At 71.8% G+C, this 56,941-nt stretch carries 53 protein-coding genes and 2 tRNA genes (1 of these 55 cut by a window edge); 17 read left to right on the top strand and 38 right to left on the bottom strand.

The features are described from left to right. From ACFQU3_RS16275 to smc, 10 genes are all read right to left on the bottom strand, one after another. A protein-coding gene (locus tag ACFQU3_RS16275; RefSeq protein ID WP_385911599.1) for an amidohydrolase family protein crosses the window boundary here: on the bottom strand, positions 1–319 show its start. The gene continues 770 nt to the left of window position 1, outside the view; 319 of the gene's 1,089 nt are visible here — the first part of the coding sequence; its start codon is at positions 317–319; its stop codon lies beyond the left edge, outside the window. A 37-nt stretch (positions 320–356) separates the two neighbouring features. Then, entirely contained in the window at positions 357–1,238 is an 882-nt protein-coding gene (locus tag ACFQU3_RS16270) for an alpha/beta fold hydrolase (protein WP_385911597.1), read from the bottom strand. Positions 1,239–1,320: 82 nt separating this feature from the next. Next, complete coding sequence (locus ACFQU3_RS16265) at positions 1,321–2,295, bottom strand: S1C family serine protease (protein ID WP_385911595.1); 975 nt, start codon at positions 2,293–2,295, stop codon at positions 1,321–1,323. A gap of 165 nt (positions 2,296–2,460) precedes the next feature. Next, positions 2,461–4,110: a signal recognition particle protein gene (gene ffh / locus ACFQU3_RS16260; RefSeq protein ID WP_385911593.1), complete on the bottom strand. Its 1,650-nt coding sequence runs from the start codon at positions 4,108–4,110 to the stop codon at positions 2,461–2,463. A 69-nt stretch (positions 4,111–4,179) separates the two neighbouring features. Next, positions 4,180–6,543 (bottom strand): [protein-PII] uridylyltransferase, encoded by a 2,364-nt coding sequence (locus ACFQU3_RS16255; protein ID WP_385911591.1) that lies wholly within the window; start codon positions 6,541–6,543, stop codon positions 4,180–4,182. Between the two features lie 69 nt (positions 6,544–6,612). Then, positions 6,613–6,951 carry a P-II family nitrogen regulator gene (locus ACFQU3_RS16250; RefSeq protein ID WP_385911589.1) on the bottom strand — a complete coding sequence of 113 codons (339 nt, stop codon included), beginning with the start codon at positions 6,949–6,951 and terminating at the stop codon, positions 6,613–6,615. Beyond that, positions 6,948–8,357, bottom strand: coding sequence for an ammonium transporter (locus ACFQU3_RS16245; protein ID WP_385911587.1), 1,410 nt, complete (start codon positions 8,355–8,357; stop codon positions 6,948–6,950). Before ACFQU3_RS16245 ends, ACFQU3_RS16250 begins: the two co-directional genes overlap by 4 nt. 248 nt (positions 8,358–8,605) lie before the next feature. Next, the gene (ftsY, locus tag ACFQU3_RS16240; protein WP_385911585.1) at positions 8,606–9,817 is read right to left on the bottom strand and encodes a signal recognition particle-docking protein FtsY; all 1,212 of its coding nucleotides are present in this window, start codon (positions 9,815–9,817) and stop codon (positions 8,606–8,608) included. Between the two features lie 102 nt (positions 9,818–9,919). Further along, positions 9,920–10,096, bottom strand: a complete 177-nt coding sequence (locus tag ACFQU3_RS16235; RefSeq protein ID WP_385911583.1) for a hypothetical protein — start codon at positions 10,094–10,096, stop codon at positions 9,920–9,922. 162 nt (positions 10,097–10,258) lie between these two features. Then, on the bottom strand, positions 10,259–13,837 hold the full coding sequence (gene smc / locus ACFQU3_RS16230) for a chromosome segregation protein SMC (RefSeq protein ID WP_385911581.1): 3,579 nt from the start codon (positions 13,835–13,837) through the stop codon (positions 10,259–10,261). 123 nt (positions 13,838–13,960) lie between these two features. Between smc and ACFQU3_RS16225 the strand changes: the two genes are divergently transcribed. Then, entirely contained in the window at positions 13,961–14,605 is a 645-nt protein-coding gene (locus ACFQU3_RS16225; protein WP_385911580.1) for an MSMEG_1061 family FMN-dependent PPOX-type flavoprotein, read from the top strand. Between the two features lie 21 nt (positions 14,606–14,626). Here ACFQU3_RS16225 and ACFQU3_RS16220 read toward each other — a convergent pair whose 3' ends face one another. After that, positions 14,627–14,929, bottom strand: a complete 303-nt coding sequence (locus tag ACFQU3_RS16220) for a chorismate mutase (protein WP_385911578.1) — start codon at positions 14,927–14,929, stop codon at positions 14,627–14,629. A gap of 18 nt (positions 14,930–14,947) precedes the next feature. Beyond that, the gene (locus ACFQU3_RS16215; RefSeq protein WP_385911576.1) at positions 14,948–15,328 is read right to left on the bottom strand and encodes an acylphosphatase; all 381 of its coding nucleotides are present in this window, start codon (positions 15,326–15,328) and stop codon (positions 14,948–14,950) included. A 108-nt stretch (positions 15,329–15,436) separates the two neighbouring features. On the opposite strand from ACFQU3_RS16215, the gene ACFQU3_RS16210 reads away from it, so the two are divergent. Further along, positions 15,437–17,431, top strand: coding sequence for an acyltransferase family protein (locus ACFQU3_RS16210; protein ID WP_385911574.1), 1,995 nt, complete (start codon positions 15,437–15,439; stop codon positions 17,429–17,431). Further along, positions 17,428–18,354 (top strand): DUF1932 domain-containing protein, encoded by a 927-nt coding sequence (locus ACFQU3_RS16205; protein ID WP_385911572.1) that lies wholly within the window; start codon positions 17,428–17,430, stop codon positions 18,352–18,354. Before ACFQU3_RS16210 ends, ACFQU3_RS16205 begins: the two co-directional genes overlap by 4 nt. Positions 18,355–18,399: 45 nt before the next feature. On the opposite strand, the gene ACFQU3_RS16200 is transcribed toward ACFQU3_RS16205, so the two are convergent. From ACFQU3_RS16200 to ACFQU3_RS16190, 3 genes are read right to left on the bottom strand one after another with little or no spacing between them, the layout of a single operon-like run. Next, a complete protein-coding gene (locus tag ACFQU3_RS16200) occupies positions 18,400–19,233 on the bottom strand; it encodes an MOSC domain-containing protein (protein ID WP_385911570.1) in 834 nt (277 codons plus the stop codon). Between the two features lie 4 nt (positions 19,234–19,237). Further along, positions 19,238–21,163: a M3 family metallopeptidase gene (locus ACFQU3_RS16195; protein WP_385911569.1), complete on the bottom strand. Its 1,926-nt coding sequence runs from the start codon at positions 21,161–21,163 to the stop codon at positions 19,238–19,240. Between the two features lie 42 nt (positions 21,164–21,205). Next, entirely contained in the window at positions 21,206–22,510 is a 1,305-nt protein-coding gene (locus tag ACFQU3_RS16190) for a hydroxyacid-oxoacid transhydrogenase (protein WP_385911567.1), read from the bottom strand. 23 nt (positions 22,511–22,533) lie between these two features. Here ACFQU3_RS16190 and ACFQU3_RS16185 point away from each other — a divergent pair, with 23 nt between their 5' ends. The 3 genes from ACFQU3_RS16185 to ACFQU3_RS16175 all read left to right on the top strand — a co-directional run bounded on the left by ACFQU3_RS16185 (position 22,534) and on the right by ACFQU3_RS16175 (position 25,968). Next, positions 22,534–23,805 carry an NAD(P)/FAD-dependent oxidoreductase gene (locus ACFQU3_RS16185; protein ID WP_385911565.1) on the top strand — a complete coding sequence of 424 codons (1,272 nt, stop codon included), beginning with the start codon at positions 22,534–22,536 and terminating at the stop codon, positions 23,803–23,805. Between the two features lie 65 nt (positions 23,806–23,870). After that, complete coding sequence (locus ACFQU3_RS16180) at positions 23,871–25,628, top strand: sodium:solute symporter family protein (protein ID WP_385911563.1); 1,758 nt, start codon at positions 23,871–23,873, stop codon at positions 25,626–25,628. A gap of 13 nt (positions 25,629–25,641) precedes the next feature. Next, positions 25,642–25,968, top strand: a complete 327-nt coding sequence (locus ACFQU3_RS16175; RefSeq protein WP_385911561.1) for a hypothetical protein — start codon at positions 25,642–25,644, stop codon at positions 25,966–25,968. Positions 25,969–26,023: 55 nt separating this feature from the next. On the opposite strand, the gene mutM is transcribed toward ACFQU3_RS16175, so the two are convergent. From mutM to ACFQU3_RS16135, 8 genes are all read right to left on the bottom strand, one after another. Next, positions 26,024–26,893, bottom strand: coding sequence for a bifunctional DNA-formamidopyrimidine glycosylase/DNA-(apurinic or apyrimidinic site) lyase (gene mutM / locus ACFQU3_RS16170; RefSeq protein WP_385911559.1), 870 nt, complete (start codon positions 26,891–26,893; stop codon positions 26,024–26,026). A 6-nt stretch (positions 26,894–26,899) separates the two neighbouring features. Next, the gene (rnc, locus tag ACFQU3_RS16165; RefSeq protein ID WP_385911717.1) at positions 26,900–27,733 is read right to left on the bottom strand and encodes a ribonuclease III; all 834 of its coding nucleotides are present in this window, start codon (positions 27,731–27,733) and stop codon (positions 26,900–26,902) included. A gap of 52 nt (positions 27,734–27,785) precedes the next feature. After that, positions 27,786–27,980, bottom strand: coding sequence for a 50S ribosomal protein L32 (gene rpmF, locus ACFQU3_RS16160; RefSeq protein WP_045191645.1), 195 nt, complete (start codon positions 27,978–27,980; stop codon positions 27,786–27,788). 1 nt (position 27,981) lies between these two features. After that, positions 27,982–28,557, bottom strand: coding sequence for a YceD family protein (locus ACFQU3_RS16155; protein WP_385911557.1), 576 nt, complete (start codon positions 28,555–28,557; stop codon positions 27,982–27,984). Positions 28,558–28,646: 89 nt separating this feature from the next. Continuing rightward, on the bottom strand, positions 28,647–29,135 hold the full coding sequence (gene coaD, locus ACFQU3_RS16150; RefSeq protein ID WP_385911555.1) for a pantetheine-phosphate adenylyltransferase: 489 nt from the start codon (positions 29,133–29,135) through the stop codon (positions 28,647–28,649). Between the two features lie 74 nt (positions 29,136–29,209). Then, positions 29,210–29,791 (bottom strand): 16S rRNA (guanine(966)-N(2))-methyltransferase RsmD, encoded by a 582-nt coding sequence (rsmD, locus tag ACFQU3_RS16145; RefSeq protein WP_385911553.1) that lies wholly within the window; start codon positions 29,789–29,791, stop codon positions 29,210–29,212. 1 nt (position 29,792) lies between these two features. Beyond that, entirely contained in the window at positions 29,793–32,045 is a 2,253-nt protein-coding gene (locus ACFQU3_RS16140; RefSeq protein ID WP_385911551.1) for an ATP-dependent DNA helicase RecG, read from the bottom strand. A gap of 4 nt (positions 32,046–32,049) precedes the next feature. Beyond that, the gene (locus tag ACFQU3_RS16135; RefSeq protein WP_385911549.1) at positions 32,050–33,831 is read right to left on the bottom strand and encodes a DAK2 domain-containing protein; all 1,782 of its coding nucleotides are present in this window, start codon (positions 33,829–33,831) and stop codon (positions 32,050–32,052) included. A 143-nt stretch (positions 33,832–33,974) separates the two neighbouring features. On the opposite strand from ACFQU3_RS16135, the gene ACFQU3_RS16130 reads away from it, so the two are divergent. Together ACFQU3_RS16130 and rpmB are read left to right on the top strand one after the other, a co-directional pair. Next, on the top strand, positions 33,975–34,751 hold the full coding sequence (locus tag ACFQU3_RS16130; RefSeq protein ID WP_385911547.1) for a fructosamine kinase family protein: 777 nt from the start codon (positions 33,975–33,977) through the stop codon (positions 34,749–34,751). 213 nt (positions 34,752–34,964) lie between these two features. Continuing rightward, positions 34,965–35,153 carry a 50S ribosomal protein L28 gene (rpmB, locus tag ACFQU3_RS16125; RefSeq protein ID WP_020142801.1) on the top strand — a complete coding sequence of 63 codons (189 nt, stop codon included), beginning with the start codon at positions 34,965–34,967 and terminating at the stop codon, positions 35,151–35,153. 215 nt (positions 35,154–35,368) lie between these two features. Here rpmB and thiL read toward each other — a convergent pair whose 3' ends face one another. Beyond that, positions 35,369–36,370, bottom strand: coding sequence for a thiamine-phosphate kinase (gene thiL / locus ACFQU3_RS16120; RefSeq protein WP_385911544.1), 1,002 nt, complete (start codon positions 36,368–36,370; stop codon positions 35,369–35,371). 185 nt (positions 36,371–36,555) lie between these two features. On the opposite strand from thiL, the gene ACFQU3_RS16115 reads away from it, so the two are divergent. Together ACFQU3_RS16115 and ACFQU3_RS16110 are read left to right on the top strand one after the other, a co-directional pair. Then, complete coding sequence (locus tag ACFQU3_RS16115) at positions 36,556–36,789, top strand: Lrp/AsnC family transcriptional regulator (protein ID WP_030146698.1); 234 nt, start codon at positions 36,556–36,558, stop codon at positions 36,787–36,789. 59 nt (positions 36,790–36,848) lie between these two features. After that, a complete protein-coding gene (locus tag ACFQU3_RS16110; protein WP_385911542.1) occupies positions 36,849–37,244 on the top strand; it encodes a DUF3515 family protein in 396 nt (131 codons plus the stop codon). Between the two features lie 25 nt (positions 37,245–37,269). Here the strand turns inward: ACFQU3_RS16110 and ACFQU3_RS16105 are convergent, their stop codons facing one another. After that, positions 37,270–38,409: a D-alanine--D-alanine ligase family protein gene (locus ACFQU3_RS16105; protein WP_385911540.1), complete on the bottom strand. Its 1,140-nt coding sequence runs from the start codon at positions 38,407–38,409 to the stop codon at positions 37,270–37,272. A 49-nt stretch (positions 38,410–38,458) separates the two neighbouring features. Here ACFQU3_RS16105 and ACFQU3_RS16100 point away from each other — a divergent pair, with 49 nt between their 5' ends. Further along, a complete protein-coding gene (locus tag ACFQU3_RS16100) occupies positions 38,459–39,541 on the top strand; it encodes a trans-sulfuration enzyme family protein (protein WP_385911538.1) in 1,083 nt (360 codons plus the stop codon). A 98-nt stretch (positions 39,542–39,639) separates the two neighbouring features. On the opposite strand, the gene ACFQU3_RS16095 is transcribed toward ACFQU3_RS16100, so the two are convergent. Next, a complete protein-coding gene (locus ACFQU3_RS16095; RefSeq protein WP_385911536.1) occupies positions 39,640–40,644 on the bottom strand; it encodes an NAD(P)H-dependent glycerol-3-phosphate dehydrogenase in 1,005 nt (334 codons plus the stop codon). Next, complete coding sequence (locus tag ACFQU3_RS16090; RefSeq protein WP_385911534.1) at positions 40,641–41,441, bottom strand: lysophospholipid acyltransferase family protein; 801 nt, start codon at positions 41,439–41,441, stop codon at positions 40,641–40,643. The genes ACFQU3_RS16095 and ACFQU3_RS16090 overlap by 4 nt, the downstream gene beginning before the upstream one ends. 113 nt (positions 41,442–41,554) lie before the next feature. Between ACFQU3_RS16090 and cofC the strand changes: the two genes are divergently transcribed. Continuing rightward, positions 41,555–42,433, top strand: a complete 879-nt coding sequence (cofC, locus tag ACFQU3_RS16085) for a 2-phospho-L-lactate guanylyltransferase (RefSeq protein WP_385911532.1) — start codon at positions 41,555–41,557, stop codon at positions 42,431–42,433. 215 nt (positions 42,434–42,648) lie between these two features. Here the strand turns inward: cofC and ACFQU3_RS16080 are convergent, their stop codons facing one another. From ACFQU3_RS16080 to leuC, 3 genes are all read right to left on the bottom strand, one after another. Continuing rightward, a complete protein-coding gene (locus ACFQU3_RS16080; RefSeq protein ID WP_385911530.1) occupies positions 42,649–43,374 on the bottom strand; it encodes an HU family DNA-binding protein in 726 nt (241 codons plus the stop codon). A gap of 285 nt (positions 43,375–43,659) precedes the next feature. Continuing rightward, positions 43,660–44,253, bottom strand: a complete 594-nt coding sequence (leuD, locus tag ACFQU3_RS16075) for a 3-isopropylmalate dehydratase small subunit (protein WP_385911529.1) — start codon at positions 44,251–44,253, stop codon at positions 43,660–43,662. A gap of 3 nt (positions 44,254–44,256) precedes the next feature. Beyond that, positions 44,257–45,702: a 3-isopropylmalate dehydratase large subunit gene (gene leuC / locus ACFQU3_RS16070; protein ID WP_385911527.1), complete on the bottom strand. Its 1,446-nt coding sequence runs from the start codon at positions 45,700–45,702 to the stop codon at positions 44,257–44,259. Between the two features lie 142 nt (positions 45,703–45,844). On the opposite strand from leuC, the gene ACFQU3_RS16065 reads away from it, so the two are divergent. The 3 genes from ACFQU3_RS16065 (at position 45,845) to fgd (ending at position 48,924) form a co-directional block, all read left to right on the top strand. Beyond that, the gene (locus ACFQU3_RS16065) at positions 45,845–46,597 is read left to right on the top strand and encodes an IclR family transcriptional regulator (protein WP_045191628.1); all 753 of its coding nucleotides are present in this window, start codon (positions 45,845–45,847) and stop codon (positions 46,595–46,597) included. Between the two features lie 305 nt (positions 46,598–46,902). Next, positions 46,903–47,841, top strand: coding sequence for a L,D-transpeptidase family protein (locus ACFQU3_RS16060; protein WP_385911525.1), 939 nt, complete (start codon positions 46,903–46,905; stop codon positions 47,839–47,841). 75 nt (positions 47,842–47,916) lie between these two features. Next, positions 47,917–48,924 carry a glucose-6-phosphate dehydrogenase (coenzyme-F420) gene (gene fgd, locus ACFQU3_RS16055; protein WP_385911523.1) on the top strand — a complete coding sequence of 336 codons (1,008 nt, stop codon included), beginning with the start codon at positions 47,917–47,919 and terminating at the stop codon, positions 48,922–48,924. Here the strand turns inward: fgd and ACFQU3_RS16050 are convergent. Beyond that, the gene (locus ACFQU3_RS16050) at positions 48,917–49,426 is read right to left on the bottom strand and encodes a DUF4188 domain-containing protein (protein WP_385911521.1); all 510 of its coding nucleotides are present in this window, start codon (positions 49,424–49,426) and stop codon (positions 48,917–48,919) included. The genes fgd and ACFQU3_RS16050 overlap by 8 nt on opposite strands. A gap of 73 nt (positions 49,427–49,499) precedes the next feature. On the opposite strand from ACFQU3_RS16050, the gene ACFQU3_RS16045 reads away from it, so the two are divergent. Beyond that, the gene (locus ACFQU3_RS16045; protein WP_385911519.1) at positions 49,500–50,132 is read left to right on the top strand and encodes a MerR family transcriptional regulator; all 633 of its coding nucleotides are present in this window, start codon (positions 49,500–49,502) and stop codon (positions 50,130–50,132) included. Between the two features lie 93 nt (positions 50,133–50,225). Here ACFQU3_RS16045 and ACFQU3_RS16040 read toward each other — a convergent pair. The 7 genes from ACFQU3_RS16040 to ACFQU3_RS16010 form a co-directional block, all read right to left on the bottom strand. Next, positions 50,226–50,298 (bottom strand) — tRNA-Glu (locus ACFQU3_RS16040). 91 nt (positions 50,299–50,389) lie between these two features. Beyond that, a tRNA-Gln gene (locus ACFQU3_RS16035) sits at positions 50,390–50,461 on the bottom strand. A 58-nt stretch (positions 50,462–50,519) separates the two neighbouring features. Continuing rightward, positions 50,520–51,275: an HAD family hydrolase gene (locus tag ACFQU3_RS16030; RefSeq protein WP_385911517.1), complete on the bottom strand. Its 756-nt coding sequence runs from the start codon at positions 51,273–51,275 to the stop codon at positions 50,520–50,522. After that, on the bottom strand, positions 51,272–51,916 hold the full coding sequence (locus tag ACFQU3_RS16025) for a GNAT family N-acetyltransferase (protein ID WP_385911515.1): 645 nt from the start codon (positions 51,914–51,916) through the stop codon (positions 51,272–51,274). Before ACFQU3_RS16025 ends, ACFQU3_RS16030 begins: the two co-directional genes overlap by 4 nt. A 15-nt stretch (positions 51,917–51,931) precedes the next feature. Then, on the bottom strand, positions 51,932–53,551 hold the full coding sequence (gltX, locus tag ACFQU3_RS16020) for a glutamate--tRNA ligase (RefSeq protein ID WP_385911513.1): 1,620 nt from the start codon (positions 53,549–53,551) through the stop codon (positions 51,932–51,934). Between the two features lie 32 nt (positions 53,552–53,583). Then, positions 53,584–54,363, bottom strand: a complete 780-nt coding sequence (locus ACFQU3_RS16015; protein ID WP_385911511.1) for a fumarylacetoacetate hydrolase family protein — start codon at positions 54,361–54,363, stop codon at positions 53,584–53,586. A gap of 42 nt (positions 54,364–54,405) precedes the next feature. Further along, complete coding sequence (locus ACFQU3_RS16010) at positions 54,406–55,869, bottom strand: nitroreductase family protein (protein ID WP_385911509.1); 1,464 nt, start codon at positions 55,867–55,869, stop codon at positions 54,406–54,408. Positions 55,870–55,938: 69 nt separating this feature from the next. Here ACFQU3_RS16010 and ACFQU3_RS16005 point away from each other — a divergent pair, with 69 nt between their 5' ends. Further along, a complete protein-coding gene (locus ACFQU3_RS16005; protein ID WP_385911507.1) occupies positions 55,939–56,823 on the top strand; it encodes a 3-methyladenine DNA glycosylase in 885 nt (294 codons plus the stop codon). The last annotated feature ends 118 nt before the right edge of the window (positions 56,824–56,941 follow it).

Below are 56,941 nucleotides of genomic sequence, written 5' to 3'. Positions count from 1 at the left end.
TCGGCAGGTCGTCACGCTCGTCGACCCACCTCGTGTCGCCCGGCTGCCCGGCGTCGCGGATGAGGAGCGTGCCGTGGTCGCGGTCCGTGACCGCCTGCCGCTCGGCCTCCTCGCGCGGGACCTCGCCGTTGGGTCCGAGCCCGACGTGGCAGTGGGCGTCCACCAGGCCGGGCAGCACCCACCCCTCGACGGTCTGGACGTCGGAGCGGTCGGCGGGCGGGGTGAACGACACGCGTCCCCCGATGACCCACAGCTCGTCGACGACCTCGTCGCGCCCGACCAGCACGCGGCCGCGGACATGGAGCACCGGTGCACTCATGGCACCGACCCTAACCTCCGACATGCGCCCGCCGGCCTCAGGCTGTGGCCAGTCGGAGCGTCGTGAGGATCTCGGTCCAGTGCGGCATCAGGGTCGCGAGATGGCCCGCGCCCTCTCGCAGGACGAACGTCGGTCGGGCGAGCCGGTCGCGGAGCCACCAGCCGTGCTGGAGCGGCACGAGCTGGTCACGCTCGCCGTACCAGAGCCACACAGGCGCCTGCACCGACGAGAGCTCGAAGTCCCACCCCGCCGCGAAGGCCAGCGAGTCGCGCGACGCGCCGCGGAACGTCGGCACCGCGTCGCGCAGGTCGCTGGCCCACGGCTCGAGCATCTCCGGTGGGAACGCGGATCGCTCGGCACCGGGCGCCATCGCCGAGAACCGGTCCACGACCTCGGCGTCGCTGGCGCCGGGCGAGGTGTCCGGTGGCGGCCCGAACAGCTCGTCGTTGAGCGCCACCGCCGCCGCGACGTCGCCGGCGAGGGCGAGGCGTACGGCCGGGTCGTCGGTGACGCGCGGGTCGAGCTGCGCCAGCGGGCCGACGCCCGCGACGACGCCGACGGCGCGGACACGGTCGGGGGCGAGTGCCGCGGTGGCGAGCGCGTAGGGGCCCCCGCCGGACGCCCCGAGCGTCGCGAACGAGTCGGCGCCCAGGAGGTCGGCGAGCTCGAGGGCGTCGCGGGCGACGCTCGTCAGGGTGGTGGCGGCGTCGCTCGACGCGCCGTAGCCCGGTCGCGAGAACGCGACGAGGCGCACCCCGGCACGGCGAGCGGCGCCGTCTCCGAGCGCAGCCTGGAGCCGACCTGCAGGCGTGCCGTGGAAGTACACGACCGTAGGGCCCTCCGCGTCACCACCCACCCACGTGTCGAGGCGGCGGCCGTCTGCGAGCCCATGCCAGCCGAGCCCCTTGCCCGTGATCACGTCCCGAGCGTATGCCCGCGCCGCGTCGAGGTGCTGCTGGCCGACGGACCGTCGAGCTCACGCCTGCCGTGGGCTCGACCGGTCAGCCGCGGAGGAGGCGGGGCACCGCGAAGACGTCGACGAGTGCGGAACCGCGCAGCACGGTGACCTCCATCGTGCGCCCGATCGCCTCGTCGAGCAGGATCCGCTGGAGCGACTGGGCGTCCGACAGCGGCCTGCCGTCCGCGGCGACGACGACGTCGCCCCGCATGAGGCCGGCCTGTTCGGCCGGGCTGCCGGAGACGACCTGCGCGATGCGGAGCGCGGTGCGACGGCCCAGGCGCGCGGCCACCTCATCGGACACCGGCACGGGCGCGGTCACGAGGCCGAGGTAGGCGCGCCGGACATGACCGTCCTCGACGAGGGACTCGATGATGTGCCGGGTCGTCGCGTTGATCGGCACCGCGAGGCCGAGCCCCACTCCGGCCACGGCCGTGTTGATGCCGACGACACGCCCTCGTGAGTCCGCGAGCGCCCCGCCGGAGTTGCCCGGGTTGAGGGCGGCGTCGGTCTGGATGACGTCCTCGACGAGGCGCGTCACGGTCCCGGACCGGGTCGGCAACGAGCGCCCGAGCGCACTGACGACGCCTGCGGTGACGCTTCCCTCGAGCCCCAGCGGGTTTCCGATCGCGACGACGACGTGGCCGACCTTCAGCCGGTCTGCGTCACCGAACTCCGGCGGCGACGGGATGGGCTGCTCGGCGCGAACCACCGCAAGGTCCGAGAGCGGGTCCGAGCCGACGAGGTGGACCGGCACGGACGTGCCGTCCGAGAAGTGCGCGGTGCCCCGGTCGACGCCCTCGACGACGTGGGAGTTGGTCAGGAGCAGCCCTTCGGCGGTGAGGGTGACGGCTGAGCCCCCGCCCTCGACCGTCCCGACCCGTCCCGAGCGACTGACCCGCAGGCTCGCGACGAGCGGGATGAGGCGCTCGGCAACCGAGCTCACGGCGCGGGAGTAGGCGTCGAGGACGTCGTCGTCGGGCGGCTCCTCGGCCGACGGCATCTGGAAGCGGGCCATCGGACCTCCTCGCGGTCCCGGGCCGCCCGCGACGGGCAGCCTCACCCGTTGACAGCGAACGGCACGGGGCCGGCATTCCCGACGCAGACACGGGTTCGCCCCAGGCGAACATTCCCCGCCCAGGCCCGGGCCTGAATCCGTTCGAGTCGCCTGCGTCGGATAACCTCAGCGACCGCCGCCGAGGAACTTCTCGAACCCCTTCGGCAGGCTCGCGGGGTCGAAGCCGGCCATCGGGTCGGCGTCGTCCGACGCGGGCGCCGAGCCGTTGCCGCTCCCGGGCACGCCGAAGGCGTTCTGCGCCGAGGCGGCACGACCCGCCGCCGCCTTCTCGGCGGCCGCCCGCTCCTCCGCCGCCCGCTTGGCGGGGTTGCCGCTCTTGCTCTTCTTGCGCTGCGGCTGCTGCTTGCCGCGCTTGCCCGTGCCGGGGATGCCGGGCATGCCGGGCATGCCGGGCAGGCCACCGCCGCCACCACGCGCGAGCGACTTCATCATCTTCTGCGCCTGGCCGAACCGCTCGAGCAGCTGGTTGACGTCCGTCACCGTGACGCCGGAGCCCTTGGCGATGCGCGCGCGGCGCGAGCCGTTGATCTGCTTCGGGTGCGTGCGCTCGAACGGGGTCATCGAGCGCACCATGGCCTCGACCCGGTCGAACTCGCGATCGTCGAAGGCGTCGAGCTGGTCGCGCATCCCCTGCATGCCCGGCATCATCTTGAGCATCGACTTGAGCGAGCCCATCTTCTTGATGGCGCTCATCTGCTGGAGGAAGTCCTCGAAGGTGAAGTCCTCCTCGGCGAGGAACTTGCGCGCCATCTCGTCGGCCTGGCGCTTGTCGAACGCCTTCTCGGCCTGCTCGATGAGCGTCAGCACGTCACCCATGTCGAGGATGCGGCTGGCCATGCGGTCGGGGTGGAAGACCTCGAAGTCGGTGACCTTCTCACCCGTCGACGCGAACATGATCGGCTCGCCCGTGATCTCGGCGACCGACAGCGCGGCGCCACCGCGGGCGTCGCCGTCGAGCTTCGAGAGCACCACACCGGTGAACGCGACGCCGTCGTGGAAGGCCTGCGCGGTCTCGACGGCGGCCTGCCCGATCATCGCGTCGATGACGAAGAGCACCTCGTCGGGCTGGATCGCCGAGCGGATGTCGGACGCCTGCTGCATCAGGTTGGTGTCGACGGCGAGCCGGCCGGCGGTGTCGACGATGACGACGTCGTACTGCTTGGCACGAGCCTGCTCGATACCCATCCGCGAGACCGCGACCGGGTCGCCGAACGAGCGGGTGCCCTCGCCGGAGCCGAGGACGGCGTCGTGCCCGCCCATGTTGCCGCGCTCGGGCGCGAACACCGGGATGCCGGCACGCTCGCCCACGACCTCGAGCTGCGTGACCGCGTTGGGTCGCTGGAGGTCGGCCGCGACGAGGAGTGGCGTGTGGCCCTGGTCCTTGAGCCACTTGCCGAGCTTGCCGGCGAAGGTCGTCTTTCCGGAGCCCTGCAGGCCCGCGAGCATGATGACGGTCGGCGGCTGCTTCGCGAGGACGAGCTGACGGGTCTGCCCGCCGAGGATCGCGACGAGCTCGTCCTGCACGATCTTGACGACCTGCTGGGCGGGGTTGAGGGCCTGGCTGACCTCGGCACCGAGGGCGCGCTCGCGCACCTTGCCCGTGAAGCGCTTGACGACGGGCAGCGCGACGTCCGCGTCGAGCAGGGCGAGCCGGATGTCGCGGATCGTCGAGTTGACGTCGGACTCCGAGAGCCGGCCCTTGCCGCGGAGGTTCTTGAACGTTGCGGTCAACCGGTCAGACAGGGATGCAAACACCCGGCAAGGTTATCCGCTCCGGGCCGTACGTCCGACCCGACGCCGCCCGACGGACGCTTCCGTCGTGGCTCAGTCGCCGTCGCAGGTGTCGATGATCATCGCCACGGCCTGTGCGGCACGCGCCGGCGCGAGCTGCCCGCCGCCGAACTCCGTCACGTAGAACGTGTCGAGCGTCTGGCCGGCATACGTCGCGATGTGCGCGGACCGGACCGACAGCGACGCCCGGGCGAGCGTGATGCCGATGTCCTGGAGCAGCCCGGGCCGGTCCGTGGCGCGAACCTCGATGACGGTGGCTGACTCCGAGGCGCTGCTGATGACCATGGCGCGGGTCGAGTCGACGGACCCGGATCCGGGGCTTCGGACGCCCGTCGACCTGCGACGCTGCAGCTTGCCGAGGGGCGAGCGGTCGCCGCTCGCGACCCGGACGAGGTCGCGCGAGATGACCTCGGGCAGCGGCGTCTCGTTGCCCGGCGAGTCGACCCACCACTCGTTGACGGCGACACCGTCGACGGTGCGCACGATGGCCGAGCGCACGACGAAGCCGTGTGCGGCGAGCAGGCCGGCCGTGTCGGCGAAGAGCCCGGCCCGGTCGCGGTCGATGATGTCGACCCGGTGGGCTCCCCCGAGCGACGTGACGGTGACGTAGGGCTCTCCCGAGGCGACGCGGTCCAGCGCGTCGTCGGAGAGCGGAAGCATCTCGATCGGCTCCACCACGAGTGGGCCCTCCCCTTCGGTCCGGTCGGCGAGTGCTGCCCGACAGGCGTCGTAGAGGCGAGTGACGAGTCCGGCTCGCCAGTCGCTCCAGGCCTTCGGGCCAGCGGCTGACGCGTCCGCCTCGGTGAGGGCGCGCAACAGGTCGAGCGTCGTCGCCGAGCCGTCGACCGCCTCCGAGAGGGCGGCGATGGTCGCCGGGTCCTCGGGGTCGCGCCGTGTGGCGAGCTCGACGAGGGTCAGGTGCTGGCGCACGAGTCGAACGACGGTGCGGCGGTCCGTGTCGCTGACGCCCATGCGCAGCAGGGCGACGTCGGCGAGGTCGGCGCCGGTCACCGAGTGGTCCTGCGAGCCCGGCACCTTGCCGATGTCGTGGAACACCGCAGCAAGCATGAGCAGGTCGGGGCGGGCGACGTCGCGGACCATCCCGCTCGCCGCGACGACCGTCTCGACGAGGTGGCGGTCGACCGTGTGCCGGTGCACGGCGTTGCGCTGCGGGCGGCTGCGCACCGCCTTCCACTCGGGGATCCAGCGCTCGATGACACCTGCGAGGTCAAGGCCCTCCCACACGGTGACGAGCCCGGGTCCCGCGGCGAGCAGGTCGGCGAAGAGGTTGCGCGCCACCTCGGGCCATGGCTCGGGCAGCGGGGGCGCCTGCGCGGCAAGGTTCTTCAGCGTCGTGGGAGACAGGGGTATGCCGCCCCGCGCCGCGACGACCGCCGCGCGGAGCGGGGTGACGGGGTCGGACGACAGGTCGGCCGACGGTCCGAGGACCGCCTCGCCGTCGTGCCGGTAGAGGCCGTAGCCGAGCGGCGAGAGCTGCGGGCGGCGGGGACCGACGCGCAGCGTCCTGGCGCGCTGGGACTGCATGGCCCGGCGCAGGGTGCCGTCGACGGCATACGCGATGGTGCGGGCCGACGTCGACAGGTCGGTGAGCAGGTCGTCGGCGTCGGTGTAGCCGAGCAGCGCCGCGCACGCGTCCTGGTCGTCTCGCGTCAGCCGGTCCCGGCCCCGACCGGTCACGACGTGGATCGCGTCGCGCACGTCGAGGATCCGCTCGTACGCCTGGTCGACCTCCCCGTGCGGGCGGTCGGTGAGCCACGCTGCCGTGAGGGCCCGCAGCACGGACATGTCACGAAGCCCCCCGTGGGCTTCCTTGAGGTCCGGTTCGATGAGGTGGGCGAGGTCACCCTGGCGCGCGTGGCGGGAGACGACCGACTCCTGCATCTCGCCGAGCCGCGTGCGGGCGTTGGCCCGCCAGTCGTGCGCGACCGTCGACCGCGCGGCGTTGACGACGTCGGCGTCACCCGCGACGTGCGTCAGGTCGAGCAGACCCACCGCCGCCGAGAGGTCGTCGGAGGCGACGGCCCGGCAGTCGGCCACGGTGCGCACGCTGTGGTCGAGCCTCACGCCGGCGTCCCAGATCGGGTACCAGAGCTTGTCGGCGAAGGCGCCGACCTCCTTGCCCGACAGGCCTCGCGGGTGGTGCACGAGCACGAGGTCGTAGTCGCTGAGCGGCCCGCCGTCGCCCCGCGCGAGCGAGCCGACGGCGGCGAGGGCGACACCTTCGTGCCGCCGCCCCGCGCACGCGTCGCGCCAGAGCTCCTGGAGCCACCCGAACCCGAACTCCGCGAGCGCCCGGCGGCGGGTCTGGCCCGCGCCGGGCGTCGCGAAGGTTCGGGTGCCGGCGAGGTCCAGACGTCGGGTGGTCACATCCGTCATGTCAGGTCTCGCCGTCCCCTCGAGTTGCTGTCTTCGTTTTTCTCGGTGCTTCGAGCGTTCGGTCGACGCTCAGAGAGCGTCGACGCCGCGCTCGCCGGTGCGGACCCGCACCACCTCGTCGACCGGCACGGACCAGATCTTGCCGTCGCCGATGCGACCGGTCTGTGCGGCCTTGAGGATGACCTCCACGACGTCCGAGGCGTCCACGTCGTCGACGAGGACCTCGAGGCGGACCTTCGGCACGAAGTCGACGGTGTACTCGGCGCCGCGGTAGACCTCGCTGTGGCCGCGCTGGCGGCCGTAGCCGCTGGCCTCGCTGATGGTCATGCCGGCCACCCCGAAGGCCTCGAGGGCCTCCTTCACCTCGTCGAGCTGGTGGGGCTTGATGATGGCGGTGATGAGCTTCATGCGTTGGCTCCTTCGACCTGCGCAGCGGTGACGGCGGGGCGCGTGGTGCGGCCGCCCGAGGCGGGGAACCCACCGATCTCGTACCCGGACTCGGCGTGGATGGCCTGGTCGATGCCCTCGGACTCCTCGTCCTCGCTGATCCTCCAGCCGAGGGTGGCCTTGAGGGCGACGGCGATGACGTAGGTCAGGACGAACGAGATGACGAGCGAGATGACGGCGATGAGGATCTGCAGGATCGTCTGCTTCACGCCGCCACCGTAGAAGAGTCCGGTGGTGGTGGCGAGCAGGCCGGCACCGACGGTGCCCCAGAGGCCGGCGACGAGGTGCACGCCGACGACGTCGAGCGAGTCGTCGTAGCCGAGCTTGTACTTGAGCCCGACGGCCAGGGCCGAGAGGCCACCGGCGACGACGCCGAGGATGATCGAGCCGACCGGCGACAGGGCGCCACAGGCCGGAGTGATCGCGACGAGGCCGGCGACGATGCCGGAGGCGGCACCGAGCGAGGTGGCGTGGCCGTCGCGGACCTTCTCCACGATGAGCCAGCCGATGGCGGCGGCGCACGTGGCGACGGTGGTGTTGAGCCAGACGGAGGAGGCCAGGCCGTCGGCGGCGAGCTCGGAGCCGGCGTTGAAGCCGAACCAGCCGAACCACAGCAGACCGGCGCCGATCATGACGAGCGGCAGGTTGTGCGGACGCATGGCGACCTTGGCGAAGCCGAGGCGCTTGCCGACGACGAGCGCGAGGGCCAGGCCCGCCGCACCTGCGTTGATGTGCACGACCGTGCCACCGGCGAAGTCGATCGGCAGGATGTTCGCCACTCCCTCGGTGACCCCGAAGAGCTTGGCCGAGAGGCCGCCCTCGGCACCCGACAGGAGGCCCCCGCCCCACACCATGTGGGCGATCGGGAAGTACACGGCCGTGACCCAGATGACCGCGAACGTGATCCAGGTGCCGAACTTGACGCGGTCGGCGATCGCGCCGCTGATGAGCGCGACGGTGATGACCGCGAAGGTGAGCTGGAAGCCGACGTAGATGTACTCGGGGATCCACACCCCCACGCCGAACGGGTCGATGAGTCGTGCACCGTCCTCGCCTGCGAGCTGGCCGAGACCGAAGAGGTGGAACGGGTTCGCGAAGATGCCCGCGATGTCACTCGTCCCGTCCTGCAGGTTCCCGAAGGACATCGAGTAGCCCCACAGGACGTAGACGATGCCGACGACGGCCATGGCGCCGAACGACATCATCATCATGTTGAGGACGGACTTGCTGCGGGTCATGCCGCCGTAGAAGAGGGCGAGACCCGGCGTCATGAGGAGGACCATCGAGGACGCGATGAGCATGAATGCGGTCGCGGCTTCGTTGATCACTGGTGGTTCTGCCGCGAAGGGCATCAGTGCTGTTGTCATGCGCAGGAGTCTGGATACGGGCCGTTTCACCCGACGCCTCCGTTTGTTACAGCCATGTCAACAACGTGGGGGCGGTGTTAGCGGATGGTTTCGGCCGCGGGGGCGGTCCGGATCGTGGGACGTCGTGCCCAGGGCGCGGGCTCACGACGACGCCGGCGCGGCGGGGACGCGTATGCCGTCCGGCTGGGCTGGACGGCATACCGGAGTGAAGGCTCCAGCGTCGTGGTGGGCGCGGCGGGCGCCGGAGGTCACATGACGATCGCGTCGACGAAGGCCTCGGGGTCGAAGGGGGCCAGGTCGTCGGGGCCCTCGCCGAGACCGACGAGCTTGACCGGCACACCGAGCTGGCGCTGGACGGCCACGACGATGCCGCCCTTGGCCGTGCCGTCGAGCTTGGTCAGGACGATGCCGGTGACGTCGACGGCCTCGGAGAAGACCTTGGCCTGCTGGAGGCCGTTCTGGCCGGTCGTCGCGTCGAGGACGAGGAGCACCTCGTCGATCTCGCTCTGCTTCTCGATGACGCGCTTGACCTTGCCGAGCTCATCCATGAGGCCGACCTTGTTGTGGAGGCGACCCGCCGTGTCGATGATGACGACGTCGACCTCCTCCTCGATGCCGGCCTTGACGGCGTCGAACGCGACGGCGGCCGGGTCGGCACCGTCCTTGTGCGAGCGCACCGTCGCGACACCGACGCGAGCTCCCCACGTCTCGAGCTGGTCGGCCGCAGCCGCACGGAAGGTGTCGGCGGCGCCGAGCAGCACCTCGCGGTCCTCGGCCACGAGCACGCGGGCGAGCTTGCCGACGGTCGTCGTCTTGCCGGTGCCGTTGACGCCGACGACGAGGATGACCGCGGGACGGTCGCCGACGCGGCTGCTTGCGATGCGCCGGTCCATGTCAGGTTGCACGAGCGCGAGGAGGTCGTCACGGAGCCAGCCGCGCACGGTGGCCTCGTCGGTCGTGCCGTCGACCTTGACCCTGGTGCGGAGCGACTCGACGAGCTCGGTCGTGGCCTCGACGCCGAGGTCGGAGCTGATGAGGGTGTCCTCGACCTCCTCCCACGCCTCCTCGTCGAGGCGGCCACGAGACAGGAGTGCGAGCAGGCCCTGGCCGATGGAGGAGTTGGACCGGGCGAGGCGCGCTCGCAGGCGCTGGAGACGTCCGCGGGCCGACTCGGGCCGCTCGACGACCGGCTCCGGTGGAGCGGTCGGAGCGGGTGGCGCAGGCGCCTGCTCGACCTCGGCCGGGGCGCCGGGAGTCGCCGGCGGCGCGACGGTGTCGGTCGAGTCGGTCGGCGGGCGGCGGTCGAGGTCCTCGGCCGGCAGCCCCGGCGCGGTGGGCGGCGCCTCGCGTTCGAGGGTGCGACCACGGCCACGCACGAGGCTGAAGCCGTAGGCGACCGCTCCGGCGAGGATGGCGACGCCGATGACGACGTAGATCAAGACGGTGTCCACGTCAGCCATCCAACCACGGCCTCTCGAGGCGGCCGCCGCGCGCCGGACACGGCTCAGCCACCGGCACACGGCCGGCGGCTGATGGGTGTGGGCAGGCGGCCGGGCGCGGGTCTAGTGCGTGCGCGGTCGGCGAAGGGCGCTCGAGCGGCGACGTGCCGACCGGGCCACCCCTTCCCCCTTGGCGGTGAGCAGGTCCCGGCCGCCACGGTGCGCGGGCACCGCGACGACGCCGACGACCGCGACACCGAGCACGGTGACGACGAGCATCGAGATGACCAGAAGAAGCATGTGACAAGAGTGGCTGATGGGACCCCTGTGACGCAAATACCACAGTGTGACGATTTCGCAACCCCGGTCGAGTGGGCACTCACCCCGACGGCGTACGAAAGTGCCGACTCGACGTCAGGAGCGGGGGAAAGTGCCCACTCGACGTCCGAACCGCGGGCTGGGTCAGGCGGGCTGGTCGGCGACGTCGCGCAGACGCTGCGACACGACGGTCGTCACGCCGTCACCGCGCATGCTGACGCCGTAGAGGGCGTCCGCGATCTCCATCGTCTTCTTCTGGTGCGTGATGACGATGAGCTGGGAGCTGTCGCGCAGCTCCTCGAAGAGCGTGATGAGACGCCCGAGGTTCGCGTCATCGAGGGCCGCCTCGACCTCGTCCATGATGTAGAACGGCGAGGGGCGCGCCTTGAAGATCGCCACGAGCAGCGCGACCGCGACGAGCGAGCGCTCGCCACCGGAGAGCAGCGAGAGACGCTTGATCTTCTTCCCCGGAGGACGTGCCTCGACCTCGAGCCCGGTCGTGAGCATGTTGGACGGGTCGGTGAGCACGAGACGTCCCTCGCCGCCGGGGAAGAGCCGCTGGAAGACGCGCTCGAACTGGACCGCCGTGTCCTCGAACGCCTCGGCGAAGACCCGCTCGACGCGCTCGTCGACCTCCCTGACGATGTCGAGCAGGTCGCGCTTGGAGTTCTTGAGGTCCTCGAGCTGCTCGGTGAGGAACTTGTGGCGCTCCTCGAGTGCCGAGAACTCCTCCAGCGCAAGCGGATTGATGCGTCCGAGGGCACCGAGCCGGCGTTCGGCCTGGCGCAGCCGCTTCTCCTGCGCCTCGCGCACGAACGGGATCGGCTCGGGCTGCGGAGCATCGGGGTCGGCATCGGGATCGGGCACAGCCGGCACGAGCTGGTGCGGGCCGAACTCCTCGACGAGGTCGGACGGTGAGATGCCCAGCTCCTCGACGGCCTTCGTCTCGAGCTGCTCGATGCGCAGCCGCTGCTGGGCGCGAGCGACCTCGTCGCGGTGCACGCTGTCGGTCAGCTCACGCAGCTCGGCCTGCAGGGCCGCGACGTCGCGGCGCACGACAGCGAGCTCCGCGTCGCGCTCGGTGCGCTCGGCCTCCCCCGCGGCACGCGCGCGCCCGGCCTGCTCGGCGGACTCGGCGAGCAGCGTGTGCGCCCAGGTCGCGGCAGTGCGCACGGCCTCCGCGACGGCGGCCTCGCGCTGCCGCCGGGCGCGCTTCTCCGCGAGACGCTCGCGAGCCTGCTCCTCGTGGCGGGCGCCGCGCTCGAGCGCGTCGGCGCGGTCCTTGAGGGCGCGGGCCCGCTCCTCACGGGTGCGCAGGGCGAGGCGCAGCTCGGTCTCGGCGGCGCGCGCCTCACGGGCCACCGCCTCGAGGCGGTCGCGCTCCTCGGTCGACGGCTCGTCGACGAAGTCGCCCTCGCCGCTCGCGGCCTCGAGCCGTTCGAGCAGGGCCGCGTGCTCGGCCTGGTCGGCCTCGAGGGCGGTCGTCGCGTCGGCGATGGCCTTCTCGGTGCGCTCGACCTCGGCGCGGGCGGCCCGCAGGGTCTGGCCGAGCGAGCCGAGCTTCTCGGCGATGGCCGCCATCCGGGCGTCGCTGTCGTTGAGGCGCTCGAGCGCGGCCTCGACGGAGTCGGCGAGCTCGACACGAGTCGCCTCGGCGCCGGCGACGCGGAAGCGGGCCTCCTCGCCCGCGCGCACGGCCCGGGCCATGGCCTCCTGTGCGTCGTCGAGCGCGGCCTGCAGCTCGATGAGGCTCGGCGCGGCGTTGCTGCCGCCGCGCACCGCGCCGGGAGCGTAGACGTCGCCGGCCCGGGTCACGGCAGTGACGCCCGCGTGGCGGCGCACCAGCGTCTTGGCGGCTGCGGCGTCGGGCACGAGTGCCACGCGATCGAGGACCTGCTCGACGGCAGGGCGCACCGTGTCGGGGCAGTCGACGACGTCGCGCGCCCACCGGGCCTCCCCTCTCAGAGCGGGCCACGAGGCGTGGTCGACGGGCGTCGCGGACTCGGAGACCAGCAGGCTGGCGCGTCCGGCGTCGTCGTCACGCAGCGTGTCGAGTGCTGCGGCGGCGGCGTCGAGCGACCCGACGGCGAGGGCCTCGGCGACGGACCCGAGGGCTGCGGCGACGGCGTTCTCGAGCCCCGGCTCGACGGTCACGAGCGAGGCGACGGAGCCGAGGATCTCGTGGCCGTCGTCGGCGGCCGCGAGGAGCGCAGCAGCGCCGTCCTTGCGGCGCAGGCTGAGGCCGAGGGCCTCGACACGGGCAGCGGCCGTGGTCCGGGCGCGCTCGGCCTCGGCCTCGGCCTCCTTCCAGCGGGCGAGCTCGGCCTCGGCGGCCTCGAGGCGTGCGGCGGCCTCCTCGTAGGCGGTGTCGAGCCCCTCCTCGCCCTCCTCGTCCTGGGCGACGCTCGCCTCGAGACGGGAGAACTCGCGCTCGGCCTCGGCGGCCCGGGCCTGGCCCTGCTCGACGGTGCTGCGCAGACGACCGAGCTCGGCCTCGCGAGCCTCGATGCGCGACGCCCTGGCGCCGACCTGGCCGCCGAGCTTGGCGAGTCCCTCACGGCGGTCGGCCGCGGCGCGCACCTCGCGCTGGAGGCGCGCGGTCTCCTCGGCGTGGCGGCGTTCGGCGTCGGTGCGGGTCTGGACGGCCGCCTCGAGGGCGGCCTGGGCCTCGGCGATCTCCTCGAGCAGGAACCGCTCCTGCTCGCGGACCTCGGCGGCCTGGCTGCGCAGCTGCTCGGGGTCACGGCTCTGGCCGGCGGGCTCGGGCTCGTCGTCCTCGCTGAGCAGCCGGACGCGTTCGGCTGCGAGGGACCGGGTCGAGGCCATCCGCTCGACGAGCCGCCCCAGGGCGACGTACTCGTCCTGCGCCTGGCTGAGTGCCGGGCGGGCGGCCTCGGCAGCGGCGTCGAGCGTCTCGAGACGGTGGGCGAGGTCGGCGATGGCGTCCTCGACCTCGGTGCGGCGCTCGATGAGGGCCGACTCGTCGGCGACCTCCTGCTCGAGCGTCGAGGTGAGCTGGACGAGGTCGTCGGCGATCAGGCGCAGCCGGGCATCGCGCGCGTCGGCCTGGATGACGGCCGCCTTGCGAGCCGTCTCGGCCTGCCGGCCGAGCGGGCCGAGCTGACGGCGGATCTCACCCGTGAGGTCGTGCACGCGGGTGAGGTTGGCCTCCATCGTCTCGAGCTTGCGCAACGCCCGTTCCTTGCGCTTGCGGTGCTTGAGGACGCCGGCCGCCTCCTCGATGAAGCCGCGCCGCTCCTCGGGGGTGGCCCGCAGCACCGTGTCGAGCTGGCCCTGGCCGACGATCACGTGCATCTCGCGGCCGATGCCGCTGTCGGAGAGCAGCTCCTGCACGTCGAGCAGCCGGCACGGGGTGCCGTTGATGGCGTACTCGGACCCGCCGTTGCGGAACATCGTGCGCGCGATCGTGACCTCGGTGTAGTCGATCGGCAGCGCGCCGTCGGTGTTGTCGATCGTCAGCGCGACCTCGGCGCGGCCGAGCGGGGCCCGGCCCGAGGTGCCGGCGAAGATGACGTCCTCCATCTTGCCGCCGCGCAGCGACTTGGCCCCCTGCTCGCCCATGACCCACGCCAGCGCGTCGACGACGTTGCTCTTGCCGGAGCCGTTGGGTCCCACGATGCACGTGATGCCCGGCTCGAGGCGCAGGTGGGTCGCCGAGGCGAAGGACTTGAAGCCCTTCAGGGTGAGGCTCTTGACGTACACGAACGTGGGGTTCCTTTGGTGTCCAGCCGGCGACGATCCCGGTCAGCGTACTAGCCGACGGCCGCCACCCCCGGGAGGCGAGCGCCTTCGTGCGCGGCCGGCCGGACGGCATACCGTGGACGGGTGAGCCGCCACCAGCCAGCCGACCCGTATGCCGTGACGACGCTCGAGCGGCTGCTCGAGGTGTACCCGACGGCACCCGCCCCGAACTCGATCGCCAAGGAGTCGCCGACGGTCACGCCGAGCCAGGCGCGGATCATCGAGGCAGCGCCATTCGTCGTCGTCGCCACGGTCGGTGACGGTGGGCTGGACCAGTCGCCGCGCGGCGACCACCCGGGTTTCGTCGTGGTGCGCGACGAGCGCACCCTCGTCATCCCCGACCGGCGTGGCAACAACCGGCTCGACACCCTGCGCAACGTCGTCGCCGACCCCCGCGTGGGCCTGATCTTCCTCGTGCCGGGTCTCGGCGAGGAGCTGCGCGTGCGCGGCACCGCCGTCGTCTCGACCGACCCGGTGGAGCTGGCGCGCCACGAGGTGAAGGGAACGCTGCCGGCATCGGTCCTGGTCGTCACGGTGGAGCGCGTCTACTACCAGTGCGCTCGTGCGATCAAGCGAAGTCGTCTGTGGGACAGCGCGTCCCGCGCCGACCGGGCGACGCTCCCGACCGCCGGGCAGATGACGCGCGAGGCCGGCGGGTTCGCGTCGGACGCGGAGGCAGCGGCCTATGACGCAGCCCTCGACGAGCGGCAGGACGCGACGCTGTACTGACCGTCGCGCCGAGCCGAGCGCTCACTCGTCGCCGTTGGCGATCCGCTCGTGGTGGTGGATGACCTCGGCGATGATGAAGTTGAGGAAGGACTCGGCGAAGACCGGGTCCAGACCGGCGTCGTCGGCGAGCGCCCGCAGGCGAGCGATCTGGCGCTCCTCACGCGCGGGGTCGGCGGCCGGCAGACGTCGTTCGGCCTTGAGCTGGCCGACCTGCTGGGTGCACTTGAAGCGCTCAGCGAGCAGGTGGACGAGCGCCGCGTCGATGTTGTCGATGCTGCTGCGCAGCCGGGACAGCTCGGCCGGGACCTCGGTCTCGTCACTCACGCCGTCAGCCTAGGTGGGTCAGCGTTCGACGAAACCGGAGATTCCGTCCCTCGGAACGCCCCGCTGGACCACGACGCTGTCGACGTACCCGGGTCGGCGTGTCGTCGTGGGGTGCTCGCGCAGCAGCTCCTCGAGCCGCGCCACGTCGGCCGCGCGCCCCTGGGCGACGACCTCGACACGTCCGTCGGCGGTGTTGCGCGCATGACCGACGAGGCCGAGCTCGAGGGCCTGCGCGCGCGTCCACCACCGGAAGCCGACGCCCTGCACCGTGCCGCGGACGAACATCGTCACGCGCACGACCGTGTCGTCCATGGCGTGCGTGTCGTGCGTGTCGTGCGTGTCGCCCGAGTCGCCCGAGTCGTCCGTGTGCGGAGCTGCGCTCTCGTTCGTCCCAGCCACCCGGCCACCGTATGCCCGCGTGGCGCCACACCGTCGTCCCCAGCCGTAACTATGCTCACACCAGGCACAGCGGTGACTCCACTCACTGCGGCCCACGGAAGGAGCGACGTGACGACGTCGACGATCTCTCGGGCGGCTGGCACCGGTCAGACCGCAGACACGGCCTCAGGGGCCGTCCCCCGGTCGGGGCGTGCCCGGCAGACCCGGATCGAAGGCCTCGACGGACTCCGCGCCCTCGCGATCACCGGCGTCCTCGTCTACCACCTCAACGCCGCGTGGCTGCCCGGCGGCTTCCTCGGCGTGGACGTCTTCTTCGTCGTCTCCGGCTTCCTCATCACGACGCTCCTCGTGCGCGAGCACCACCGCACGGGCCGCATCGCGCTGTCCCGGTTCTGGGTGCGGCGCGCGCGCCGACTCGTCCCGGCACTCGTGCTGTGCGTCGTGACGAGCGTGCTCATCGCTCGGCTCGTCAGCCAGGACCTCCTCGTCGACATCGGCCGGCAGATGCTCGGCGCACTGACGTTCTCGACGAACTGGATCGAGGTCGGCGCCGGCTCGAGCTACTTCGACCAGACGGCACCGCAGCTGTTCATGAACTTCTGGTCGCTCGCCGTGGAGGAGCAGTTCTACCTCGCGTGGCCGCTCATGACCCTCGCCCTGCTCGCGGTCGCCGGACGGGTGCGCGTCGGGACCGCCCTCGCGGTCGGCACGGTGTCGTCGCTGCTCATGGCGCTGCTCTTCACCCCGGGCGTCGACGCGACGCGCGTCTACTACGGCACCGACACCCACCTCATGGGGCTCATGGCCGGGGCCGCGATCGCGTTCGCGTGGGCCAGTCCCAGCCTCGCGCTCTGGGTCGCACCGTCGCGCTGGGGCCGTCCCGGGGCGTATGCCGTCCCGCTGGCAGGCGTGGTCCTGCTGGCAGAGATGGCCCTCCTCGACGAGCAGGCGACGCTGACCTTCCGCGGCGGCATCGTCCTCGCGTCGGTCGCCACCGCGGTGCTCGTCATGGGCGTCATCGAGAGGCGACCCGACGGAGTGACCGCCTTCCAGCGGGTGCTGCGACACCCGGTTGCGACGTGGGTCGGGGCCCGGTCCTACTCCATCTACCTCTGGCACTGGCCCGTCATCCTGCTCGTCGCCCTCGACAACCCGTCGGCGCCGGGCACGATGTCGCACCTGCTGACCCGGCTCTGGTGCGTGCTCGTCACGCTCGCGCTCGCCGACCTGACGTTCCGTTTCGTCGAGACGCCGTTCCGCACGCTGGGCTTCCGAGGCGTCGTGACCAGCCTGCGCGGTCGCGTGTCCGCCCTGACACGGCGTGCGAAGCAGGTGGCCGCCGGCGCCGTGGCCGCACTGGCGGTCGTGACCGCAGTGATCGTGCTGACCGCGCCCGACCAGAGCCTCACGGCCCGGATGCTCGCCGAGAACGAGGCGTCGGCGCGGTCCGACTCGATGACCGGCTCGATGACCGGCTCGATGGCCGACTCGTCCGCGGCGCCGTCGAGCAGGCCCCGCTCCGCGTCCGGCGGCAGTGGCTCCAACGGCGACCCGGCGACGGCCATCACAGCGGCGTTCACGATGCCGGGCGGCCCCGAGATCGACGCGTACGGCGACTCGATGATGGTCGGAAGCCTGCAGGCGATGCGCTACTACTTCCCCGGCATCCGCATCGACGCCAAGTCCAACCGCCGCTGGTCCGACGGTCTCGCGGAGGTGACCGCGCGTGGCGACGGCAACCGTCGCGCGGTCGTCCTCGCGTTCGGCACCAACGCGGGTGTCGACCAGGACGACGTCACGAAGGTCCTCGACGCGCTCGGCCCCCGGCGGATGGTCGTCCTCGTCAACGTCATGGGCCCGTTCGCGCGTGTCGACACCGACAACGCAGCCCTCGACCTCATCGCCCGCGACCGTCCCAACGTCATCGTGGCCGACTGGGCCGACGCCATCCGCGCCCATCCCGAACAGGTGCAGTCCGACCGGGTGCACCCGACGATCAAGGGTGCCCACCTCTTCTCCAAGACGGTGCGGAAGGCGCTCGCCGACCTCTCGCAGCGCAGCACCGGCAAGAAGGTCGTCCTCAAGGAGCTCCCGATCCCGTGACCAGCGACCCTGCGCCCGGACCGACCTCGGCACCCACGCCGGGCTTCGCGCTCGAGGTGCAGTCGATCCGCACCATCGGCATCGTCTCGCCCGGGGCGATGGGCTCGGCGCTCGGACGCGCCTGGTCCGCCGCGGGGGCCCGGGTCGTGGCCACGGTCGAGGGTCGCAGCCAACGCACCGTGTCGCTCGCCGCGGGGCTCGAGCTGCTCCCCCACCTCGACGCCGTGGTGTCGGCCAGCGACCTCGTCGTGAGCATCTGTCCCCCGGCCGCCGCCGACGACGTGCTCGACGCGGTGCTTGCCGCCGCACGCGCGACCGGGGCACGGCCGCTGCTGCTCGAGGCCAACGCGGTCTCTCCCGACCACGTCACCGCGCTGGCGGCGCGAGCGGCGGACGCCGGCCTCGACCTCGTCGACGGCTCCGTCAGCGGGGGGCCACCGACGCCCCACGGTGACACGATGCTCTACCTGTCCGGCCCCCGCGCGGACGAGGTGGCCCAGCGGCCGGCGCTCGGTCTGCGGCGACGCGTCGTCGGGGACCGTCCCGGTCCCGCGTCGGGGGTCAAGATGTGCACGGCGTCCATCTACAAGGGGACGACGGCAGTGTGGGCACAGGCCCTGCAGACCGCCGACGCGTTGGGGGTGCTGCGCCACGTGCTCGACGACCTCTCCGAGGAGTTTCCCGAGCAGGTCGCCGGTGCGGGTCGACGGATCGCCGCCGCCACGGCCAAGAGCGCGCGCTTCGTCGACGAGATGGAGAGCATCGCGCGGACGCAGGGCGCGGTTGGCGCCTCGGCTGAGCTCTTCGAGGGCATGGCTGCGGTCTACCGCCGACTCTCGGCCACGCCACTCGCGGCCCTGAGCCCGGAGGACGCGGCAGCTGTCACCGAGCTCGGCGACGTGCTGGCCCGGCTGCGCGCCTGACCGCGGGTCACACGGGTCGAACGTGGTGATCGGTCTGCGGTGGGCTCAGCGTGCGACGACCTCGTCGCCGACGCGGATCGCCGCTCCGGCGGCGAGCGGGAGCACGGGTGTGAGCCGGACACCGAACCACGTCGCACCGTCCCACCTGCGGTGCCGGGCCAGCGTGCGGATCGGTTCCTTGCCGCTGCGCAGGTCCTTGCGGTCGATCGTCGTCATGACGCACCGGTCGCACACCATCGTGTGCCGGTAGACGACATCGCCGATGCGCACCGACCTCCAGGCGTCCTCCGCGAACGGCTCGCCGCCGTCGATGACGACATTGGGTCGGAACCGCTCGTGACCCAAGGGGTCCGCGGGCTGCTCGCCACGTTCGAGGGCCGTCTCGAGCAGCCAGTCGTTGAGACGGCTCAGCGAGGACTCGGAGGTGACGTGCAGCGGCGCGGCGTCGGACAACGAGTTGCGGTCTCCCTCGGCGCCGCCCATCTCGGCCCGGACCGGACGGACCGTCGCGTCGTCCTGCCACACGAGGCGCAGCGGCCGCCCCACCCGCGTCGAGAGCCACTCCGCAGCCGCGTCGCCTGCCGGGCGCGCCCAGTCCTGACCCGAGAACGACACCGTGACGGGCTCCGCGTCGCGCGGCGGCTCGACGACCAACGGGTCGCCACCCGGCGCGACGAGGCGCACCGCCCCGCCGTCGAGCGGCTCGGCCCGCAGCCCCAGGAGCGCGTGCTCCTCGCGTGCCGTCACCTTCGTCCCCTCGGGGTCGACGACGGCCCAGCGCCGGTCACCGCGCAGCCCCCGCTCCTCGACGACGGCCTCGGCCAGGGCGACCCCACCCAGGGACTTGACGGGGTATGCCGTCAGCGCCGAGACCGCCACGCGGTCACTCGGCGAGCCAGGCGGCATACGCGTCGAACGTGTAGGGACGGCCGAGGAAGCTCTCGACGAGGTCGGCGGCATCGAGGCGGCCACCCTGCGCGAGGACCTTGTCACGGTAGGCGCCGGCGACCTCGGGGTCGAAGAGGTCGCCGCGGTCGAACGCCGAGAACATGTCCTTGGCGATGACGAGCGACCACATGTACGTGTAGTACGCCGAGCTGTAGCCGTCGAGGTGTCCGAAGTGGCACTGCATGTGCGTGCCCTCGAGGTACGGGAAGACGGAGTAGCGCGCCATGAGCGCGCGCAGCCGCGCCGTCAGGTCGTCGGTCTCGTTGACGTGGAAGTCGTAGGACAGCGCGGCGTAGAACATCTGTGTCCGCGCGTCGTAGCCCTTGCCGAAGTCGTCGGCCTTGCGCATCGCCTCGACGAGGTCGGCGGGGATGGTCTCGCCCTCGGCGTTGCGTGCGAACGTCGCGAGCACGTCAGCGTCCCACGCCCACTCCTCGAGCATCTGGCTCGGCGCCTCGACGAAGTCCCACTCGGTCGCGACCCCGGAGAACCGCACCCACTCGGTGCGGCCCGCGAGCACGTGGTGCACGAGGTGGCCGAACTCGTGGAAGAGCGTCACGACCTCGTCGTGCTCCATGAGCCCACGGTTGAAGTTGCAGACGAGCACGCCCTCGGCGAGCTGCGTGCCGGCGACACCGCGGGCGAGGTCGAACTGGGCGGCGTGCTTGTACTTGCCGTCGCGCGGGTGCAGGTCGAGGTGGATGCGCCCGATGCGCTCGCCCTCGAACGACACGTCGTAGGTCGCGACCTCCTCGTGCCAGGCGCGGGCGTCCTCGCGCGCGACGGATGTCCACTCGAGGCCGAAGAGGCGGCCCGTGACGTCGAGCAGGCCCTGGCGCACCGACTCGAAGGGGAAGTACGTACGAACCCGCTGGGCGTCCACCGCGAGCTGTTCCTTGCGGACGAGCTCGGCGTAGTACGCGGCGTCGGCGCCGTCGATGTCGGTCGCGTCGGGTCGGTCCTGGCGCAGCCGGTCGAGCAGCACCGCCTTGTCGCGCTCGGCGCTCTCGGTCGACAGCTCGGTGATGCGGTCGATGAACTCCGCGATGGCCTTGCCGTTGCCGATCATCTTGACCTCGGCGTCGTAGTCGGCCCACGAGTCGTAGCCGAGCAGGGCGGCGTGCTCGCGCCGCACGGCGAAGATCTTCTGGAGCACCGCGTCGTTGGCGGGCCACGCGATGGTCAGGAACTGCGTGACGAGCTCGCGCCGGGCCTGCGCGTCGTGCGCGAAGGTGCGGAACGGCACGACGTCGGGGTAGTCGGTCGTCACCGTGACGAGACCGTCCTCGCCCACCTCGTGGGCATCGACCCAGTCCTGCGGGAGCCCGGCCAGGCGGTCAGGGGTGACCCGGATGCTGCGGACGTCCTCGCGGATGTTCTTGCTGAACTCCTGGCTGAGCAGGATGCTCTGCTCACTCAGCTCCCGCAGCCGGTCTCGCGTCGCCTCGTCGCGGTCGACGCCGGAACGGCGGAAGTCGCGCAGCGTGCGCTCGAGGACCCGCGCCGCGTCCGGGTCGAGCCCGGTGGCGTCGAGACCGGCGAAGACGGCATACAGCTCGGTGTCGAGGCCGAGGTCGGTGTCGAGCTTCTGCACCTGCTGCGCCACGCCCTCGGCGCGATCGCGCACGGCCTTGTCCGGGTGCACCTCGGAGAAGAGCGACCCGACGGAGGCGGCGTTCGAGAGCGCCACCTGGGCGTCGTTCCAGACCTGGAGCACCTCGAGGGTGTCCTTCGGCGGGTCCGCGCGCAGGCCCTCGACGAGCGATCGGGCCAGCGCGAGCTGCTGCTCGCCGCGGGCTCCGACCCAGTCGAGCCAGTCGCTGTCGAGGGGCAGGGGCAGGTGCGTGGGCTCCGTCGTCACAGACGGCACTGTATGCCGCCACCCTGCCCCCGCGTCGAGTGGCTATTCCCACAGCTGGAGCGAACGCGTGACGATCCCCGCCAGGTCGTCGGCACCCACCGCGCGCGGGCTCGTCGCGAGCAGGCGCTGCTGCTTGAGCGCGCCCTCGACGAGGTCGTGGACATCTCCCTCGTCGTAGCCGACGGCCGCGAGCCCGTTGGGCATGCCGATGTCGCGCATGAGGTCGACGAGGACCCCGGGCAGGACGTCGCGCGGCTCGCCAGACCAGCGCGGGCCCTGGCCTGGCTGGCCGGGCTCGAGCAGCCGGGCGGCCGCGAGGTAACGGTCCGGGTCGGCCTCGAACGTCCAGCGGAACGCCTCCGGCGCGGTCAGGGCGACGGCCATGCCGTGCGGCACCATCGGCTCGTCGCTCGGGTAGCCCTCGGGGTGGAAGTCCCGCACGCGTCCCGCGACCGGATAGGCGATCGCGTGCGGCAGATGGACGCCGGCGTTGCCGAAGCCGAGGCCCGCGAACGTCGCCGCGAGCGCCATGTCACCTCGGGCCGACTCGTCGGAGCCGATGCGCACGGCTGTCCGGAAGGCCTTTGCCAACAAGGCCATCGCGCGCTCCGACCACAGGTCCGAGATGGGGTTGCTGCCGCAGTAGGGCACCCGCTCCCCCGGCTGCTTGCGTTCGAAGCTCGTGTACGGGCGCGCCGTCCAGCTCTCTAGCGCATGGTACAGGATGTCCATCCCGGCGCTGGCGGTGACGCCTGGGGGCTGGGTCGCCGTGAGGCGCGGGTCGACGACGGCGAGCGCCGGACGCAGCCGGGCATGGCTGATGCCCGTCTTGACCTTGAGAGAGAGCACGTCAAGGACGCAGATGGTCGTGCTCTCGGCCCCCGTCCCGGTCGTCGTCGGCACTGCCACCAGCGGTGCGAGGGGCCCGCCGGGTGCCCGACCGGCCCCGACCGGCACGTTGACGTACTCCATGAGCTCGCCACCGTCGGTGAGCAGCAGGTCGACGGCCTTGGCCGTGTCGATGGCGGATCCACCCCCGACCGCCACGAACCCGTCGAACGGCCCGTCGGCGCGGGCGCGGTCCAGCGCGGCGACGAGGCTGGCGTCGGTGGGCTCGACGTGCGCCGAGTCGTGCACGACGGCCTCGAGCCCGGCGGCCCGGATGCCCTCGGCCACCCGGTCGGGCCAGCCGGTGGCGAGGACGCCGGGGTCGGTCACGACGAGAACCCGTGTCGCGCCGAGCACCCGCAGATCGTGCCCGACCTCGTCAGCGGACCCCGGCCCGAACTTCAGCTGCGGCGCGCCGTAGGTGAACACGGCCTCCGGGTTCGCGGGCAACCACGTCATGCGACCACCCTAGGGTGGGGACCATGGCAGCCCAGGGGAGCGGGATCCTCGTCGTCGGCGCCGGACAGGCCGGCATCTCGCTCGTCACGGCGCTGCGTGAGCTCGGGGACCCCACCCCCGTGGTGCTCGTCGGCGACGAGCCCGAGCCGCCCTACGAGCGACCACCGCTGTCGAAGAGCTACCTGCGCGGTGAGCACGACCGCGCCTCCCTCGTCTTCCGGGACAGGAGGTGGTTCGCCGAGCACGGCGTCGAGCTCGTCACGGGTGACGCGGTCGTCGACCTCGACCGCGGGGCCTCGGGAGGGCGCGCCACCACAGCCTCGGGACGAGTCATCACGTTCGAGCGTCTCGCGCTGACGACGGGTGCCACGAACCGGCTCCTGCCCGTCGACGGCGCCGCTCTCGACGGTGTCCACGCGGTGCGCACGCTCGCCGATGCCGACCGGCTCGCCCCCGAGCTGTTGCGTGCGCGCCGGGTCGTCGTGGTCGGTGGTGGCTTCATCGGGCTCGAGATCGCCGCGGGGGCGCGAGCCCTCGGCAGCGAGGTCACCGTCGTCGAGGCGACCGACCGGCTCCTCGCCCGCGCGGTGACCCCGACCCTGTCCGAGTTCGTTCGCGAGGCGCACGAACGTCGCGGCACGCAGATCCTGTTGAGCGCCAGTGCAGTCCGTGTCCACGGTGACGGATCCCGTGCGTCGGGCGTGGAGCTCGCCGACGGCACGACGCTTTCTGCCGACGTCGTCGTCGTCGGCATCGGGGTCCTGCCACGCACGGAGCTCGCCGAGCGGCTCGGGCTCCTCGTCGAGCCGCAAGGCATCGTCGTCGACGCGCAGGCCCGCACGTCCGACGGTGTGACGGTTGCGGCGGGTGACTGCACGGTCGGCCCGAACCCCTTCACCCGTGGGGTCCCCGGCCCCACACGCCTCGAGAGCGTGCCGCACGCGACCGACCAGGCGCGCGCGGCCGCGGCGACCCTCGCCGGTCACCCGACGGCATACGACCAGGTGCCGTGGTTCTGGAGCGACCAGGGCGACCTCCGTCTGCAGATGGCTGGGTTGCCCGCTGGCGCTGACCGCGTCGTCGTCCGGGGCGACGTTGCAGCAGAACGCTTCTCGGTGCTCAGCTACCGGGAAGGAGTGCTCCTCGCCGTCGAGTCGGTCGACAGCAGCGCGGACTACGTTGCCGTGAAACGCGCGCTCGAGAAGGGCATGACGATCGATGCCGACGCGGCCACAGATGCCGCGGTCCCTCTCAAACGGCTCATCACCGGGGCACACGCCGCACCATCGTCCTGACGCGCCGCGCCCGGCACCCTGCGCTAGCGTGAATCGATCGATGCCCCAACGAAGGGACTGATCGCATGCACGCACTGGCGGGTCTGCCGACTGCGGACACCCTCATCGACGCCAATGCCGTCGACTACTTCATCATCGCGCTGTACTTCGTCTTCGTCCTCGGCATCGGGGTCATGGCGAGGCGGGCTGTCTCCGACTCCATCGACTTCTTCCTCTCGGGCCGGTCGCTGCCGGCCTGGGTCACCGGGCTCGCCTTCATCTCGGCGAACCTCGGTGCCGTCGAGATCATGGGCATGTCGGCCAACGGGGCCGAGCTCGGCATCTCGACCGTCCACTACTTCTGGGTCGGCGCCATCCCCGCCATGCTCTTCCTCGGGGTCGTGATGATGCCGTTCTACTACGGCTCGAAGGTGCGCTCGGTCCCCGAGTTCATGTTCCGGCGCTTCGGCACCGGCGCCCACCTCGTCAACGCCCTCAGCTTCGCGCTCGCCCAGCTGCTCATCGCCGGCGTCAACCTCTACCTGCTCGGCTCGATCGTGCACGCCCTCCTCGGCTGGCCGCTCTGGGTCGCCCTGCTCGTCGCGGCCGCGATCGTGCTGTCGTACATCACGCTCGGCGGCCTCTCCGCGGCGATCTACAACGAGGTGCTCCAGTTCTTCGTAATCGTCGCGGCGCTGCTGCCCCTCACGCTCATCGGTCTGCACCGCGTCGGCGGCTACCAGGGGCTCAAGGACAAGGTCGCCGAGTTCGCGGCCTCGGCCCCCGCCTCGGCTGCGGTCCCGCCTGCCGGGCAGCAGCTCGAGTCGTGGCCCGGCCAGGCCCTGTCGGGCTTCGATTCGCCGGTCTGGTCCGTCGTCGGCATCGTCTTCGGCCTCGGCTTCGTGCTCTCCTTCGGCTACTGGACGACGAACTTCGTCGAGGTCCAGCGCGCCATGGCCTCCAACTCCATCTCGGCGGCGCGCAAGACCCCGATCATCGGCGCCTTCCCCAAGATGTTCGTCCCGTTCATCGTCATCCTTCCCGGCATGGTCGCCGCAGTCCTCGTCAAGGAGATCGCCGAGCTCAAGGGAGGCGGTTCACCGCCCGGCGGCGCGTCCGGAGAGGGCGTCAAGTACAACGACGCCCTGCTGCTGCTCATGCGTGACGTGCTGCCAAACGGCCTGCTCGGCGTCGCCATCGCCGGCCTGCTCGCCGCGTTCATGGCCGGTATGGCCGCCAACATCTCGGCGTTCAACACGGTCTTCAGCTACGACCTCTGGCAGCGCTACATCCGCAAGAACCACGCCGACGACTACTACCTCCGCATCGGCCGGCTCGCCACCGTGGCGGCCACGGTCATCGCCATCGGCACGGCCGTCGTCGCGAGCTCGTTCAGCAACGTCATGGACTACCTCCAGACGCTGTTCGGCTTCTTCAACGCGCCGCTCTTCGCGACGTTCATCCTCGGCATGTTCTGGAAGCGCATGACGGCGACCGCCGGCTGGGTCGGGCTCTCGGCCGGCACGCTCTCGGCCGTGCTCGTGGCCTTCCTCACCGAGGACGCCTTCGGAGACGTCAGCCTCGGGGTCATCCCCATCGGCGGCCAGGGTGCCGCCTTCCTCGCGGCGTCGGCGGCCTTCGTCGTCGACATCGCGCTGAGCATCGTCGTGTCGCTCCTGACCCAGCCGAAGCCGGCGTCCGAGCTGCGCGGCCTCGTCTACTCCGAGACGCCCAAGGAGGACCTCGTCGACCCGCTCGAGTCGCGCCTGCCGTGGTACCAGCGCACCATCCCTCTCGCCGGAGTCGCGCTCGTCCTCGTCATCATCCTCAACCTGGCCTTCTGAGAGGAGCGCCGACATGACCGACCCCGAGCTCAGCGCGCCCGACCCCGACGACACCAGGCTCACCCGGCACACCGCGGGCGCCTTCGACATCCGCAACTTCATCGGCGCCCTCATCGGCATCTACGGCGTGGTCCTCACGCTCATGGGGCTCTTCGGCGACAGGGCGTACGAGAAGACGGGTGGCGTCAACGCCAACCTGTGGGCAGGCCTCGTCATGCTCGTCGTGGGTGCTGCGTTCATGACGTGGGCGCGCCTGCGGCCGATCATCGTGCCGAACGACGTCGGGCGCGTGCTCGACGACCCGACGCGTCCGGCGCCGAGGCGCCGCGGCGATCACTGAGCCGCCGCAACGGCCGCGCCCGCCGTTCGCCCGCCCGTCCGCAGGCCGTCCGCCGTCACCGGACGGTCGACAGGCCGTGGCTTCGCGGTCGGGGCTGGCAGACGGGACACGAGAACGACGAGCGGTTCATGAACTGCTCGCGGCGCATCGTCGTGCCGCATCGGTCGCACGGCGTGCCCGCGCGGCCGTATGCGTGCAGTGACCGGTCGAAGTAGCCGCTCGCCCCGTTGACGTTGACGTAGAGGGAGTCGAAGCTCGTCCCACCGTGTCCGAGCGCCTCGGCCATGACGTCGCGGGCGTGGTCGAGGATGCGGGCCAGCGTCGGCCTGGTGAGTGTGGAGCAGAGCCGCTCGCCGTGCACCTTCGCGCGCCACAACGCCTCGTCGGCGTAGATGTTGCCGATGCCCGAGACGAGTGACTGGTCGAGCAGGGCGCGCTTGACGGCGCTGTCGCGCCGCTTCATCCGACGCACGACGGCAGCCTGGTCGTAGGCGGCCTCGAACGGGTCGGGCGCGATGTGGGCGACCGCCTCGGGAATGCCGTCGGGTCCCAGCGGTGAGAGCGCGAGTCCGCCGAAGGTGCGTTGGTCGACGAACCGCAGCTGCGGCCCGTCGTCCGCGAAGTCGAACCGGGCGTGACAGTGTTTCTCGAGCGGCGCCTCGGCCGGCTCGACGAGCATCTGCCCGCTCATCCCGAGGTGGACGATGAGGGCGTCCTCGCCGTCGAGGGCGAGCCAGAGGTACTTGCCGCGGCGGGAGGCGGCGGTCACGGTGACGTCGTGGAGGCGGGCGGCGAGGTCGTCGGGTCCGGCGTCGTGACGGCGGGCCACGCGCACACCCGTGATGCGGGCGCGGCTCACGTGCCGGCCCACGACGTGGCTCTCGAGGCCACGCCGGACGACCTCGACCTCGGGAAGCTCCGGCACGCCTGCTCAGGCCTGGCGCGAGGCCTCGGGCGAGACCTGGGACGCGCGGCCGCCGGCGGACCCGTTGGACGCCGTCTTCGACGACGTGTCGGACAGGGTGCTGGACGCCGGGTTCGAGGCACCGGTGGGTGCGCCGTCGGTGCGGCGGCCGTCGAGCGTGTGCCACGCCTCCTTGGCGGCCTTCTGCTCGGCTTCCTTCTTCGAACGGCCACGTCCCTCGCCGAGGACCTCCTCGCCGACGACGACGCGGGCGTGGAACTCCTTCTCGTGGTCGGGACCCTGCTCCCCGACGCGGTACTCGGGCGACCCGAGCGCGGCACCGGCCGCCATCTCCTGAAGACTCGTCTTCCAGTCGAGGCCGGCGCCGAGTGTCGCCGCCTCCTCGATGAGTGGGTCGAAGTGGTGGTGCACGAAGCGGGCAGCATCGTCGATGTCGGTGGACAGGAACACGGTGCCGATGAGTGCCTCGAGCGTGTCGGCGAGGATCGAGGCCTTGTCGCGTCCGCCCGTGGCCTCCTCGCCCTTGCCGAGCATGACGAACTCGCCGAGCTCGAAGGTGCGCGCGACCTCGGCGAGCGCCCGCATGTTGACGACGGCCGCGCGCAGCTTGGCCAGCTGGCCCTCGGCGAGGTCCGGGTGCTCGCGGTACAGCGTCTCGGTCACGACGAGGCCCAGCACCGAGTCACCGAGGAACTCGAGGCGCTCGTTGTTGGGCAGTCCGCCGTTCTCGTAGGCGTACGAGCGGTGCGTCAGGGCACGCAGCAGCAGCGGCTCGTCGATGTCCTGGCCGACCACCTCACGAAGGTGGGCGATCAGAGCATCGACGGGCCGCTGCGGCACGGCGGGAACACCCCCAGCGTCAACGCCGCTCACGGGGCTGCTCACGGGGTGATCAGGCCTGGTGCTCGGTGCGCTCGGCGACGGCGTAGTGACGGCCCTTGTACGTGCCGCACGACGGGCACGCGATGTGCGGCTGGGCAGCCGCACCGCACTGGGGGCACGTGGTGAGCGTCGTCGGCGTTGCCTTCCAGTTCGCGCGACGCGAACGGGTGTTGGAGCGCGACATCTTCCGCTTCGGGACAGCCACGTCAGTTCCTCTTCTCTTGCGGGTCGTTCCCCAGCAGTCCGCTGAGGGACGACCACCTCGGGTCGATCACTTCATGTTGGTGGTCCGGGTCCTCCGCGAGGCGCATCCCACACTCGGAACACAACCCCGGGCAGTCCGGCCGACACACTGGTTTGAACGGCAGAGCCGGCACGACAGCGTCCCGGAGCACAGGCTCGAGGTCGATGAGGTCACCGACCAGCTCGTGCACCTCGTCCTCGTCCGAGTCGGCTCCCACCTCGTGGTGGTGCGCCGCCCGGTCGGCGTAGGCGAACAGCTCCTGGAAGCTCCCGTCGACAACGAGCTCGACGGGATCCAGGCACCGCACGCAGGCGCCGGTCGCCGTGCCACTGACCGAACCCGTCACGAGGACGCCCTCCACGACGGACTCGAGCCGCACCTCGACGTCGACCGGGGACCCGGCCGTGATCGAGATGACGTCGGTGCCGAGGTCGTCGGGCAACGTCACCGTGCGCTGGAGCTCCTGCATCGTGCCCGGTCGCCGGTTGAGCTCCCTGGTGTCGAGCACCAGTGGAGAACGGGGATCGGGACGGGCCATGACTCCTGCGCACAGTAGATGGTTCGGCCCGCGCCAAGACGGACGTGGACCGACCTCCAAGGTTACCGGAGCGGACCCCTGCGCCCAAATCAGCCCAGACGTTCGCGCAGCGCGGCCAGAACGGGGTCCGGGACGAGGCCGCTGACGTCGCCGCCGTACCGCACGACCTCCTTGACGAGCGAGCTCGACACGTGCTGGAGCGTCGGGTCGGCTGCGATGAAGAGCGTCTCGACGCCCGTCAGGTGATGGTTCATGTGGGCCATCGGCAGCTCGTAGGCGAAGTCGGTCCCACCGCGCAGGCCCTTGACCATCGAGGCCGCACCCACCTCACGACACACGTCGACGACGAGAGTGCCACCCCATGAACCGATGCGGACGTTGGGCAGGTGGCCGACCGACTGCTCGATCAGCGCCGTGCGCTCCTCGACGGTGAAGGTCCCATGCTTGCCCGGGTTGTGCAGGATCGCGACGACGACCTCGTCGAACAACCGGCTCGCCCGGGTCACCACGTCGACGTGCCCGTTGGTGACAGGGTCGTAGGAACCGGGGCACACACACCGGCGCGCATCACTCGTCACGCGCCCAACCTACCGTCCGGGCGCATCGGACCGCGCAGCCGACGCCTCTGCCTCCGCGCGGGTCGTTGCCCGCCTCAGGCGACGACATCGCTGGGCCGCGGCTCGGCGAACCACATGGTGGTCTCCCCGTAGCGCTTCTCCCCCGACAGCTCGAGCCCGTCGGGCCAGGTCGGCTGGGGCGAACGGCTGGAACGCTCGACGACGACGAACGCCTCCGGGGCGAGCCACTCCTTCTCGACGAGACATGCCAGCACGGCGGCCAGGGCCTCCTCGGCGACGTCATAGGGCGGGTCGAGCAGGACGAGGTCCATCCGGGCACCGGCCGGGGGTCCGGCCGCGAGCGCCCGCTCGACGGTGTCGGTGAGCAGCCGCACGTGCGGGTGCCCCACGACGCCGATGTTGGCGCGGATGACCTTGGCGGCGGACTTGTGCGACTCGACGAGCAGCACGAGAGCGGCGCCGCGGCTCGCTGCCTCGAGCCCGAGCGCGCCCGAGCCGGCATACAGGTCGAGCACCTTCGTGCCGTCGAGCAGCCCGCGGTGCTCGAGGCGGCTGAAGAGGGCCTCGCGGACTCTGTCGGACGTAGGTCTCGTCAACGAGCCAGAGAGAGTCTGGAGCTTCCTGCCGCCGGCACTGCCGCTGATGATGCGCGTCATCTCAGCCCCGCTCGAGCCAGGCGGCCTGGTCCTCGTCGAGGCGCGTCGCGACAGCAGCCGCGAGCGCCGGGTGGCCGCGCAGGTCCGGGTCGTCGGCGACGAGCGCGAACGCGTCCTCGCGGGCGTCGGCGATGATCTGCTCGTCCTCGACCCGTCCGAGCCGCAGGTGGCGCACGGAGTTGCCGCGCCCGCTCTGACGAGCCCCGAGGACGTCTCCCTCACGGCGCAGGACGAGGTCGGCCCGGGCGAGCTCGAAGCCGTCGTTGGTGGCCGCGACCTGGTCGAGGCGCTCGAGGGCTCGCTCGCCCGCCTCCTGGGTCATGAGCAGGCAGAGCCCCGGCACCGAGCCGCGCCCGACACGGCCGCGCAGCTGGTGCAGCTGGGAGATGCCGAACCGGTCGGCGTCGACGACGACCATGACGGACGCGTTGGGCACGTCGACGCCGACCTCGATGACGGTCGTCGCGACGAGGACGTCGATCTCGCCCGCGGAGAACGCCCGCATGGTCGCGTCCTTGGCGTCCGCGTCCAGCCGGCCGTGGAGCACCTCGATCCGGAGGCCCTCGAGGGCCGGCGTGGCGCGCAGCGTGCTGAGCATGGCGTAGACGCCGGTCAGCTCACGCTCCGCAGCGTCGCCGTCGTCGTCGCCGCCCCAGTCGTCCCAGCCCGCGTCCTCGTCGGACGAGTCGTCGGCTGAGTCGCGCAGGCTTGCGGCCCCCGTGGTCGCGTCGTCGTCGACGTCACCGATGCGCGGGCACACGACGTACGCCTGGTGTCCCTTCGCGACCTCCTCGGCCACCCGTTGCCACGTGCGCTCGACCCAGCCGGGCCGGTCCGCGTCGACGACGTGCGTCGCGATCGCGGAACGGCCCTTGGGCAGCTCGCGCAGCGTCGAGGTCTCCATGTCGCCGAAGACCGTCATGGCGACCGTGCGCGGGATCGGCGTGGCTGTCATGACCAACACGTGTGGCGGGCGGATACCCTTCTCGCGCAACGCGTCTCGCTGCTCCACGCCGAAGCGGTGCTGCTCGTCGACGACGACGAGGGCCAGGTCGGCGAACTGCACGTGCTTCTGGATGAGCGCGTGCGTGCCGACGACGATGCCGGCTTCACCGGAGGCCGCGTCGAGCAGGGCGCGCCGGCGGGCACCGGCGCTCTGGCTTCCGGTGAGCAGGGCCACGGTCGTGCCGAACTCGGCGCCACCGAGCATCCCGCCCTGGGCGAGGTCGCCGAGCATCGTCGTGATCGACCTGTGGTGCTGCGCGGCGAGGACCTCGGTCGGTGCGAGGAGCGCCGCCTGACCACCCGCGTCGATGGCGGCCAGCATGGCGCGCAGCGCGACGACGGTCTTGCCCGAGCCGACCTCGCCCTGCAGCAGCCGGTGCATCGGGCGGTCGGAGGCCAGCTCGGACGCAAGCACCTCACCCACCTCCAGCTGACCTGCCGTGAGCTCGAACGGCAGCCGCGCGTCGAAGGCGGCGAGCAGGCCACCGGGCCGCGGGGGCCGGGGCGTCGCGAGCTCGGACTCTGCGGCCTTGCGGCGCTGGGCGAGGATCGTCTGCAGGACGAACGCCTCGTCGTACTTCAGGCGCTCGAGCCCGCGCGAGGGGAGGTCGTCGACGGCGGGTCGGTGGACCAGCTCCAGGGCGACCGCACGGTCGACGAGACCGCGCGCTGCGCGTACGTCGTCGGGCACGGGTTCGCGGATGCGGTCCACGGTGTCGAGCGCCGTGTGCACAAGCTTGCGCAGTCGAAGCGAGTTGAGCTTGCCGGTCGTGGAGTACACCGGAACCCGGTGGGTGCGGTACCACTCGACGGCGGCTTCGCCCTGCTCGTCGTCCTCGAAGAGCTCGTACTCGGGGTGGGTCAGCTGCAGGCGCCGTCCGTAGGCGCCGATCGTGCCGACGAAGAAGCCGCGCACGCCCGGGAGGAGCTTCTTCTCGTGGCCGTAGGCGTTGAAGAACGTCACGTCGAGCTCGTTGCCTCGATCGTCGCCGATGGCGACGGTGAGCATCTTGCCGCGCCGGTTGCGCATGGCGCGCGACGACGCGCTCTTCACCTCGGCGACGACGAGGACGTCCTCGCCGACGTGGACCGACGACAGGTCGGTGAGCTGGCCGGGCCGGACGTAGCGGCGCGGCACGAACTCGAAGAGGTCACCGACGCTCTGGATGCCCTTCGTGCGGGCGAGCTGTTCGGCATCGGGCTTCTTGAGCAGCTTGGTCAGGGGTGAGTCCTCGGTCAGTGCTGGCACGGCGTCACTCCACCCCGAGCAGCACGGAGTAGACCGCCTGCCCCCCGTCGATGAGGGAGACCTCGATCCCGTGGTGGGCGCCGCGCGCTTCGTCGCTGACGGCGTCGAGCAGGCCCTCCGGCGCGTCGAGCCCGGCGACGACGGTGACGAGCTCGCCGCCACTGCCGAGGAGGCGACGCACGACCTCACGTGCGACGTCGAGCTGGTCGGAGCCGACGATGACGACGTCGCCGTCGACGACGCCCAGGACGTCGCCGGGACGACACGGCCCACCGCTGGTCAACGCCGCGCGGTTGGCGACGGTGACGGCACCGTGGCGCGTGGCTGAGGCGGCCGCCTGCATCGCGAGCACGTTGGAGGCCGACGGCGCGGTCGGCTCGAAGACGGCGAGGGCCGCGATTCCCTGCACGGCAGTGCGCACGTGGACGACGTGGGCCTCGATGCCGTCGTCGGCGGCAGCCCGGACGGCCGCCGCGGCCGCGAGGAGCGTGTCACCGTCGTTGGGCAGCACGACGACGCCGGAGGCACCCTTGGCGTGCTGCTCGCGAATGGCGTCGATGAGGCCCCCGGTCGAGGCGCGACGACCAGGACCCGAGCGCACGACGACCGCGCCGGCCTCCTCGAAGAGAGCCTCGAGCCCCACACCGGCCGCGCACGCGACGATGGCCGTCCCTGCGGGTGCATCCGGGGCCTGCCCATGGGCGTGGTGGAGGCGGTCGTCGAGTCGGTGGTCCTCGACGAGCCGGGTGATGCGCACGCGGTGTGGGCGGCCGGCCTCGATGCCTGCCTCGACCGCGGCACCCGCGTCGTCGACGTGGGCGTGGACGTTCCACTCGCCGTCACCCCCGACGACGAGCACGGAGTCGCCGAGCTCGACGAGGCGGTGGCGCAAGGCCTCGATGGCGTCGTCGTCGGAGTCGCGCAGGAGGTACATGACCTCGAACTCGGGGATGCCGTCGCCGCCGTCGACGGTGGGTCGAGCAGCCGTGAGGGCGGCACTCGCCGTGTCGGGTCGCAGCCGGGCGCGGCGGTCGGTCGAGTCCGAGCCGGAGCTGGCGCGCTGGCCGGCACACACCCGCTCGAGGCACTCGAGGAGGACGACGAGACCTGCTCCGCCGGCGTCGACGACCCCGGCCCGGGCCAGGACCTCGAGCTGCTCGGGTGTGCGCTCGAGGGCCTCGCGCGAGGCCTGCAGGGCGGCGAGCGCGACGGTGTGAACGTCGACGTCGAGGCCGCCCGAGGCGGCGGGGGCGCCCGAGGCGGCGGGGGCGCGCGAGGCGGCGGGGGCGCGCGAGGCGGCGGCACCGCCCGAGGCCGCACGGGTCGCCGCCTCCGCCATGGCGCTGGCCACCGAGAGGATGGTGCCCTCCTTGGGGTCGGTCACGGCCTGGCGCGCACGCGACTCGGCGTGCCGCAGGCCCTCGGCGAGCACTCGTCCGCCGATCTCGTCGGACCCGGCGCACCCCTCGGCCAGCCCGCGGGCGAGCTGGCTGAGGATGACGCCGGAGTTGCCCCGCGCCGTCCAGAGCAGGTGCTTGGCGAAGACCGCGAGCAAGGCGTCGGCGGTCGTCACGTCCTGAGCGGCCAGCGTCCGCTCGACCGCACCGTCGAAGGTCAGGTAGAGGTTCGTGCCGGTGTCGCCGTCGGGGACCGGGAAGACGTTCAGGGCGTCGATCTCGGCACGACGGGCGGCGAAGAGCGAGCGCGTCAGCACGGCCCAGCGGCGCACGGCGACAAGGTCGAGCACCGTCAGGGGCCCGTCGGGCGGCGGCGCGTCGCCGGGCATCGGTCCTCCTGGCTCGTCGTGCTGGGAATCGGGCTCGCCGATGCTCGGCAGGCTAGCGCCTCCCCCAGACGGTCGCATGCACCGGACTGGTGCGGCGCTGCTCGTCGCCCGCCGCGCGGCCCGGTCGGGCTACCTTGGGCCGTGTGTCGAGCGCCTCCACCGCCCACCACCGCAAGTCGTGGCCCAGCGCCCCGCCCGGCTTCTACGAGGTCGAGGCCGCGGGGCTGCGCTGGCTGGCCGAGGCGCAGCCTCTTGGCGGCGCTCGCGTCGTGGAGGTCCGGGACGTCGCTCCCGACCACATCGACCTGGCTCGCCTCCACCCAGCCCGGCCCACCCCCGAGGCTGCCGAGGCTCTCGGGCGCGCCCTCGCGGTCACGCACGGCATGGGCGCCCCGGCATTCGGCTCTCCCCCGCCCTCCTGGACGGGCGACTCGTGGATCGGGCGGCAGCCCCAGCGCAACGACCCGACTCCGACGTGGGGCCTCTTCTACGCCGAGCAGCGGGTGCGCCCCTTCGTGCGCCGCGCCGTCGACCGTGGCCATCTCGATCCCGACGGCGCCCGGATCGTCGACCGGGTCTGCGACCGCCTCGCGGCCGGCGACTTCGACGACGACCGCCCGCCCGCCCGTGTCCACGGCGACCTGTGGTCCGGGAACGTCCTGTTCACCCGCGACGGAGCGGTGCTCATCGACCCGGCCGCGCACGGTGGGCACGGCCTCACCGATCTGGCGATGCTCGCCCTGTTCGGCTGCCCCGGGCTGGACCTCATCGGCGCGGCGTACGAGCAGGTCGCGGGCCTCACACCGGGCTGGCGAGCGCTCATCGAGCTGCACCAGCTGCACCCGCTCGCGACCCACGCCTCGTCGCACGGCCCGGCGTATGCCGCCCAGCTCGTCGATGCGGCCCGCGCCTTCGTCTGAGGCTCCGGGGAGGCTCGGGGGAGGCTCCGGTGGAGGCCCGGGGGAGGCTCCCGCGCCAGCCGCCCCGGCCGTTTTGTCGTCCCGGCGGCTCGTCGGCTACTCTTGACCGGTTCCCCCCGTACACCTCGGGGTGACGCGCGCCTTGGTGTGCGTCGGCCCCGACTCAGTGGTGGAGCTCAGCACTTCGTCAACATCGAATTTCAGGAGATACCCGTGGCTGCCAACTGCGACGTCTGCGGCAAGGGACCGAGCTTCGGTCACAACATCTCGCACTCGCACCGCCGCACCAAGCGCCGCTGGAACCCCAACATCCAGCGCGTTCGGACGCTGGTGGACGGTGTGACGCCGAAGCGACTCAACGTCTGCACCTCCTGCCTCAAGGCGGGCAAGGTCGTTCGCTGAACGTCCCTCACCAACGCTGAAGGCCGGTCCCTCGGGACCGGCCTTTTTCGTGCCCTCGGGGCTGCGGGTTCGACCGCATACCTCGAACCGCTCGGGGCGCGGCCGGTCGAGGTGAGCTCTCGCGGCAGGGCCCGACGGACAACCTCGAACGGGACACCTCGACCCGCGGAGAGAGGTGCAAGGTCGTCAACGGCTCACGGGTGGGCCGGACGCGGTCAGGAGCCGCTGAAGTGGTCCCAGCCGGTGTGCATGACGACCTCACCGGCGACGAGGATCCCGGGCTCCTCCCCCTCTGCGGGAGCGCGGACGCGCCCGAGCGCGCGCCACCCGTCGGGCAGCACGTCGGCCGGGAACGTGGCGAGGAGCGAGTGCTCCTCACCGCCGGCCAGCACGCAGTCGAGCGCGGCCTCGGCGCCCAGCACGTCAGTGAGCACCTCGACGAAGGGCGCGAGCTGCGCGGGGTCGAGATCGATGACGACGCCGCTCGACCGGGCGATGCGACCCCCGTCACGGAGCAGGCCGTCGCTGAGGTCGAGCATCGACGTGGCTCCCGCCTCTGCCGCTGCCGGGCCGGCGGCCAGGGACGGCTCGGGGCGGCGTTGACGGGCCACAGCCTGCGGGTGGCGGCCCTCGTGACCGGTCTGCAGCAGACGCAGACCGGCGTCGGCGAGGCCCAGCGACCCGTAGACCGCGAGGACGTCGCCGTCGCGCGCCCCGGAGCGCAGCACCGGCTCGCCGTCGAGTCGGCCGAGCGCCGTCACCGACACCATGACGACGCCGGCGGGCGCCGACGACAGGTCGCCACCGAGCACGGCGACCTTCGCAGCGGCGCAGGCATCGGCGAGGCCGGCCACGAGGTCGAGGACCCACTCGAGCGACAGCTCGGGGTCGGCGACGAGCGTCACGAGGATGCCGGTCGGGTGCCCGCCCATGGCCGCGACGTCGGCGAGGTTCTGGGCGATGACCTTGTGGCCGACGTCGGCGCCCGAGGACCACGCGTCGAGCCAGTCGCGGCCGAGCACGACCGTGTCGGTCGTCGCGATCGTGCGCTCGGTGGTGCGCAGCACGGCGGCGTCGTCACCGGGCGCGACGAGCAGCTCGTCGGTCACCCCGTAGGCCGGCAGGATCCGCGCGAGCAGCTGGTCCTCGTCGAGCGACCGCAGCGGCGTGCCGCCCGTCATCATCGGCCCACGCTGGAGCCGCTGCCCGTTCGGCACGGATCACACACCCTTTCGGTGACGGCCGCTTGACGGGCCCGGTTTCCATGGGACGTGAGGCCCCATGGCAAGGTAGCGTCAGGGCACGGTCGCAGTCACACTGAGGCCTGCCGTTCCGACCGGTCGTCCGACACCACCAACGTCTCGGGCGACCGTCCAACGATCGACACACAGTGAGGTGACACGTGGTTCAGGCGTACATCCTGATTCAGACCGAGGTGGGCAAGGCCGCGAGCGTGGCGGAGCAGATCGCCGGGATCTCGGGCGTCACTCTGGCCGAGGACGTGACCGGCCCCTACGACGTCATCGCGCGCGTCGAGGCCTCCAACGTCGATGACCTCGGCCGGCTCGTCATCGCGAAGCTCCAGGACGTCCCGGGCATCACCCGGACCCTCACCTGCACGGTCGTGCACGTCTGAGGCTGACCCTGACCAGACGTCAGCACTTCTCGACGGCGGCGCTCATCGGCGCCGCCGTCGTGCTGTCCGCGTGCAGCCGGCCGCCCGAGGTCGCCCTGGCACCCCAGGCGTCGGCGCCCGCGTGCGCCTCGGCCGCGTGGCCGGCCGAGGTGAGCGGCCACCAGCGGGTCGCGACGCAGCCCGACTACGGCTCCGTCGCGGCGTGGGGCGAGCCCGCGATCATCGCCCGCTGCGGCCTCGACCCGCTCGGGCCGACGACCGACGACTGCGTCACCGTCGACGGCGTGGACTGGGTGGTGCGCGCCCTCAGCGACGGCTCGGCCGCCACGACCTACGGCCGCGAGCCCGCCATCGAGGTCCTCGCACCGGCGCAGTACGGCGCGGTGCCCCTTCTCCTACCCGCCTTCACCAGCCTCGCGAGGACGCTTCCCGAGAACGGTCGCCGCTGCACCTGAGGCGTACCGAGACGTCTGCCGTGCGTCAGCGCAGGCCGGTGCGCCGCTCGAGCGCGAGCGAGATGAGCTCGTCGATGAGGTCGGGGTAGTCGAGCCCTGACGCCGCCCACATCCGCGGGTACATCGAGTGCGGAGTGAAGCCCGGCATGGTGTTGATCTCGTTGATGATGACGCGTCCGTCGTCGGTGTAGAAGCAGTCGACGCGGGCGAGCCCCTCGCACCCGAGCGACTCGAAGGCCTCGGCCGCGAGGCGGCGGACCTCCTTGCCGACCTCCTCCGGCACGTCGGCCGGGCAGCTGAGGTCGACGTCCGCCTCGACGAGGTACTTCGCCTCGAAGTCGTAGAAGGAGTGGTTGTCGTGCACGACGATCTCGGCGACCTCGGAGGTGCGCGGCCCGTCCAGGCCGTGGCCCTCGAGGACGGCGCACTCGATCTCCCGGCCTGCGATGCCGGCCTCGACGAGGACCTTGGGGTCGTGCTGACGGGCCGCCTCGATGGCGGCCTCGAGGTCGGCCGGGTCGTCGACCTTCGTGATGCCCATCGACGAGCCCGCACGGGCCGGCTTGACGAAGACCGGGTAGGCGAGGCCGGCGCAGGCATCCATCGCGGCGGTGGGGTCGGTGCGCCAGGCGCGGTCGGTGATGACGGCATACGGCCCGATGGGAAGGCCGTGACCGGCGAAGACGACCTTCATGTAGTGCTTGTCCATGCCTGCGGCGGAGGCGAAGACGCCCGAGCCGACGTAGCGCACGTCGGAGAGTTCGAGGAAGCCCTGGAGCGTTCCGTCCTCACCGAACGGACCGTGCAGCAGCGGGAAGACGACGTCGACGGTGCCGAGCTCCTGTGGCGGCTGTCCTGCCTCGAGCACCGTGAGCGCGGTCTCCCGCGTCGACAGCGGCAGGACGACGTGCGCGTCGCTCGGCTCGACCTCGGGCGTACGGCCCGCCGTCAGCTCGAAGCGGGACGGGTCGTCGGCGGCCAGCACCCACTGGCCGTCACGAGAGATGCCGATCGGCACGATGTCGTACTTGCTGCGGTCGATGGCTCGCAGCACCCCCGCTGCGGTGGCACAGGAGACGGCATGCTCGGAGGAACGTCCTCCGAAGACGATGGCGACGCGCGGGGGGCGGCTCGGCTGGTCGGGCTGGGGCTGGTCCGTGGTCATCAGACGAGACTCTATCCGGAACGCGCGGGGCCGCTCGTACGCTGAGGGCGTGGCCTCAGACGCGGATCAGCACCTGCACGTCGAGACGTTCCTCGTCTCGGCGGGCCGTCCCGACCGCTCGGCGGGCTCCTCGGTCAACGTGCCCGTGGAGCTGACGTCGACGTATGCCGCGGACGGCCCGGTCAACTACGCCCGCTCGGGCAACCCGACGTGGAACGCGTTCGAGGAGGCTCTCGGCGGCCTCGAGGGCGGCCGCGCGCTCGTGCACGCCTCGGGCATGGGAGCCATCTCGGCGGCCCTCTCGCTCGTGCCGGTCGGCGCCACCATCGTGGCGCCCGACCAGACCTACAACGGCACCGGCGACCTGCTCGTCGCCCACGAGAAGGCCGGCGGCACCGTCGTGCGCGTGCACGCCTCCGACACGGCCCGGTTCCTGGCCGCCCTGGAGTCGGCGGACCTGCTGTGGATCGAGTCCCCCACCAACCCGCTCATGGACGTCACGGAGCTCGACGTCGTCCTCGCCCGGGCTCGCGAGCTCGGTGTCACGAGCGTGGTCGACAACACGCTATCGACGCCGCTGCTGTGCCGCCCCCTCGAGCTCGGTGCCGACGTCGTCGTGCACTCCGTGACGAAGTACCTCTCCGGCCACAGCGACGTCGTCCTCGGCGCGACCGTCGTCGCCGACACCGACCGCGGGCGCGAGATCGGCGAGCGGCTGCTGCGCCACCGGACGCTGCACGGCGCCATCGCGGGACCGCTCGAGGTGTTCCTGGCCCTGCGTGGTCTGCGCACCCTGTCGCTGCGCTTCGAGCGGGCGAGCGCGACCGCGGCCGAGCTCGCCCGGCGCCTCGAGGGCCACCCGTCGGTCTCGCGGGTGCGCTACCCCGGCGCGGGCGCGATGCTCTCCATCGACGTGGCCGGCGACGCCGACGCGGCCGAACGGGTCTGCGACGCCACCCGGCTGTGGCTGCACTCGACGAGCCTCGGCGGCGTCGAGTCCCAGGTCGAGCGCCGCCGCCGTCACCCGACCGAGTCCGAGCAGGTGCCACCCAACCTGCTGCGCCTGTCGGTCGGCATCGAGCACGTCGACGACCTGTGGGCCGACCTCGACCAGGCGCTGCGCACCCTCTGACGACACCATCGACCCCGCAACACACCGAGCAACCACCAACGCACCGGGATCGGATGCCGGTGCGTTGGTGTTTGCTCGGTGTGTTGCTGTCGGGTGGCTCAGTGCTTCTCGGCCTTGAGGTCGCGCGACATGAGGCGCGGGCCCACCTCGCTCGCCGAGTGGCCGTCGCGGATGACGGCGACGACCTGCTCGCAGATGGGCATGACGACGTCGTGCTGCTCGGCGAGGGTGAGGATCGACTCGCACGACTTGACGCCTTCGGTCGTCGTGCGCAGCTCGGCGGTGGCCTCGTCGACCGTGCGCCCCCGACCGAGCCGCACGCCGAAGGAGTGGTTGCGCGACAGCGGCGACATGCACGTGGCGATGAGGTCACCGACACCGGCGAGCCCCATGAACGTCTGCGGGTGCGCGCCGAGCGCGAGCCCCAGACGGGTCGTCTCGGCCAGGCCGCGCGTGATGATCGTGGCCTTGGTGTTGTCGCCGAACCCCATCCCCTCGGCCATGCCCGAGGCCAGCGCGACGACGTTCTTCGTCGCACCGCAGACCTCGGCGCCGATGACGTCGGTGTCGGTGTACGGGCGGAAGTACGGTGTCGCGCAGGCGCTCGCGACGCGCTCCGCGGCCGACATGTCGGTGCACGCGACGACGCCCGCCGCGGGCTGCTTGCGGGCGATCTCGGGCGCGAGGTTGGGACCGGACACGACGACGATGCGGCCCTGCTCGACGGACGCGGCCTCGGCGATGACCTCGCTCATGCGCATCGTCGTGCCGAGCTCGACGCCCTTCATGAGCGAGACGACGGGCGCCCCGGCGGGGATCGCGGAGCCCCACTGGGACAGGTTGGCGCGCAGCGTCTGCGACGGAACCGCGAGCACGACGATGTCGGCGGCATCGAGCGCCTCGTCGGCCTCGGTCGTGGCACGGACCGACGACGGGAGGTCGAGCTCGGGCAGGTAGGCCTCGTTGCGACCGGCGTTGATCGCCTCGGCGACCTCCGGGCGCCGCGCCCACATCGACACGTCACACCCGGCGTCGGCGAGGATCACCCCGAACGCGGTGCCCCAGTTGCCGCTGCCCATGACAGCGACGCGCGTCGGGCTCACGGCTGGTCCTCGGCGCCGTCGGCAGCGCGCTTGCGGCGCCTGCCGTCGGGCTGCCGCAGCGGGTCGCCCGTCTGGGGCAGCCCGTGCCGGCGGGGGTCGAAGCGCTCGGTCGGCCGCTTCTCCTCGCGCAGCACCTCGAGCAGCACGGTGATGCATTCCATGAGCCGGTCGGTCGCCTCGCGCAGCACCTTCGTGTCGATCGGGCGCCCGTAGAGGTCCGACAGGTCCACGGGCGGACCGGCATACATCATCATCGTCTTGCGCGGGAGGATCGAAGGGCGGTGGCCGTAGGGCGCCAGGATCTCCTGGGCGCCCCACTGCGCGACGGGGATGAGCGGGCAACGGGTCTCGAGCGCGACGCGGGCGGCGCCCGTCTTGCCGCGCATCGGCCAGAGGTCGGGGTCACGCGTGATCGTGCCCTCGGGGAAGATGCCCACCGCCTTGCCGGCATGCACGGCCTCGACGGCTGCGCGGTAGGAGTCGGCGGCGGCGACCGTGTTGCGGTAGACGGGGATCTGGCCGCACTTCTTGAGCAGCCACCCGACGACGGGGATGGCGAAGAGGCTGTCCTTGCCGAGGAAGTAGGCCTCGCGCCCACTGTCGAACATGAAGTGGGCGAAGACGAGCGGGTCGGCATAGGAGATGTGGTTCGGCGAGACGACGAACCCGCCCTCGGCCGGGAGGTTCTCCAGTCCGCGCCAGTCTCGCTTGGTCAGTCCCATGAGCAGGGGACGGAGCAGGAACGCCACGAACCGGTAGGCCCACGGCAGCCGCCTCGAGCGCGCGCCGGCTGTCACAGTCCACGTCCTCCTCGTCGGGCGCACGCCGGTCGACGTCGCTGGCCTTCATCTTGTCCACCTCACGGCGCGGTGTCGAGCAGCGCGGCGGCGAGTGGGACGATATCGCCAGCATGACGACCTTCCCCACCGCACCTTCCGAGACCCTCGTCCCCGAGCGGCCCGTCGACTGGCACGTGGTCGTCCCCGTCAAGGACACGGGGCACGGCAAGTCGCGCCTGGCCCGTGCCGTGGGCTCGGACCGGGCGGAGCTCAGCGCCGCGATCGCGAACGACACGCTCGCGGCGGTGCTCGATGCCGTAGGGCCCGACCGGCTCGTCCTCGTGACGGGCGACGTCCCCCTCGCAGCCGCCTGGCGGGCACGGGGCGCACACGTCCTCACCGACCCTGGCACCGGCCTCAACGGCGCGGTCACGGAGGGTATGCGGCACGCCGGGCCGGGAGCGCCCGTGGCGGTGCTGCTCGGCGACCTCCCGGCCCTCGACGCAGCGTCGCTGGAGACGGCGCTCGCGGCCGCCGGAGGCGCCGGCGAGTCGTTCGTGCCGGATGCCGACGGCACGGGCACCGTGCTGCGGTGCGGGACGGGCTTCACGCCGAGGTTCGGCGCCGACAGCGCGTCGCGACACGCTGCCGACGGGGCCGTGCTGCTCGACCTGCCCCTCCCCCGGCTGCGCACCGACGTCGACGACGCCAGGAGCCTGTCGCGCGCCCGCCGGCTCGGCCTGGGGCCCGCGACACTCGCCGTCCTCGAGCACCGGGCGTCTGGTTGGATCAGGAGCATGCAGGCAACGGTTCACCGCTTCGACCCCGAGACGCACACGGGGAGCGTCCTGCGCGACGACGGCGTGGAGCTGAGGTTCGAGGCCCCTGCGTTCGACGCGAGCGGGCTGCGGTTGCTGCGGCTCGGCCAGCGCCTCACGGTCGACGTCGTCGACGACCTCGTCGTCGGTCTGCGCATCGTGGGCATCGGGGCCGGCCAGGCCATTCACTGACGGGGCACTGGTGCTGGCTCGATGCGGGTCGATGCGAGTCGGCCCTTCGTCGATGCGGCCCTTGACGTCACCAGGCACGCGAGTCGACTCGCACCGACGAAGCAGATCGGCCCACCTGAGTCCGCGCATGCACGTGGGCCCGGCCGCGGCCGGGCCCACTCCATGTCCACGTCCCAGACCGTCACTGCCCTATGGCGTGTGACGGAGGGTGACGGTCACCTCGCGGCGGTCTTCCTGGCGGTCGTCTTGCGCGCGGTGGTCGTCTTGGCGGTGCCCGTGGTCGTCGTCTTCTTCGCCGCGGTCTTGGCCGGAGCGGCCTTGGTGGCCGTCTTCTTCACCGCGGTCTTGGCCGGAGCGGCCTTGGTAGCCGTCTTCTTCACGGCCGTCTTGGCCGGAGCGGCCTTGGTAGCCGTCTTCTTCACCGCGGTCTTGGCCGGAGCGGCCTTGGTAGCCGTCTTCTTCACCGCGGTCTTGGCCGGAGCGGCCTTGGTAGCCGTCTTCTTCACCGCGGTCTTGGCCGGAGCGGCCTTCGTGGCCGTCTTCTTCACGGCCGTCTTGGCCGGAGCGGCCTTGGTAGCCGTCTTCTTCGCCGCGGTCTTCGTCGCCGGGACCGCCGACGAGCCGGCGGAGGCGCGTGAGGCGGCGGACTCGGTCTTCGAGAGCTTCTTGGCGCCGGAGACGACCTCCTTGAAGTTGGTGCCCGACCGGAACTTCGGGACGCGGGTCTTCTTGATCCTCACGGTCGCCCCCGTCTTGGGGTTGCGGCCGGTGCGCGCGGCCCGGTCGGCGCGCTCGAAGGTGCCGAAACCGGTGATGCCGACCTTGCCGCCCTTGGCGACCTCGCGGATGACGACGTCGAGGAACGCCTCCAACGCATCGGATGCGACCTTCTTGCTGCCGAGCTTGCTCTCCAGCGCGTCGATCAGTTCTGCCTTGTTCACGTCTTCCCCTCCAGAGGACTGTCGGCGTCAGGCGACCCGACGATGTGCGTCCGGAACCGGTCCGGCTACCTCCTGACGTTAGGCCGACTCGCCGTGCGCGTCCATCACCAATCGCTGGGTTTTTCGTTGTGTCGCAAGGACTTTGACGTCCCCTTACCCCTCCGGGGAACCGATCGAAGTCCTGGGCAGAACGTCCGGATCGTCCACATACGAGAGCGGATCCCATTGCGTCGCAATGGGATCCGCTCTGTCGTCACCTCGGTTGAGGCGCCGAACCGCTCGGGGTCAGGCCGGCGTGGTGACCGGTTTGTGGCTCGGACGCACCGACTCGAAATCCGCGACGAGATCCTCGTGTCGCAGGGTGAGTCCGATGTCGTCGAGCCCCTCGAGAAGCCGCCAGCGCGTGTAGTCGTCGATGTCGAAAGGGGCCACGATCTCGCCGGCGTGCACGGTACGACCGACCAGGTCGACGGTGATCTCGGCGCCGGGGTTGTTCTCCAGGTACTTCCAGATCAGCTCGACGTCGTCCTGGGCGACGATCGCCGTGAGCAGGCCCTGCTTGCCGCTGTTGCCGCGGAAGATGTCGGCGAAGCGCGAGGAGATGACGACGCGGAAGCCCCAGTTCATGAGGGCCCAGACGGCGTGCTCGCGACTCGACCCCGTGCCGAAGTCCGGCCCGGCCACGAGGACCGAGCCATCGGCATACACCGGGTTGTTGAGGACGAACGACTCGTCCTTGCGCCAGGCTGCGAAGAGACCGTCCTCGAACCCGGTGCGCGTGACCCGCTTGAGGTACTCGGCCGGGATGATCTGGTCGGTGTCGACGTTGCTGCGGCGCAGCGGGACGCCGATGCCGGTGTGCGTCTCGAACTTCTCCATGGCTCAGGCCTCTCCGGTCGTCGCGGACGCGAGCTCGCCCTGGGGCTGGCCCGCGGCCTGCAGGTCGGCGGGGCTCGACAGGGTGCCCCGGATGGCGGTCGCGGCCGCCACGAGCGGGCTGACGAGGTGGGTACGGCCACCCTTGCCCTGGCGACCCTCGAAGTTGCGGTTGGACGTGGACGCGCTGCGCTCCCCCGGCGCGAGGGTGTCGGGGTTCATGCCGAGGCACATCGAGCAACCGGGCAGGCGCCACTCGGCGCCGGCCTCGGTGAAGATCTTGTCGAGCCCCTCCGACTCGGCCTGGAGTCGCACCTTGGCCGACCCCGGCACGACGAGCATGCGTACGCCGTCGGCGACGCGCTGGCCACGGACGACGTCGGCCGCGGCACGCAGGTCCTCGATGCGGCCGTTGGTGCACGACCCGACGAAGACCGTGTCGACCTTGATGTCACGCAGCGGCGTGCCGGCCTCGAGGCCCATGTACGCGAGCGCGTTGGCGGCAGCGACGCGGTCGCTCTCGTCGGCGAACGACTCGGGGTCGGGCACGGAGTCGGAGAGCGGCAGGCCCTGCCCGGGGTTGGTGCCCCACGTGACGAACGGCGTGAGCGCGGAGGCGTCGAGGTCGACCTCGGCGTCGAAGACGGCGTCGTCGTCGGTGCGCAGCGCGGTCCACTCGGCGACGGCGGCGTCCCAGTCGGCGCCGGTCGGCGCGTGGGGACGACCCTTGAGGTAGTCGAACGTGGTCTGGTCGGGCGCGATCATGCCGGCACGGGCACCGGCCTCGATCGACATGTTGCAGACCGTCATCCGGGCCTCCATCGACAGGGCCTCGATGGCCTCGCCGCGGTACTCGATGACGTAGCCCTGGCCGCCGCCGGTGCCGATCTTGGCGATGACGGCGAGGACGATGTCCTTGGCGGTGACTCCGGCAGGCAGCTGCCCGCGGACGTTGACCGCGAGCGTTCGGAACGGCTTGAGCGGCAACGTCTGGGTGGCGAGCACGTGCTCGACCTCGGACGTGCCGATGCCGAAGGCGAGTGCCCCGAAGGCACCGTGGGTCGAGGTGTGGCTGTCGCCGCAGACGACGGTCATGCCGGGCTGCGTCAGACCGAGCTGGGGGCCGACGACGTGGACGATGCCCTGGTCGGCGTCGCCCATGGGATAGAGGTGGACGCCGAACTCCTCGCAGTTGCGACGTAGCGTCTCGACCTGGATCTTCGACACAGGGTCGGTGATGGGGCCGGGCGTCGTCGGGACGTTGTGGTCCTCGGTGGCGAGCGTCAGGTCCGGCCGGCGGACCGAGCGCCCGGCGAGTCGCAACCCGTCGAAGGCCTGTGGGCTGGTGACCTCGTGGAGCAGGTGAAGGTCGATGTAGAGGAGGTCGGGCTCCCCCTCGGCGCGGCGTACGACGTGTGCGTCCCAGACCTTCTCGGCCAGTGTCCCTGCCATGACTTCCCTCCGCGGCGGCGTTCCCTGTGTCGAGCGCGTGCGCCATCGAGGACCTGGTCGCGACATCGCTCTTGGGCAAGCGTGAACCTTTTGTAGGCTCAGTGGATTGACGTCTCAGTGCCTGAGACGTCAATATCAGTGCATGGACAACTCATCTGGTGTCGGTGTTCTCGACAAGGCCGCCACGGTGCTCGGAGCCCTCGAGGCGGGTCCGGCCACCCTCGCCCAGCTCGTCGGCGCCACCGGACTCGCCCGTCCGACGGCCCACCGCCTGGCGGTCGCTCTCGAGCACCACCGACTCGTCTCACGCGACATGCAGGGCCGCTTCGTGCTGGGCCCGCGGCTCGGCGAGCTGGCCTCGGCCGCCGGGGAGGACCGCCTCCTCGCCGCGGCCGGCCCGGTGCTCGGCGCCCTGCGGGACCACACCAACGAGAGCGCGCAGCTGTTCCGCCGTCAGGGGGACCAGCGCATCTGCGTCGCGGCCGCAGAGCGGCCGGTCGGCCTCCGCGACTCGATCCCTGTGGGCGCGACCCTGTCGATGCTCGCCGGGTCCGCCGCCCAGGTCCTGCTCGCGTGGGAGGAGCCCGACCGGCTGCACCGCGGGCTCCAGGGCGCGGCCTTCACGGCCACGGCGCTCTCCGGCGTGCGTCGTCGCGGCTGGGCTCAGAGCGTTGCCGAGCGCGAGGCCGGAGTGGCATCGGTGTCGGCACCCGTGCGTGGCCCGTCCGGTCGCGTCGTGGCCGCCGTGTCGATCTCGGGCCCCATCGAGCGCCTGTCCCGGCAGCCCGGCCGTCTGCACGCCGCAACCGTCGTCGCCGGGGCCAACAAGCTCACCGAGGTCCTCCGCCGCCACCACGCGATGCAGCAGCAACAGCAGCAGCAGCAGAACGCCTGACGCCGTCGGCGGTCAGGCGCCTTCTGAGCACACGCCGGCACGTCCGACAGCACCACACCCTTCGCACCACACCCTTCGCACCACCCCTTCGCACCACCCCTTCACATCGCCCCTTCGCGCCGCCCCGCCCATCGTCGTGCGGGCCCGCGAGGCCGTGCCGGATCCTGCCCCGGACCGGACATTGCACAACAGATCGGTCACGATCCGTGTCAGCACCCCCGCTCGGACAACCTTTTGCACGGTGACCGCGTCACCCTCAGTGCAGCGCACCAGCGCAGGCACGTCGGGTTCAGACAGGGGTCACGATGCACCGAGCCAGCTCTCCGTTCCGCTTCACGGGCGGTCTGCTCCGCGCCCTCACGCTCACGGGTGCCCTCGCGCTCGTCGCAGCCACCGCCGCGTGCACCCCCGACCAGGGCCCCGGCGTCGCTGCCACGCAGGTCGGCCAGACGGCACCGGGCTCCAGCTCGAGCGGCACGCCGGACCCCAGCGTCCCCACGGCGACGGATCTCCCCACGACGACCGCGCCGCCGACGACCGCCCCCGCTCCTCCGAAGCCGTCGCCGACGACCGAGAAGCCGGCCGCCCCCGTCATCGTGCTGCAGCGGGGCGACACCGGCCCCATGGTCCGTTCGCTCCAGGCGCGGCTGCGCCAGATCGGCTGGTTCGACGGCGACGTCAGCGACCGCTACGGGTCCCGCACGGCGGCATCGGTCCGGGGCTTCCAGGCCAAGCGCGGGTACGACGCCACCGGCACGCTCGACGAGCGCACCTGGGACAAGCTCGTCGGCATGACACACCGACCGACCGCCGACGAGCTGGCCAACGTCAAGCCCGAACCGGCGACCCCGGCTCCAGGCTCAACCTCGTGGGACGTCGACGAGCGCTGCATGACCGGTCGCGTCATGTGCATCAGCAAGTCGACCCGGCGCCTCACGTGGGTGGTCGACGGCGTGCCGCAGTACGGCTTCGACGTGCGCTTCGGCAGTGACGAGCTCCCCACGCGCGAGGGGGTCTTCGCCGTCTACAAGAAGAAGGTCGACGTCATCTCGAACCTGTACCACACGCCCATGCCGTACTCCATGTTCTTCTCCGGCGGCCAGGCCGTGCACTACTCCTCGAACTTCGCCCGCCTCGGGTACTCCGGCGCCTCGCACGGCTGCGTCAACGTGCGCAACAAGCCGCTGCTCATCCAGCTCTACAACGAGGTCCGGATCGGCGACAAGGTCGTCGTCCACTGGTGACCGCCCCTTTGAGGCCCGCCGAGCGCGCGGTCCTAGGCTGACAGGGTCACTCCCCCACGGCCCCAAGGAGTTCGCGTGCTCAAGGTTGGTTGGAAGGCTTCTGCGGAGCAGTTCGGTCCTCGCGACCTCGTCACGTACGCAGCGCAGGCCGAGCAGGTCGGGCTCGACTCGGTCTTCATCTCCGACCACTTCCAGCCGTGGCGGCACCGTGACGGGCACGCGCCGTTCGCGATGAGCTGGCTCGCAGCCGTCGGCGAGCGTACCGAGCGGGTGCTGCTCGGCACGTCGGTCATGACGCCGACCTTCCGCTACAACCCCGCCGTGGTCGCGCAGGCGTTCGGCACGCTCGGTGCACTGAACCCCGGCCGCGTCGTCCTCGGCATCGGCACGGGTGAGGCGCTCAACGAGGTGGCGGTCGGCGCATCCGGCTCGCCGTGGCCCGAGTTCAAGGAGCGGTTCGCCCGGCTGCGCGAGGCGGTCACGCTCATGCGCAGGCTGTGGACCGAGGAGCGCGTCGAGTTCGAAGGCGACTACTACCGCACCCACGCCGCCACGGTCTACGACCGCCCGGAGCAGCCGATCCCGGTCTATGTCGCTGCGGGCGGGCCACTCGTCGCCAGGTATGCCGGCAGGTCGGGTGACGGGTTCATCTGCACGTCAGGCAAGGGCCGGGACCTCTACGAGGACAAGCTCCTGCCGGCCGTCGACGAGGGGCTGGAGAAGTCAGGGCGCACCCGTGACGACATCGACCGGATGATCGAGATCAAGCTGTCCTACGACCGCGACGCCGGGCAGGCGCTGCACAACGTGCGCTTCTGGGCGCCGCTGTCCCTCAGCGCCGACCAGAAGCACGGAGTCGACGACCCGGTCGAGATGGAGCGCCTCGCCGACGAGCTCTCCGACGAGGAGATCGCGAAGCGGTGGATCGTGACGAGCGACCCGGCCGAGGCCGTCGAGGCCGTGCGCCAGTACGTCGACTGGGGGTTCGACCACGTCGTCTTCCACGCGCCCGGCCACGACCAGGGCCGGTTCCTCGAACAGTTCTCCGCCGACGTGCTGCCGGGCCTGCGCGAGCTCAGCTGACGGCGTCCACGGCCGGCGCGAGCCGGGCGTACCTGCGGCGGGCCCGGTCGTGCGTGGTTCCGAAGGCCTTGCCGAGTCCGGTGGCCGGCATGCCGAGGTAGAGGCTCTCGTGCGCGCCGGCCGGGACGGCATACGTCTCGTGCCAGACGCCGACGGCTCCTGTCGCCGCGCGGCTGCGCCGGTAGAAGGCGCTCCAGGCGGGCCGGTGGCGTCCCCCCGGGTCGTTGGCGTACGCGTAGATCGACTCGACGTCGCGCCAGTACTGCACGACGGTCGTCCCGCGCGCGCCGACGAGGCTGCGGGCCTCGAGGAAGCCCGGGTCGGGCCCCTCCCCGCGGTCGGCGGCGCCCTTGGCGGCGTACAGCTCCGCGATCATCCCCGGCATCGCCGTGAGGACCGGCACCCAGAGGTCGGGTCGCCAGGGCTGGTTGACCCGCATCCCGATGAGGAAGACGGCGAGATCGCCGTCGTGGGTGTGCGTGGCGTGTGCGAGGCCGGCCATGACAGGCCCTTCGGATAGTTCGACTATCCAATCTTGGAGAGTCATACTATCCAAAGTCAAGAGAGGAACCCCAGTGCGCATCTCCGAGCTGTCCGACCGCACCGGCGTGAGCATCCCCACGCTCAAGTACTACCTGCGGGAGAGGCTCCTGCATGCCGGCGAGACCCAGAGCGCGACCCGGGCCGTCTACGACGACACGCATGTCGAGCGGGTGCGGCTCGTGCGCACCCTCGTCGACGTGGGACGGCTCTCGATCGATCGGGTGCGCGAGGTCATCGACGCGCTCGAGCACCCGCCCGCGTCACGGCACCAGCTGCTCGGCGCCGTTCACGAGGCGCTGCGTCCCCATCAGGCTTCGGAGCCACCCACGACGGAGGCGGCCGACCGCGTCCGGGCGCTCGGCCTGGCCGACTGCGCGGAGTCGCGCGCGAGCAGCCAGCTCGCGCAGGCGCTGTCGGCGGCTGCCGCCGGCGGCTGGGTCGTCGACGACGCGACCCTCCGGGTCTGGCAGCGGGCCATGCGCACCGTCGCCGAGACCGACGTCGCCGAGGAGCTGGGCAGGATGGCACCGGGCGACGCCCTGCGCTACGCGATCGTCGGCACCGTGCTCACCGACCCGGTGCTGCTCGCGCTGCGCCGGGTGGCCCAGGAGGCCGTCAGCGCCGAGCGCTTCGGCTCGACCGACGCGGACGGGCCGCCGGCGTAGCGGTGGCTCGCCGCCCCGTCGCGGGCCCCGGAACGACGGAAGACCCCGGTCCAGTGGACCGGGGTCTTCCTCTGCTCCTCCGAGCAGTTCACGTAGCCCCGACGGGATTCGAACCCGCGCTACCGCCTTGAGAGGGCGGCGTGCTAGGCCGCTACACAACGGGGCCGTGAGCGGTACCGAGCGGACTCGGCACGAGAAGAAACCTTACCGTGAAGGCTGGATTTCTCCGAATCGGCTCACATGACCGTGAGCCGGAGCTGGGGTACCAGGACTCGAACCTAGAATGACGGAACCAGAAACCGTAGTGTTGCCAATTACACCATACCCCAAGGGGTTTCACTCCTCGCTGGCCTTGCGGTCAGCTACGGGGTGAACCGAAGAGGAATACTACCGGTCCCTGCGCGGAGGCCCAAATCGACGGTCGATGGCCTTCGCGACCTCGTCGAGAGCACGCACCGTGGCTACGGCCTCCGAGGTCCCGCGACCGCCCCGGTCGAGCCAGATGGCCCGCAGGCCGGCTGCCTCGGCGCCGAGAACGTCCCACTCGAGGCTGTCTCCGATGCAGACGACGCGACCCGGAGGAGCGTCGAGGAGCCGGCAGGCCTCGAGGTAGACGCGCGGGTCGGGTTTGCCGAAGCCCAGCGTGTCGGTGGTGACGACGATGTCGAAGCGCTCGACGAGGTCGAGGGCCTCGAGCTTCACACGGGTCGGCGCGGACGCCGAGTTGGTCAGCAGGGCCACCGGCAGGTCGACTCGCTCCGCGGCCGCCAGCAGGTCGACCACGTCGGGGAAGAGCCGCTGGGCGCTCCTGAAGGCCGGGGCGTACGCGTCGTCGAACGAGCGGTGGGCATCGCCCGGGACCTCGAGGCCGAACGCCGTCGCGACCTCGGCGAGGCGCCGTGCCCTCATGACGTCGAAGTCGACGTCGCCGGACGCGTAGCGCGGAAACCATCGCTCGGGGTCGTCGTAGTAGCGCTGGGCCATCGCGCGGTGGTCGTCGCCGGCCCGGTGCGGCCAGATCACGGCGGCCGCGTACGTGCCCGCCTCGACCATGGCCCGCTGTGTGTCGACGATGGTGTCGTCGACGTCGAGCAGCAGGGCCTGCACCCCGTCGAGAACGGTCTCGAGCCGTGGCGCGCTCACGCGACCGCCTCGACGCCGAAGAGGGGCAGGGCCGGTGCCACGCCGTCGACGACGACACCGTGGGACTGTCCCGAGCCGATCCACCTCGCCCGGTCGAGGCGCACGTGCTGGAGCGTCTCGCCCGAGTGCTCGAGGACCGACCGGTGCGTGTCGCGGTAGCCGAGGGCACGTGAGACCCCGAGCGACGAGGCGTTGTCGACGACAGCCGAGCTGACGGCGGCCTCCGCTCGGAGCGGGCCGAACGCGAGGGCCAGCACGGCGGCCCGCATCTGCTTGCCCAGGCCCCTGCCCCGCGCCGACGTGACGAGCCACGACGACGAGTCGACGGTGCGGTCGGAGCGCCAGTCGGGCCCTTCGAGCCACTGAACCCCGACGAGCTCGCCGCGGGACCGCACGACGAAGGGCAGCGCCCAGTCGTCGGGCGACCACAGGCCGAGCGCGCGCCAGTAGCCCTGCGCCAGGACAGCCCGGCGGTTCGCACGGTCGTCGAGGCCGGCATACCGCGTGGCGTGCGGGTTCATCTCGACGTCGTCGGGCAGCGCCGCCGCCAGGACGCCGAGCTCGCCTTCGGTCATGACCTGCAGGTCGAGATCGGCCGTACGCAGGTGGATGCCGTGCACCGGCCACACGTCAGTGCCCACGGGCCCGCCGACGCCTCAGACCGAGTCGCGCAGCGCGCGCAGGCGGGCGAGCGTCGACGTCTTGCCGAGGATCTCCATCGACTCGAAGAGCGGTGGGGAGATGCGCGCACCCGACACGGCGGTGCGAAGCGGCCCGAAGGCGAACCGCGGCTTGATGCCGAGCCCCTCGACGATGGCCGTGCGCAGCGCCTCCTCGATGACGGCGGCGTTCCACGCGCTGCCCGTGCCGAGGACGCCGGGCCCGTGGTCGTCGACGTCGCCGAGCACCTTCAGGGCCGCGTCGAGCACCGCAGGCGCGTCGTCCTTGAGCTGGGCGCGTGCGTCGTCGTCGATGACGAGCTGGTCGTCGGCGACGAAGAACGGGCGCACGAGCGCCGGCGCCTCGGTCAGCAGCGCGATGCGGGTCTGGATGAGCTCGGCGATCGCCTTGAGGCGGGCCAGCTCGCCCAGGGACTGCGTCTCGCCGAGGATGCCCTCGGTGACGAGGTACGGCAGCAGGCGGCCGGCGAAGTCGCCGACCTCGAGCGACCGGATGTAGACGCCGTTGAGCCAGTCGAGCTTCTTGAGGTCGAAGATCGGTCCGATCGGGTTGACCTTGGCCCAGTCGAAGGTGCGGCTGAACTCCTCGAAGGTGAAGACCTCGACGTCAGCACCCTCGGCGTCCTGCTGCGGCGGATAGGCCAGCAGCGCAAGGAAGTTCACGAGCGCCTCAGGCAGGTAGCCCTGCTCGCGGAACCAGGTCAGGCGCGCCGCGGGGTTCTTGCGCTTGGAGATCTTCGACTTGTCGATGTTGCGCAGGAGCGGCATGTGCGCGAACGTCGGCGGCTCGAGCCCGAGCCACTGGTAGAGCAGGACATGCTTCGGCGTCGAGCTGATCCACTCCTCGCCGCGCACGACGTGCGTGATCCCCATCTCGTGGTCGTCGACGACGACGGCCAGGTGGTACGTCGGGAAGCCGTCCGCCTTGAGGATGACCTGGTCGTCGGGGCGCGGCGCCGACACCTTGCCACGGATGACGTCGTCGAAGACGAGCGGCGCGTCATCCGGGATGAGCATGCGCACGACGGGTGACTCGGTGAAGCCGGGCAGCTCAGCCCGCTCCTCGCGGGTCTTGCCGACGCACAGGCGGTCGTAGCCGGTCGGCTGCTTCGTCTTCTGCTGGACCTCGCGCATCTGGTCGAGGCGCTCCTTCGAGCACCAGCAGTAGTACGCGCGGCGGTCCTCGATGAGCTTCTCGACGTAGGGACGGTACGTGTCGAGCCGCTCCGACTGGCGGTACGGCGCGAAGGGACCGCCGATGTCCGGCCCCTCGTCCCAGTGCAGCCCGAGCCACGCGAGGGTGTCGTAGAGCTGCGCCTCGCTGTCCTCGCGGAAGCGCACGCGGTCGGTGTCCTCGACGCGCAGGACGAACTGACCGCCCTGCTGACGGGTGAAGGCGAGGTTGAAGAGCGACATGTAGGCGGTGCCGACGTGCGGGTCACCCGTCGGGCTCGGCGCGACACGGGTGCGCACCGGACCACTGCCGTCGGACGTGCTCCGCCGGGCCTGCTCGGCCGGGCGGACCTCGACCTGCGCGTCACCCGAGGCGGACCCGGGAGGTGAACTGGACGGCATGCCTGATGTGTTGTCGCTCATGGTGCGACCAGCGTAGTGGGCGCCCAGAACTCTCAGCGACGCACGAAGGTGTTGGTCAGCGAGCCGATCCCCTCGATCTCGACGGTGACCTGCTGGCCCCCCTCGACGAGGCCGACACCCGCGGGCGTGCCGGTGAGGATGATGTCGCCGGGGAGCAGGGTGAACGCGGCCGAGGCGTACTCGATGATCGCGCCGATGCCGTGGATCATGTCGGCTGTGGAGCCGTCCTGGCGCACCTCCCCGTCGAGCGTCGTGACGATCGAGACGTCGGTCGGGTCGAGCTCCGTCTCGACCCAGGGGCCGAGCGGGCAGCTCGTGTCGAAGCCCTTGGCACGGGCCCACTGGCCGTCCGAGCGCTGCCAGTCGCGGGCCGTGACGTCGTTGGCGATGGTGTAGCCGTAGATGCACTCGGCGGCCTTCTCGGCCTTGACGCCCTTGGTGATCGTCTTGATCACGACGGCGAGCTCCCCCTCGTAGGAGACCTCGCGGCTGCCTGCCGGCAGCACGACGGGGTCGAACGGTCCGACGACGGAGGTGTTGGGCTTGAAGAACATCAGGGGCTCGGCCGGGGCCTCGCCACCCATCTCCCTGGCGTGGTCGGCGTAGTTCTTGCCGATCGCCACGACCTTGGAGCGCGGGATCACCGGCGCGAGCAGACGGACGTCCTCGAGCATGACCGGCGGCTGGCCGCTCGGCTGGATCCCGATGTAGAGCGGGTCGCCCGATAGCGGCGTGATCACCTCGCTGCCGGGGTCGCCCTGGACGATGCCGTATGCCGGGTCGTCCCCGGTCGTGTACCTCGCGATGCGCACGGGCCACAGCCTACGACGACGCCCGTCCACCGCCCCGCCCGGTCAGCGCGGCCAGACGATGGTGACGTCGGCGGGCGACCCGGGCAGCCCGCTCGGGCGGGTGCGGTACTCCGGCACGCCCACGCACGTCCACAGCAGACCGGCGACGTCCCGTCCGAGCAGGTGGGCCAGGTCGGAGTCGCGGAAGGTCATGCCCGACGCTGCTGCACCGAGGGCGTACGCCATGAGGTGGAGCCGGCCCTCGGCGAGACCCGACAGGAGCTGCACCTCGCGGTACGCGTGGTCGTCGAGGCCGGCCAGGTCGGTGCCGCTCATGACGACGAACGACGCATCGCGTGCCAGTCCCTGCTCGAGCGCGGCGGTGAAGAGCTCGGCGCGCACGGCCTGCTCGGGGAGGGGCCGCACCGGCGTGGTGACGTCGGGCCAGAGGTGGATGCCGGTGGGCACGTCGTCGACTCCGCTCACACCCACCCAGTGCGGCACGGTGACCCCCCGCAGCGAGGCAGCCATCGCATCGAGCAGGACGGGGTGCGGGACGGTGCGGTCCGGATGCAGCCGTCGGATCGAGCCCTTGCTCACGACGACGGCGTCGATGCTCGGGCCGGGGTCCGCCGAGACGAGCCGCACCGGGGCTCCGCGCTCGAGCTCGGGACCGAGCTGCGTCTGCTCCCCTGCCCGCTGCGCGGCGGTCACGAGCGGGAACTCGAGCCCGTCCGTGTCGTGGTGACCGGGAAGCGGGTCGCCGGTCGGGTGCACGGCGGGTCGTCCGGGGCCGAGAGCCACGAGGGCGACAGGGAACTCGTGCACCCGGTCGGCGCCCACCAGGGCAGCCACCTCGGCATCCGGGAAGCCCGTGAAGAGGCGGGCCGTGAGACCGGCTGAGTCGGCGAGGGCCAGCAGCTGCGCGAGCATCGTGCCGGCATCCCAGTAGATGTGGCGGAAGCCGCGCTCGCGGTATCGCCAGCCCGTGCGCCACGGCACTCCGGTGACGACGATCGTCGGTGCGTCGCCTGTGGGCGGTGGTCCGACGACGACGAGGGCGTGGGCCTCGGGGTCGTACCAGTGCAGGCCGGGTTCGAGGCCCTCGGCGGCCGCACCGCGCGGTACGGCGACGTAGAGCTCCAGCGGGAAGCGGGCGCCCGCCGACCCCGCCGCACGGAAGAGGACGACACCGCCGTCGGGGCGGGTGGTCCGCCGGGTCACGCCGGACGACAGGTAGAGCAGCCGGGCCAGACCGGGAAGGTCGAGCGCGGACGCGTCGACCCCGGCCGCTCCGGAGAGCACCGCCGTCGCCGGGGCCGACGACGCAGGCAGGTCGGCCGGCAGGAGGATCCGGTGCAGGTCGTCGTCGTAGCCCTTGTAGGGCCGGGGTCGCCGGGCCAGGTCATTGGGGACGAGGTCCTGGACGAGGCGGTCGTCGTCGGGGACCTCGGTCCACTCACGATCGGTCGAGTAGCAGGTCAGGCGGTGCAGCAGGTGGGTGGGCCGCTCGTCATCCGGTGCCATGTGGTCATCCTGCCTTCGAACAGCCCGCGCGCGGTGGGTCGGGCGCGAGCGATCGCCTACCCTCGTGGGGTGCAGGTCCTGGGTGAGCCGGAGTGGCGTGAGTGGACGGCGGCGCACGAGGCGCGGGTCGATGCCGCGACCGCCGCGCACCTGTCCCGCCGCCGCGGCCACCGCAAGCACCCTGTCGAGGACTTCCTCTTCACGTACTACGCCTTCAAGCCCGCCCAGCTGCGCCGCTGGCACCCGGGGGCGGGGGTCGGGCTCGACGGCGGGGCTCGGGCGCCGCAGCGCGAGTGGCGCTTCTACGCCCTCGATGGTGAACACGTACGGGTAGATGCGGACGCCTTCCTGGCCGCCCGCGGGGACACGGTCCGGTTCGTGCGCGACCTGCTCGTCCGCACGGCCGGACGGCCGGCGCGGTTCGGGTGCTTCGGCCTGCACGAGTGGGCCATGGTCTACCGCCTCGACCCGTCGGACGTCCGCCACGCGGGGTGGCCGCTGCGTCTGGGGCCGGAGGGCACCGACGCGGTCGTCGAGAGCCACCAGGTCGCCTGCTCACACTTCGACGCGTATCGCTTCTTCACCCCGGACGCCTTGCCCCGCAACGCTCTTCGACCGACGCGGGAGCGACAGGCCGAGTTGGAGCAGCCCGGCTGCCTGCATGCCGGGATGGATCTCTACAAGTGGGCGCACAAGCTCGTGCCCGCCATCGCGAGCGATCTCGTCATGGACTGCTTCGAGCTCGCGCGCGACATCCGCTCGCTCGACATGCGCGCCGCGCCGTACGACCTGCGCGAGCTCGGCTACGACCCGGTGCGCATCGAGACCGCCGAGGGCAAGGCCCAGTACGCCGCGGAGCAGCGCGGGTTCTCGGTCCGCGGCCAGGCGCTCCGGGACCGGCTCCTCGCGGCGATCGACCGGATCATGGCCACGGAGTCCGCGGCGCTCCCCTGACGCACTCCTGACGCACTCCCCCACCACCCTCCACTCGAGTGGGCAGTTTGCACCGGCCCCGGGTGGGCACCGGCGCGGGTGGACGTGCCTGCTCGACGTTCGGGAACGCCGTCTCCAG

Origin of the sequence: Terrabacter sp. GCM10028922 (assembly GCF_042666095.1) — a bacterium.
In the GTDB taxonomy this organism is placed as follows: domain Bacteria; phylum Actinomycetota; class Actinomycetes; order Actinomycetales; family Dermatophilaceae; genus Terrabacter.
This window is presented reverse-complemented; position numbering and strand designations above follow the sequence as displayed.

Excerpts from the sequence above, each read along its gene's own strand:
- ACFQU3_RS16060 (WP_385911525.1), top strand. The coding sequence starts at position 46,903 with ATGCACCGAGCCAGCTCTCCGTTCCGCTTCACGGGCGGTCTGCTCCGC.
- ACFQU3_RS16245 (WP_385911587.1), bottom strand. The coding sequence starts at position 8,357 with ATGACAACAGCACTGATGCCCTTCGCGGCAGAACCACCAGTGATCAAC.
- ACFQU3_RS16050 (WP_385911521.1), bottom strand. The coding sequence starts at position 49,426 with ATGGCCGGCCTCGCACACGCCACGCACACCCACGACGGCGATCTCGCC.
- leuD (WP_385911529.1), bottom strand. The coding sequence starts at position 44,253 with ATGGAGAAGTTCGAGACGCACACCGGCATCGGCGTCCCGCTGCGCCGC.
- ACFQU3_RS16235 (WP_385911583.1), bottom strand. The coding sequence starts at position 10,096 with ATGCTTCTTCTGGTCATCTCGATGCTCGTCGTCACCGTGCTCGGTGTC.
- leuC (WP_385911527.1), bottom strand. The coding sequence starts at position 45,702 with ATGGCAGGGACACTGGCCGAGAAGGTCTGGGACGCACACGTCGTACGC.
- ACFQU3_RS16185 (WP_385911565.1), top strand. The coding sequence starts at position 22,534 with ATGGCAGCCCAGGGGAGCGGGATCCTCGTCGTCGGCGCCGGACAGGCC.
- ACFQU3_RS16135 (WP_385911549.1), bottom strand. The coding sequence starts at position 33,831 with ATGCCCGGCGACGCGCCGCCGCCCGACGGGCCCCTGACGGTGCTCGAC.
- ACFQU3_RS16265 (WP_385911595.1), bottom strand. The coding sequence starts at position 2,295 with ATGGCCCGCTTCCAGATGCCGTCGGCCGAGGAGCCGCCCGACGACGAC.
- ACFQU3_RS16180 (WP_385911563.1), top strand. The coding sequence starts at position 23,871 with ATGCACGCACTGGCGGGTCTGCCGACTGCGGACACCCTCATCGACGCC.
- ACFQU3_RS16190 (WP_385911567.1), bottom strand. The coding sequence starts at position 22,510 with ATGACGTGGTTGCCCGCGAACCCGGAGGCCGTGTTCACCTACGGCGCG.
- ACFQU3_RS16255 (WP_385911591.1), bottom strand. The coding sequence starts at position 6,543 with ATGACGGATGTGACCACCCGACGTCTGGACCTCGCCGGCACCCGAACC.
- ACFQU3_RS16155 (WP_385911557.1), bottom strand. The coding sequence starts at position 28,557 with ATGGCCCGTCCCGATCCCCGTTCTCCACTGGTGCTCGACACCAGGGAG.
- gltX (WP_385911513.1), bottom strand. The coding sequence starts at position 53,551 with ATGAGCGACAACACATCAGGCATGCCGTCCAGTTCACCTCCCGGGTCC.
- rsmD (WP_385911553.1), bottom strand. The coding sequence starts at position 29,791 with ATGACGCGCATCATCAGCGGCAGTGCCGGCGGCAGGAAGCTCCAGACT.
- ACFQU3_RS16175 (WP_385911561.1), top strand. The coding sequence starts at position 25,642 with ATGACCGACCCCGAGCTCAGCGCGCCCGACCCCGACGACACCAGGCTC.
- ACFQU3_RS16105 (WP_385911540.1), bottom strand. The coding sequence starts at position 38,409 with ATGACCACGGACCAGCCCCAGCCCGACCAGCCGAGCCGCCCCCCGCGC.
- ACFQU3_RS16250 (WP_385911589.1), bottom strand. The coding sequence starts at position 6,951 with ATGAAGCTCATCACCGCCATCATCAAGCCCCACCAGCTCGACGAGGTG.
- ACFQU3_RS16010 (WP_385911509.1), bottom strand. The coding sequence starts at position 55,869 with ATGGCACCGGATGACGAGCGGCCCACCCACCTGCTGCACCGCCTGACC.
- ftsY (WP_385911585.1), bottom strand. The coding sequence starts at position 9,817 with ATGGCTGACGTGGACACCGTCTTGATCTACGTCGTCATCGGCGTCGCC.
- ACFQU3_RS16065 (WP_045191628.1), top strand. The coding sequence starts at position 45,845 with ATGGACAACTCATCTGGTGTCGGTGTTCTCGACAAGGCCGCCACGGTG.
- cofC (WP_385911532.1), top strand. The coding sequence starts at position 41,555 with ATGACGACCTTCCCCACCGCACCTTCCGAGACCCTCGTCCCCGAGCGG.